Raw genomic sequence first — 57,346 nt, forward strand, 5'->3', positions numbered from 1 at the left:
CTTCCAGATCGCCGTCGACCGCATGAAGGACCGCGGCCCCGAAGCGCACCAAGTGTGGCTGCCGCCGCTCGCCGACCCCGCCCCGCTCGACGAGCTCATGCCCGACCTCGCCGAGGACCCGGCGCTCGGACTCGTCTCGCGTCGCTGGCGCGCAGCGGGCCCTCTGACCGTGCCGATCGGCGTGGTCGACATCCCCCTCGAGCAGCGCCGCGACCACCTCACGGTGTCGCTCGGCGGTGCCGCCGGTCACGTCGCGATCGTCGGTTCGCCCCTGAGCGGCAAGTCGACCCTCGCGCGGACGCTGGTCTCGGCTCTGGCGCTGACGGGAACCCCGCAGGAGTTCCAGTTCTTCGTGCTCGACTTCGGCGGCGGCGGCTTCACCGCGATGCAGCAGCACCCGCACATCTCGGGTGTGGCCACGCGCACCGAGCCCGAGGCCGTCCGCCGTGCGATCGCCGAGGTCGAGGCCGTGCTCGATGCGCGCGAGCAGTATTTCCGCCGCAATGCCGTCGACTCGATCGAGACCTATCGCTCGCGACGCCGCGAGGGGCGTCTCGACGACGGCTTCGGCGACGTGTTCCTCATCGTCGACGGCTGGTCGACCCTGCGGTCGGAGTTCGAGCCGCTCGAGGCGCGAGTGCAGACGATCGCCGCTCGAGGCCTCAGCTTCGGCGTACACGTCGTCGTCACCGCGAACCGGTGGCTCGAGATCCGTGCGAACCTCAAGGACCTCATCCAAACGCGCCTCGAGCTCCGCCTGGGCGACCCCACAGACTCCGACGTCGATCGCAAGCAGGCGGCCAACGTCCCGGTCGGCCAGCCCGGCCGCGGTCTCGCCGTGTCCAAGCTGCAGATGCTCACGTCGGTTCCGCGGATCGACGGGTCGGACGATCCCTCGACCATCGCGGACGGCGTCGCCGACATGATCGGCAGGATCGCGAACGCCTGGCACGGGGAGCCGGGCCCGAAGCTGCGACTGCTGCCCGAGAACATCTCGCTCGACGAGGTGCGCGCTCTCGCCGAGCCCGGTGACCGACGCATGCTGCTCGGCATCGAGGAAGCTCAGCTGTCGCCCTTCGGCATCGATCCCCGCGTCGAACCGCACCTGTTCGTCTACGGCGACTCGGGGATGGGCAAGTCGTCGTTCCTGCGGGGTGTGGCCAAAGAGATCCAGCGGCTGTACACGCCCGCTGAGGCGAAGATCTTCGTCGTCGACTACCGCCGCGCTCTGCTCGGCGAGATCCCCGACGAGTACCTCGGCGCGTACCTCACCTCGCACGACCTGGCCACGGGTGGGATGAACGACCTGTCGCAGTACTTCTCGACGCGTATCCCCGGGCCCGATGTCACGCCGACGCAGCTGCGCGAGCGCAGCTGGTGGAAGGGCGCCGAGGGCTTCATCCTCGTCGACGACTACGACCTCGTCGCCACGAGCCAGGGGAACCCGATCGCCGTGCTGCAGCCCCTGCTGGCGCAGGCCGGCGACCTGGGGCTGCACGTCATCCTGACCCGTCGGTCGGGTGGCGCGAGCCGCGCGGCGTACGACCCGATCATCCAGCGCTTCACCGACCTGGGTGTCACCGGCATCCTGCTCGGCGGAAACCCCGAAGAGGGCGCGCTCATCGGTCGCGTGAAGCCCGAGCGCGCGGCTCCCGGTCGTGCCCAGATCGTCAGCCGTGAGCAGGGTCTTCTCGCCTCGCAGCTGGTGTTCTCCCCGCCGTCGCACTGATCCGGCGTTCCTCCCCAGGAACGTGTCCCGCCCCGGCATCCCCCGACGGATGCCGGGGCGGTGTGCGTGTCGGTGGCCCGGGTTACCGTTGAGGGGTGACTTACCCCGGCGCCGCATCCGAGTCGTACGCCGACGCGCCGCCCGAGCCGTACGACCTGCCCGAAGATCCCTACGCCGGCGTGGACTGGGATCCCGACCAGTTCGCACCTCCCGAAGACGTCGATGCGCCGCCGCCGCCCGTCGACCCGTCTTCGCCGTTCGCCCGCGCCGCGACCGTCACCGGCACGGCGCGAGAGCTCCCGGCCGTCCGCGACTTCACGGGGCGCGACCCGCGAGAAGTCCTGCACGAGGTCTACGGCTACGACGCGTTCCGCGGCGACCAGGCCGAGATCGTGCAGCACGTCGTCGGCGGTGGCGACGCCGTCGTGCTCATGCCGACCGGCGGCGGCAAGAGCGTCACGTACCAGGTGCCCGCGCTCGTGCGACCCGGTACCGGCCTGGTGGTCAGCCCGCTGATCGCGCTCATGCACGACCAGGTCGAGGCCCTGATCGCCAACGGCGTGCGCGCGGGCTATCTCAACTCGACCCAGGCGCCCGCCGAACGGCAGGCCGTCGAGCAGGCCTATCTCGCCGGAGAGCTCGACCTGCTGTACGTCGCACCCGAGCGTCTGAACGGCGCACAGACCCTCGCGTTCCTCGCGCGCGGTCGACTCAGCGTCATCGCCATCGACGAAGCGCACTGCGTGTCGCAGTGGGGTCACGACTTCCGGCCCGACTACCTCGCCCTCGGCGACCTCGCCGACCGCTTCCCCGACGTCCCGCGCATGGCACTGACGGCGACAGCCACCCCGGCCACCGCCCAAGAGATCGTCGAGCGTCTGCGTCTGCGCGACGCCCGCGGGTTCGTCGCCAGCTTCGACCGCCCGAACATCCAGTACCGCATCGATGCCAAGGTCGACCCGCGTCGGCAGCTCGTGCAGTTCATCCGATCGCAGCCCGAGGGCTCTGCGGGAATCGTGTACGCCCTGAGTCGAAAGAGCGTCGAGCAGACGGCGGCCTATCTCAGCTCGCAGGGCCTCGACGCCCTGCCGTACCACGCGGGTCTCGACGCCTCAGTGCGCGCGGCGAACCAGTCGCGGTTCCTTCGCGACGACGGCGTCATCATGGTCGCCACGATCGCCTTCGGTATGGGCATCGACAAGCCCGACGTGCGCTTCGTCGCGCACATCGATCTGCCGAAGTCCGTCGAGGGCTACTACCAGGAGACCGGCCGCGCCGGCCGTGACGGAGACCCGTCGACCGTGTGGATGGCCTACGGCCTCGGCGACGTCGTGCAGCAGCGCCGCATGATCGACCAGTCGCCCGGCGACCGCTCCTACAAGATGCGGCTCGGGCAACACCTCGACGCCATGCTGGCCCTGTGCGAGACGGTCGGATGCCGTCGGCAGAACCTCCTCGACTACTTCGGGCAGCGATCCGAGCCGTGCGGCAACTGCGACACGTGCCTCACCCCGCCCGACACGTGGGACGGCCTCGTCGCGGCGCAGAAGCTGCTGTCCACGATCGTGCGCCTGCAGCGCGAGAGGGGTCAGGCTTTCGGCGCCGGTCACCTGATCGACATCCTCCGCGGCGCGAAGACCGAGCGCATCGCCCAGCAGGGCCACGACCGGCTCAGTACCTACGGGCTCGGGGCCGACCTGTCCGACCAGGACTGGCGGAGTGTGATCCGACAGCTCCTGGCGCGCGGGATCATCGTCGCGCAGGGCGACTACGGCACCCTCGCCCTCAGCGAGGCGTCCGCGGGCGTCCTGCGCGGCGAGACCCCGGTGCCGCTGCGTCGCGATGCCCTGGGCCGCACCGGCAGCAGCGGCGGCTCGAGCCGCGCGCGCAAGAGCAGCGCCGACGACGTGGCCCCCGGCGACCGCGACCTCTTCGAGGCGCTGCGCGCGTGGCGGGCCGAGAAGGCCCGCGAGCAGGGGGTCCCGGCGTACATCGTCTTCGGCGACGCCACGCTGCGGGCGATCGCGGCCGCACGTCCGAGCTCCGTCGGCGACCTCGACGGCATCACCGGCATCGGCGCCAAAAAGCGCGAAGCATACGGTGACGGCATCCTGACCGTGGTCGCCGCGAACTGACGGCGCCGCGCCCGGGTGCTCTGGACGCCCCGTGCCCGGAGGTCCGGACCCCGCCGCGATCGCGCGCCTTCGTGCGGAGCCTGCTCCCGCCGCGAGCTATCGCGAAACAGCATCTCGCCGACAAACCGGCGACACCTCGCCACCGACTCGTCAGCGAGATGCAGTCTTGGGGCGTGACCGCGCGGCCCGGGCGCGCGGTACGCGCCGACCCCACGGCGTCCGCCGCGCTCAGCGCGCTCACGGGAATGTTGACCACCCACAACGACCCGGCGAAACGGGACGCGGGGTCGTTGTGGACATGTCACAGGGTGTTTGGGTCCACGTTGTGGGAGACCTACCGTAGGAACCGTCCTTTGCAACGTCGAAAGGTGCCGAAGATGACCGACGCCGCCGTCCGTCCCACCACGCCCGCCACGAGCACGCGTACTCCTGTCGGAGGCGCACCCACCGCGCCGCACACCGCCGCCGAAGCGGCGGAGGGCCGCATCGACACCGAGCGTGTCACCGACCTGCTGCTCGGCACCTGGGGCGACACCCGCCGCCAGGCGCGGGAGATGATCAAGGACCCCGCGCTGTGGCGCGATGACAGCCTGGGCATGGACGCGCACCGAGAGCGCACCCTCAGCCAGCTCCACCTGCTCGTCCAGAACAAGGCGGTCCACCGCGCCTTCCCCAAGCGCCTGGGGGGCGAAGAGAACAACGGCGCCAACATCGCCGGTTTCGAAGAACTCGTCGCGGCCGACCCCAGCTTGCAGATCAAGTCCGGCGTGCAGTGGGGCCTGTTCGGCTCGGCCGTTCTTCAGCTGGGCACCCGTGAGCACCACGACAAGTGGCTGCCCGGCATCATGAGCCTCGAGATCCCCGGCGCTTTCGCGATGACCGAGACCGGACACGGCTCCGACGTGTCGGCCATCGGAACGACCGCGACCTACGACCCCGAGACCGAGGAGTTCGTCATCCACACGCCGTTCCGCGGCGCGTGGAAGGACTACCTCGGCAACGCCGCCGTGCACGGCAAGGCGGCGACCGTGTTCGCGCAGCTCATCACGAAGGGCGTGAACCACGGTGTGCACTGCTTCTACGTGCCCCTGCGTGACGACGAGGGGAACTTCCTCCCCGGCATCGGCGGAGAGGACGACGGCCTCAAGGGCGGTCTGAACGGCATCGACAACGGTCGGCTGCACTTCGACCAGGTCCGTGTGCCCCGCACGAACCTCCTCAACCGCTACGGCGACGTGGCTGCCGACGGCACGTACTCCAGCGACATCGCCAGCCCCGGCCGCCGCTTCTTCACGATGCTCGGCACGCTCGTCCAGGGTCGTGTCTCGCTCGATGGAGCCGCCGCGTGGGCCTCGGCCATCGGCCTGATCATCGCCGTCACCTACGGCAACCAACGCCGCCAGTTCGACTCGGGCAACGGCACCCCCGAGGTCACCCTGCTCGACTACGGCAAGCATCAGCGTCGGCTCCTGCCTCGTCTGGCGACGACCTACGCCGAGATCTTCGCGCACGACGAATTCCTGCAGAAGTTCGACGGCGTCTTCAGCGGCCGCCTCGACACGGATGCCGACCGCGAAGACCTCGAGACCCTCGCCGCAGCGCTCAAGCCCCTGTCGACCTGGCACGCCCTCGACACCCTGCAGGAGTCGCGCGAAGCGTGCGGCGGCCAGGGCTTCCTCTTCGAGAACCGTCTCGTGGGCCTGCGCGCCGACCTCGACATCTATGTCACCTTCGAGGGGGACAACAACATCCTGCTGCAGCTCGTCGGCAAGCGACTGCTCGCCGACTACGCCAAGCAGTTCAAGGGCAAGGATGCCAAGCAGCTCGCCGCCTTCGCGGTCGGACAGACCGCCGGGAAGCTCTTCCACGGCGCCGGAATGCGTCAGCTCGGTCAGGCCGTCAGCGATTTCGGCTCGACGGCGCGCTCCGTCGAGAAGGGCCTCCGAGCCGAGCAGCAGCATGAGCTGCTCGCCGGTCGCGTGCAGCAGATGATCGCCGACATCGCCGGGCGTCTGCGCCCGGCATCCAAGCTCTCCCGAGAAGACGCGGCGGCGTTGTTCAACGAGAATCAGGCGCAGCTGATCGAGGCCGCGCGTGCCCACGGCGAGCTGTTGCAGTGGGAGGCGTTCACCGACGCCATCAACCGCATCGACGATCGCGACACGCTCACGGTGCTGACCTGGCTGCGCGATCTGTTCGGTCTGCAGCTCATCGAGAAGCACCTCGCGTGGTACCTGATCAACGGACGCCTCTCGACACAGCGCGGTGCAGCAGTGTCGAGCTACATCGACCGCCTCTGCGCGCGGCTCCGCCCGCACGCGCAGGACCTGGTCGACGCGTTCGGATACGGGCCCGAGCACATCCGCGCCTCCATCGCGTCGGGTGTCGAAGACGATCGTCAGAACGAAGCCGCGGCGTACTACGCCGCTCAGAAGGCCGCGGGCACCGCTCCTACCCCGGAGAAGAAGCCCGCCCGGTGACGCGCGAGGCGGGCGGCGGAAGGAGGGGCGCCGCCGTCCGCTTCGCGTTCCGACGCGCGAGCAGCGATGTCGGAGCTCCGCTCTAGCCTGGGGGCATGAGCGACCTTTCGATCGATGATGACGGCACGGCTCGCTGCGCGTGGGCCGGTGCCGACGCCGAGTATCAGCGGTACCACGACGAAGAGTGGGGCACCGCCTTGCACGGGGACCGTCGGCTGTTCGAGAAGATGAGCCTCGAGGGCTTCCAGGCGGGTCTCGCCTGGATCACGATCCTGCGCAAGCGCCCGCGTTTCCGCGAGGTCTTCCTCGACTTCGAGCCCCGGGCGGTGGCCGGGTTCGGCATCGACGACGTCGAGCGCCTGATGCAGGATGCCGGCATCGTCCGCAACCGCGCCAAGATCGAGGCCGTGATCGGCAACGCCGCCCTGGTCGCCGAGATGGGCGAGGGCGAGCTCGACGCCCTGCTGTGGTCGTTCGCGCCGGTGGATCATGCACCGCCCGCGACCTTCGCCGAAGTCCCCGCCCTGACGCCGGAATCCACCGCGATGAGTAAAGAGCTGCGCCGTCGCGGTTTCCGGTTCGTCGGTCCCACCACGATGTACGCGCTCATGCAGTCCTCGGGCATGGTCGACGATCACGTCGCCGGGTGCTGGCGCGCGGCTGGCTCGTGACCCCTTCGACGGGGGCGGATGTGCGGTGGGCCGCCGCACACGGGTAGAGTGGGGTGCGGAGCCATTGGCTCCCAGCGTCGTCGAACGCACCGGCCCCTTCTTCTCGGGCCTTTGACCTTCACGGCGAACGGATGCGCCACCCGGTGCCTTCGCCCATTGCAGCCGCAGCTTCGCGGCATCCCGAACCGCCGTGCGCGCGTGCGCCGCGGCTGGAGTATTCATGACGTCCCAGACTTTCGCCGACCTCGGCGTGCCCGCCCCCCTCGTCGACGTTCTCGCCTCGCAGGGTAAGAACGACGCCTTCCCCATTCAGGCCGACACCCTGCCCGACACCCTCGCCGGGCGCGACGTGCTCGGCCGCGGCAAGACCGGCTCGGGCAAGACCCTCGCCTTCTCGCTCCCGCTCGTCGCGCGTCTCGCCGGCAAGAACGACCGTCGCCGCGGACGCAAGCCCCGCGCGCTCGTTCTCGCTCCCACCCGTGAGCTCGCCAACCAGATCGACGAGGTCATCAAGCCTCTCGCGGCCGCGTACGGCCTGGTCACCACCACCGTTTACGGCGGCGTGAACCAGAAGCGCCAGGTCGATGCGTTCCACGGCGGGGTCGACATCCTCGTCGCGTGCCCCGGCCGCCTCGAAGACCTGATCGGCCAGGGGTACGCGAGCCTCGACGACGTCGAGATCACCGTGCTCGACGAGGCCGACCACATGGCCGACCTCGGCTTCCTGCCCGGCGTCACCCGCCTGCTCGCCCGCACGCCCGCCGACGGGCAGCGCATGCTGTTCTCGGCGACGCTCGACAACGGCGTGGACAAGCTCGTCAAGCGCTTCCTGCGCAACGAGGTCCTCCACTCGGTCGACGAAGCGCACTCGCACGTCGCGGCCATGACCCACCACGTCTTCGCCCCGGCCGACGCCGACGCGAAGAAGGACCTCGTCCAGACGCTCGCCTCGGGCACCGCGCGTCGCATCCTCTTCATGCGCACCAAGCACCAGGCCAAGAAGCTCGCCAAGGCGCTCACCGCCGCCGGCATCCCTTCGGTCGATCTGCACGGCAACCTCTCGCAGCCGCAGCGTGACCGCAACCTCGCGGCCTTCGGTGACGGCCGCGCCAAGGTGCTCGTCGCGACCGATGTCGCCGCCCGCGGCGTGCACGTCGACGGCGTCGAGCTGGTCGTGCACGTCGATCCGCCCGTGGAGCACAAGGCGTACCTGCACCGCTCGGGCCGGACCGCCCGCGCCGGCACCGCCGGCGACGTCGTGACGATCATGCTGCCCGAGCAGCGTCGCGACACCCTCGACATCCTGCGCAAGGCCAAAATCTCCGCCACTCCCACCGCGGTGACACCGACCTCTCCCGAGGTCGTGGCCCTTGTCGGCGAGGTCGCCCCCTACGTCAAGCCCGAGCCGATCGTCGCGCAGCCGCAGGGCGGGGGACGCTCGCAGGGCGCCAACGCGCAGCGCAAGCGCGCCGAGCGCGCGCAGAGCGGCGATGCCGCGTCCGCCGGTGGCGGTCGTCGTCGCCGGGGCCGTGGCACCGGCGGTTCGTCGGCCGAAGCTCCCGCCGCAGCCGGTCACGCGCCTCAGGGCGGCCGGGGCCAGGGCCAGCGCTCCGGAGCTGGCCGCGGCCAGGGCGCCGGCGGCGGACAGCGTGCCGGCGCGGGCGCCTCGCGTTCGCAGGGCACGGGCCGCTCGGCATCCGGAACCCCGACGACCGGCATGGTCGTCGGAGCACGCAGCCCCCGCACGAATCGTCGCGCCCAGGGCTGATCACGTCACGAGGCCCCCGCAGATCCGTCTGCGGGGGCCTCGTCGTTTCTCTCCTCGTTCACGGGGTCCCGTCGGCGCACGCGGACGGGATCATCGACCCCGGTCCCGGTGCGGGCCGCGACGGCGGTACGGTCGTTCTCGCGGGTACTCCGGCCGACCTGGTCGCGGCGGGCTCGACGGTGACCGCCGAGCATCCTGTGCGGTACGTCGGGTCGTGACGTCATCGCCGGGACCTGCGAACGCTGTGAAGAAAGGAACCGCCCCAGATGACTCCCGGTGAACTCGTCGATCGCTATCTCGCCGCTCTGCAGAACGCCGACCTCGAGGCGGTGTTGGCGCTGTTCGCGCCGCAGGCCCGAGTGAACTCGCCGCTGTACGGGACGCTCGCACCCGAGAACTTCTACCCCGTCCTCTTCGCCGACACGCAATCGTCGAAGCTCACGCTGCGCAGCGTGATGAGAGATCTTTCGGGCGCGCCGATCCTCAGCTTCTGGTTCCGGTTCGACTGGGTGCTGGCCGACGGTTCCCCCGCGCCGTTCACGGTCGTCGATGTGGCTGAACTCGCCCCCGACGGACGCATCGAGACGCTGCACATCGTCTACGACACCGCCGAGGTGCGCCAGACGTTCGACGCGGGGCGCGTCAGCGATCCCTCCTGATCACCGCCCACCCCATCGGGCGGAGACGGCGGCCTCAGCCGCGCGGCGGAAGGGTCGCGTCGTGCAGGTGGCGATCGCCGTGAGAGAGGACTTTGACCATCACGCCGCGTCGACGAAGGTCCGCGACGGCACGCGTCTCGTCCTCGCGCGTCAGGCCGAGAGCGTGCACGCTCGCGACGACGAGAACGTCACCGCGCGTCAGCGTTCCGAAGAACCGGTCGAGTCTCTTCGACCATCCCTCGAGGGTCTCGGGCGCGGGGTGACGGAAGCCCTCGATCGGCACGCCGAAGCGGGTGAGATCGTCGCGCTGCTGCTTGACGGTCTCCATGTCGGGGCGCGAGACCACGAGGCCGACCAGCCGCGAACCGGCGGGGCGTGCACGCCACCAGTCGCGGTCGCTCTGCAGCTCGGTGAAGCACTTCGGGCACTCCGCCGCTGCGTGCGCGAGCGGCACGGGACTCGTCCCGGCGGCATCCGCGGATGACGGCATCGTCGGGATCGGATCGCTCATGGAAACCTCCGCGTCCATTCTGCCGCACGACCCTGCGAATCGGCCCGTCCCTGCCCCGAGACGCCATGTCCCGTTCTTGTCGCTGTATGTCCCGGATTGTGCGGCTCAGCGTGCCTCCAGGCGACACAAAGTGGGACACGGGTTCGGCCGAGCGTGTGGCACGTGGCCGCGGGCAGACGCACCGCGGGCCCGCCGCGACGCGCACGACGGGTCCGCAGGCGACCGCCTCAGTGAGCCGAGTAGCCGCCGTCCACGAGGTGGTAGCTGCCGGAGATGAACGAGGCGTCGTCGCTCAGGAGGAACAGCGTGAGCGCCGCCACCTCGGCGTCGGTGCCGAGACGGCCCGTGGCGTGCTCTCTCTCGAGGTGGGTCAACGCCTCGGGCGACAGGCTCGAGCGCACCAGCGGGGTGTCGATGAACCCCGGGCCGACGGCGTTCGTGCGGACGCCCTGGGCGGTGTACTCCAGCGCCGCGACCTTCGTCAGTCCCACGAGGGCGTGCTTGCTCGCGACGTAGGCTGCGTTCTGCGCGATGCCCACGGAACCCAGCACGGATGCCATGTTGACGATCGCCCCTCCTCCGGAAGCGACGATCGCGGGAAGCTGGAACTTCAAGCCGTAGAAGACACCGTCGAGGTCGACGGCGCGCACGCGGTCCCAGGCCTCGACGTCGTAGTCGCCGATGTTCTGGGGAGCGGCACCGATGCCGGCGTTGTTCACGGCGAGGTGCAGTCCGCCGTATGTCTTCTTGGCGAACTCGACGGCCGACTCGGAGTCCTGCCATTTCGCGGTGTTCTGCGCGAAGGCCGAGGCGGTCCCGCCCACGACGGTGATTTCCTGGGCGACGCGCTCCGCGGCATCCAGGTTGATGTCGGTGACGACCACCGACGCGCCTTCTGCGCCGAGCTGCCGCGCGATGGCGGCTCCGATTCCGCTCCCGCCACCGGTGACGAGGGCGACTTTCCGATCGAACCTGCTCATGGGTACTTCTCTCCCGCCGTCGAGTCACCACGGCTCTCGCGATGACCGCATGCGCGTGAATGGAAACCGTCAGGCGGGCCGCGGTATTCCGCCTCAGCCGTCGGCGCCATCGTCGATGCGTAGTTCGAGGCTCAGTTGGTCGGCGTCCAGCTCGGCGAGGGCGTGCCGGAGTGCCGCGGTGCTGAAGCGTCCGTCGCGGCTCAGGTCATCGAGTCGCGTGCGCATCGCCTCGATCGAGGCGAGTCGGAGCTCGAGCAGATCCCGCACTCGCGCGGTCGCGTCGTCGTCCTCGTTCGGAGGCTGCACGAGGCGTGCGCCCGCCCGCTCGATCAGGTCGGCGGGGAAGGGCTCGCCGTTCTGTCGGGCGAGCGCGCCCGACTGCACCGCCGAGATCGCGGCATCCCGGAGCTCCGCGCTCAGGGCGCGCTGCTCGTCTCGCGACGGCCCCTCGCCGCCCTCGCCGCTGAGACCCACGGTCCGGACCACCGCCGATAGCGTCAGCCCCTGCGCGACGAGGCTGAACAGCGCCACGAGGAAGGCGACGAAGATCAGTAGGGGGCGCTGGATGTTCGGGTCCTCGGGGAGAGTCTGCGCCGCGGCCAGAGTGACCACGCCCCTCATACCCGCCCACACGATCACCGTGCCGTGGCGCGCGGTCAACGGGGAGTCGCGGTAGTAGTCGAGATCCGCCATCGTACGTGCGATGCGCGAGCGCATCCATCCGATGCGGCGCTCGGTCCGTGCGGGGTCGGCGCCGCGCTCGCCGAACTGCTCCGGTGCCTCGCGGTAGGCCTCTTCGAAGCGGTCGAGGCGCTGCTGCGCCCCCTCGATCCGATCCTGGTGCCGGGGGTGACGGCGGCTGCGCCGGGCCTGGAGCCCGATCAGGCCCGTCACGTAGAGTGCGCGCACGAGCAGCACGATCCCCAGGGCCGACAGCGCCAGCCAGGTGCCGTGCCAGAGGCCCTCGTGCTCTCTGAGGTTGGCGACGACGATGTCCTTCAGCTCGAGACCGAAGACGAGGAAGACGCCGCCTTCGAGGATCAACTCGACCGTGCGCCAGTTCAGGCGATCGCTGATGCGCTGCTCGGGCGTGAACCGCCGCGCGGCTCCCTGGCCCGTGACGATGCCCGCGACCACCGCCGCGACCAGGCCCGACCCGCCCAGGTGCTCGGTCGGCAGATAGGCCAGGAACGGGATCGTGAAGCTCAGCGCGGTGTTCGCGGCGGAGTTCGACACGCGTTCGCGCACGCGCAGGTTCACCCACCCGATCGCCGCGCCGAGCACGAGCGCGATGACGACGGCCCAGGCGAAGTCGGCGAGGGCGTCGCCGAACGCGAAACCGGATGCCACGGCCGCCACGGCCGTGCGCAGCAGGACGAGCGCGGTGGCGTCGTTCAGCAGGCTCTCGCCCTCGAGCATCGTCACCACGCGCGGCGAGATGCCCAGGCGCTTGGCGATCGAGGTGGCCACGGCATCCGTGGGACTGAGGATGGCCCCCAGGGCGATGGACAGGGCGAGACCGAGACCGGGGATGACGGCCCAGAAGAAGAGTCCGAGAACGAGCGAGCTGAACACGACGAGCACCACCGAGAGTCCGGCGATGGGGGCGAAATCGCGGCGGAACTCGATGGCGGGCAGCTGCACCGCCGCCGAGTAGAGCAGGGGCGGGAGCACCCCGACCAGGATGACCTCCGGGTTCACCGAGAAGGGCGCGACGAACGGCAGCAGGCTCACTCCCGCGCCGATCGCGAGAAGGACGAGGGGGCCCGCGACGTTGAAGCGCGGCCCGATCACCGTGGCGAGAGCGACGACCACCACCCCGGAGAGGACGAGGAGGAGGGGATCGATCATCCTTCGAGGCTAGCCCTCCGTGCGCCGCGGTCCCGATCGATGAGACAGCACCCCGCTGAACCTCAGCTCTCGGCGCGCACCGCCTCGGCCACGGCTCGCATGCCGGTCAGGGTTTCGGAGAAGCTCGTCGACAGCGGCGAGAGACCGATGCGCAGCCCGTGCGGATCGCGGTAGTCGGGAATGACGTCGCCCTTCCACAGGCGAGCCGTCACGGCCCGCATCGCCGGGTGCGAGAGCGTCACGTGCCCCCCGCGTTCGGCCGCGTCGCGCGGCGACGCGAGGCGCACGCCGAGCGGACTCAGGATGCCGTCGGCCACCCGCACCGCGAACTCGGTGAGTGCGACCGATTTCGCGCGCACGGCGCCGATACCGGCGTCGTCGAGGAGATCGAGAGTGTCCTGCATGGCGATCATGGCGAGCACCGGCGGTGTGCCGGAGAGGAAGCGCCGCATGCCCTCGGCCGGCCGGTACTGCGGGCCCATCGAGAAGACGTCGGCGGCGCCCATCCACCCCTGCACCGGCTGGGTGAGTGCGGCGTGGTGACGCGCGGCGACGTACGCGAAGGCGGGGGACCCGGGCCCGCCGTTGAGGTACTTGTACGTGCAGCCGACGGCGAGATCGGCGCCCCACGCGTCGAGCTCGACCGGAACCGAACCCGCCGAGTGGCAGAGGTCCCAGAGCACGAGCGCGCCGGCGCGGTGCGCGACGGCGGTGAGCTCGGCACCGTCGGCGAGGAAGCCCGAGCGGTACGAGACGTGGCTCAGCAGCACCACTGCGGTGCGGGGACCGACGGCGGCGCGGAGCAGGTCGGCATCCACTCCCCGTGTCGTATCGACGTCGATCCAGACCACGCGCGCTCCGCGCTCGGCGGCGATCCCTTCGACGAGGTAGCGATCGGTGGGGAAGTCGTCGCGTCCGACGACGATCTCGACACGCTCCGGGTCACGGGCCGTCTGCGCGTCGAGGGCCGCGCGCAGCATCTTGTACAAGAGCACGGTGGTCGAGTCGCCGATGACCGTCTGACCGGATGCCGCGCCCAGCGCCAGTGCCCCGATCCGATCGCCGATGACGAACGGCAGCTCCATCCACGCTTCATCCCACCCGCGGATGAGGCGGCCGCCCCACTCCTCCGTAACGAAGCGCGCGAGGCGCTCGGCGGTGGCGCGCGGCGGTCGGCCCAGCGAGTTGCCGTCGAAGTAGATCAGCGAGCTGTCGCTGCCGACGAACGCGTCGCGGTGAGGTGCCAGGGCGTCGGCCGCGTCGAGCTGCTGCGCCTCGGCCTCGAACGAGTGGTGGGGGAGTTCGAGTCGGTCCACGGAGCCGAAGTCGGGGGAGGGGTCAGTCGACACGGGTCAGCTCCTCGGTCGGGACGACGATCGCGTGGCTCAGCCACGTCGCGACCTCGTCGTCGTCGGTGGGGGTGTCGCCGGCGACGAAGGTCGATACGGCGTCGAGGGGGGTCGTGCGGGGCCAGGGGTCGGTGAGCGCGGCCACGAGGGCGTCGCCGCGCACGCCTGCCTCAATCAGCGCGAGGAGCTCTCGTCGATTCACCCCGAGGGGGAGGGAGCCGTTGCCCAGATCGGTCCCGTAGAGCACGCGCCCACCCCGCGCGGCGAACGCGCGGAGGTTGGCGATCGCCCGCTCGCGGTCGGCGCCGCGGTGGATGTCGAGCGTTGAGATCCAGGCCTGTCCCGCAGCGACGGCTCGAGCCAGCGTTCGCCGCGAGACGGGAGCGTCGAACGGCGTGTGCGCGAGCACCGAGACGCCGGCCGCGATCGCGCGGTCCACCTGACCCGGTCCCTGCGCGTGCGCGACGACGGGAAGACCCCGCTCGGTGGCCGAGGCGACCACGGCCGCGAGAGCCTCGTCGGTGAGCACGGGCCCGGCGTCGGCATGGAGCGCGACCTTGATGACCTTGGCTCCGGCATCCGCCTGCTCGTCGACGGCTGTCCGGGCTCCGTCGTGGACCCCCGGATGCCGTGAGGCGTCGGTCACGAACCGCACGACGGACCGTGGCGCCCAGGAGCGGCCGTCGGGATACCCGCCGGGGACGGTGAGGAAGGCGCCGGCGAACGCGATGCGGGGGAGGCCCTCGGGCCGGCGAGCGAGAGCGGCGGGATCGCCGCCGAGGTCGACGACGGCGGCGATCCCTCGCCGAGCAAGAGACCCGGAGTCGATCAGATGCAGGTGCACGTGGTGATCGACGAACGCGGGCAACGCGCTCCCCGCCTCGGCGGTGAGCGCGCGGCGCACGGGCCACGCGGCGGAGAGAGTCACGCCGACGCGATCAGATCAACGACAGCTCGCGGAGTTTGCTCTCGACGTCGGCGTTCGACGGCTCGACGTGGTGGCTGGAGTCGGGGTAGACGACCACGGGAATGCTGGTGCGTCCCGAGATCTCCTTCGCGACGTCGGCGGCAGAGGGGTCGGCCACGAGGTCGATGTACTCGTAGTCGATGCCGAGCTCGTCGAGCTGCTTCTTGGTGCGGATGCAATCGCGGCACCAGTCGGCGCCGAACATACGGATGGGTGCGTCGGAGGACATGCGTCCAGCGTACGCCGCGGGGCGGTGAGCGGCGCCGCGAGTCAGGCCGTGACTTCGTCTTCGAGGGGCTCGATGGCGCGCACGGCCTTGCCGACGCGGCTCTTCTTGGGTGCGTAGACCACCAGCGCGTGGAAGACGAAGCGCACCACGAAGGCGGCAATCAGCGTGAGCGCCGCGGCGATGACGCTGGGCATGTGCGCCTGGCTGACAAGGACCCAGATCACCGGGATGCGGATGATCGCCTCGACGCCGTTGAAGGTGAACGACTTGATGAAGCGGTGCCGCATGAGCCCCGACTCCGCGCGCATGTCGGCGAACACGAGGTACTCGAGCGCGATGAAGTTCGCGACGATCGTCACGATGCTGGCGATCACGGCGGCGATCAGGTACTGCACGCCGAACGCCTGCAGGGCCCACATGATCGCGAGGTTGGCCAGGGCGCCGAGGCCGCCGACGACGGCGAACGCCGACATGCGGCCGAAACGCAGCATGGTGAGCTGCACGAGGAAGCGCATGCCCTGACTGAACGAGGCCTTCGACTCACCGGCGAAGCGGGGCGCGAACGAGAAGGGGACCTCGACGACGCGCATCTGCTTGCGGGCCAGGATCTCGAGCAGGATCTTGAAACCGCGCGGCTGCAGCGTCTCGATCTCGAGTGTGCGGCGGTCGACGAGGAAGAAGCCCGTCATCGGATCGGTGCAGTTGTTGAGCTTGCGCGGGAACATCGCCTTGGTCAGCAGCGTCGACGCGCGCGATACCGCGGTGCGCACCGCGTTGGCGAGCCCGTCGGAGGTGCCCCCGGCGACGTACCGCGAGGCGACGACGACATCGGCGTCGCCCACCTCGGCGCGCGCGAGCATGTCGGCGATGACCTCGGGCGGGTGCTGCAGGTCGCCGTCCATGACGACGCAGAAATCGGACTCCGCCGCGCGGATACCCTCGACCACCGCGCCGCCGAGGCCGCCCACGGGGTTGTCACGGTGGATCAGGCGGACGGGGATGTCGGATGCTGCCGCGACCGCTCGGATGACGTCGGGGGTGTCGTCGGTCGAGTCGTCGACGAAGATGACCTCGATGGTGCGACCGAGCAGCGCGTGGGTCGTTCGTCGGACGAGCTCGGCGACGTTCGGACCTTCGTTGAAGGTCGGAACGATGACGGAAAGGTCCATAGATGCTCGCGTTTTCTCGGTGAGACAGAAGTGAACAGCGCAGACCGGCCGACGCGTGCCCAGTCTGAAAGTCTGGCGTACTTACCTGGGAGATCACGGATGCCTCCCTCGGTGCGCCCTAGGAAAGCGCCCGTGACGGGGACATTTCCGATGGCGCTCTCCGTCATCCGAGGGTCAACCGATCTCTTTTACGAGATCGTCGACCGTCATTCCGTAATTCATTCGGATGACAGGCAGTGCGAGTTTATCGGTACCGATGCGCACGTACCCGTGCTCGATGGTGCGACCGAGTTCGAAACCAGCGCGACGCAGCCCTTCCTTCGTCGTGTCGTTGTAGTGGCCGAAGGGGTAGGCCACGACTTCCTTCGCGCCGAGGACCTGCGCCGACCGATTCAGGTCGGCGGCGATCGTGTCGGCGTCGTCGTTGACCATCCGCCCCTTGCCGTTGGCGCCGGCGCGGTGCATGTCGTGGGTGTGCGAGCGCTGGAGCACGAAGGGATTGGGCGGGCCCTCGGAGCGCGCCGAAGTGATCACGAACGAGGTGGTGAGCAGCTTCCGGTCGTTGACGATGGGGGCGGCCATCTCGAGCCACGTGCTGTCGGCGTCGTCGTCGGTGATGATCACCGAGTGCTTCGGCAGGTAGAGCTTCCCGTCGATGAAGGCGCTCAGCTCGTCCCACGTCGGCAGGTAGAACCTCGACTGCTGGATGTGCGCCATCTGCGCGTCGAAGTCGCCGATGTAGGCGTAGTTCAGCCGCAACCAGTTGTCTTCGCCCTTCGGGTTCCGCGTGAACTGGTGGTACATGAGGATCGGGATTCCGGCGGCCTCGGCCGTGTTGGCTTCGGGAGTCGTCCACCCCGCGTGGAGCGTCCGCTGCCGATCGGTGCATGTCACGAGGTCGGCGCCGTTCAGCCGTGCCGTCTGCGTCATCGCGGCGGCGTCGGCCGCCGCGTCGTACCACCCCGCGAAGACGCGCCCCTCGGCGCGGGGGATCGGGAGGTTCTGGTAGCGCACGCCCTGCGTCTGCAGCTGCGGGTCGAGCGCGACCCCGTCTCCCGCGAACGACACCGCGCACGACTGCGGATCGGTCGAGGTGGCCAGCAGGGCCTCGGCGGGGGTGAGGGGGGTGGGCGTCGGCGTCGGGGTCTCCGAAGGTGTCGCGCTCGCGACGGCCTCGTCGGTGACGGGGGGCGCTTCGGGGCCGAGGGTCAGGGCGACGGCGCAGACGCCGGCTCCGACCAGGGCGACGGCGATGACCGCGCTGATCACGCGCTTTCGACGAAGGCGGCGGGAGGCACGGCGACGGTGCTCGGCTCGGGTGGTGTTCATGGTGCCTCGGGCTCGGACGGGTGAGTCGGCGCGATCCTATCGACGCGGACGGTCGCCTCCGTGAACGACGGTGCTTTCCGGCGCGGCGCTCGCGGGATGATGAAGGCATGATTCGCATCGGCATCGTCGGGACCAGTTCCATCTCCGAGCGCTTCGCGGAGGCGGTCGCCGCGGTCGAGGGTGTCGAGGTCTCGCGGGTGGCCTCTCGCGACGAAGCGCGCGCGAGAGCCTTCGCCGACACGATCGGGGCGCCCCGAACCGCCGTCGGCCTCACGGCTCTCCTCGCAGCCCCCGATGTCGATGCCGTCTACCTGGCCAGTCCCAACGCGCTGCACGCGGAGCAGGTGCGAGAAGCGGTGGATGCCGGCATCCCGGTGCTCGTGGAAAAGCCCGCCGTTCTGTCGGCGGGGGAGTGGGAGGTCGCGGTGTCGCACGCTCGCGAGCGCGGCGTCGTTCTGCTCGAAGCGATGCGCTCGGGGTACGACCCGGGACTGCGCGCGGTTCGCCGGCTGCTGCCGCGCCTGGGAACGCTCCGCCGCGTCTCGTTCCGGTACGAGAAGCGGTCGGCGCGCTACGACCACGTGCTCGCGGGAGAGCAGACGAACATCTTCGATCCCGCCCTGGGCGGAAGCGCGCTCCGCGACCTCGGGGTGTATCCACTGCACGCTCTGGTGCGGCTCTTCGGCGCCCCGCGCTCGATCGACGGCGTCCGGGTCGGAATCGCCTCGGGAACGGACGGGCTCGGGAGCGCGCTCGCCGCCTACGACGGTTTCGTCGCCGACATCGCGTGGTCGAAGATCACCGACACCGCCCTGCCGAGCGAGATCCAGGGGGAGGAGGCGTCGCTGTCCATCGACGCGATCGACGCGCCCCGACGCTTGACCCTGACCCCGCGCGAGGGCGATGTCGAGCGGATCGAGGTCGAGGCGTCGGCCACCCCGATGGTGGGCGAGGTCGAACGGTTCCGTGACGCCGTGGCCGGGGCCGACATCTCGGACGATCAGCGTCTCACCGGCCTCACCCTGCGGCTGGTCGACGAGATCCTGGGGTCTGCGTCGGTGTGACCATTCACCCGCCGTTTCCACGGCGGGGTCAGGATGAGCGAATGCGACGATCCGGCCGAGTGAGCGAGGTGTTCCTCGCGTTCCTGCGCCTCGGCGTCACCTCGTTCGGTGGGCCGGTCGCACACCTCGGCTACTTCCGCGACGACCTCGTCGTGCGGCGGAAGTGGATGGACGACCGCGCCTACGCCGACCTGGTCGCGCTCTGCCAGTTCCTCCCCGGCCCCGCGTCGAGCCAGGTGGGGTTCGCGATGGGCCTTCATCGCGCCGGGGCTCTCGGAGCGCTGGCCGCTTTCGTCGCCTTCACCCTGCCCTCGGCCGTCCTTCTCGTCGCGTTCGCCGGGGGAGCGGCGCTGCTCGGCGGACCGGTCGCCGGGGGCATGATCGCGGGGCTGCAGATCGTGGCGGTGGCGATCGTCGCGCAGGCGGTGTGGGGCATGGCGCACACCCTCACCCCCGATGCGCCGCGTGCGGGCATCGCGGTCGCGGGTCTCGCCCTCGCGCTGCTGCTTCCCGGAGCGCCGGGGCAGCTCGGTGCCCTCGCCCTCGGTCTGCTGTCCGGGCTCGTCCTGCTGCGCGGCGCGCCCGCGGCGTCCTCGCCCGCGCTGCCGTCTTTCGGCATTCCCCGGGCTGTCGCCGTGACGTGCCTCGTCCTGTTCGCGGTCGGGCTGCTGGGGCTCCCGCTCCTCGCTGCGGCCACGGGGTCGGACACGGCCGGGCTCGTCGATGCCTTCTTCCGCTCCGGCGCCCTCGTCTTCGGGGGTGGTCACGTCGTGCTCCCGCTGCTGCAGGCCGGGGTCGTCGACACCGGCTGGGTGTCAGCCCCGGCGTTCCTCGCCGGCTACGGCGCAGCGCAAGCGGTGCCCGGCCCGCTCTTCACCTTCTCGGCTTATCTGGGTGCGGTGTCGTCCGTGGGCCCCGGCGGCCTCACCGGTGCGGCGATCGCCCTCTTCGCGATCTTCCTGCCCGGCTTCCTCGTGCTCGTCGGCGTGCTGCCTTTCTGGGATGCGGTGCGCGACCGGCCCCGCGTGCGAGCGGCGATGCGCGGCGCGGGGGCGGCGGTCGTCGGCATCCTGGGGGCTGCTCTCTACACGCCCGTCTTCACGACGGCGGTGACCGGCCCCGGGCCCGTGGTGCTCGCGGTGGTCGGTTTCGTCCTGCTCACGGCGTTCCGTGTTCCCGCGTGGGCGGTGGTGCTCGTCGGCGCGGCCGGAGGTGTGGCGCTCGCCGTCACCTGAGCGGCCGCCGAGAGCCGGTCCCGTCCGGGATGACACCGCGTCCCACGGATGCCAGGATGAGCCCACGGCACCGTCGCCGCGGCAGTTTTCGAGGGAGAGAACCGTGTTCCAGAGCCCGTACCCGAGCATCGAGATCCCCGACCAGAGCATCTACGACTATCTTTTCGGTTCCCTCGCGGAGTCCGACCTCGATCGCGTCGCGCTCATCGACCCCGCCACCGGGGCCGAGACCTTGTACCGCGCCCTGCGCGCGCAGGTCGACGCCTTCGCCGGAGCCCTGGCCGCACGGGGCGCCGACACCGAGACGGTGGTCGCGATGCTCTGCCCCAACGTTCCCGCCTTCGCGACCGTGTTCCACGGCATCCTGCGTGCGGGATCGATCATCACCACGATCAACTCCCTCTACACGGCGAACGAGATCGAGAAGCAGCTGACGGATGCCGCGGCCACCTGGCTCGTGACCGTGTCGCCGCTGCTGCCGCAGGCCCATCAGGCCGCGCGAGCCGTCGGCATCCCGGACGACCGGGTGATCGTCCTCGACGGCGCCGAGGGCCACCCCGACCTTCGCTCGCTGCTCGGCGAGGGGCGCACCCCGCCCGAGGTGGACTTCGACCCCGCGACCCACATCGCCGTGCTGCCGTACTCGTCGGGGACGACCGGCGTGCCCAAGGGCGTCATGCTCTCGCACCGCAACCTCGTCGCCAACGTGCACCAGTGCCGGCCGGTCATCGAGATCGGCCGCGACGACCGGGTGCTCGCCGTGCTGCCGTTCTTCCACATCTACGGCATGACGGTGCTGCTGAACCTGGCGCTTCGTCAACGCGCGACGCTCGTCACGATGCCGCGGTTCGATCTCGTGGAATTCCTCCGCACCGTGCAGGACCACCGCTGCACCTTCCTCTTCATCGCCCCGCCCATCGCCGTCGCCCTCGCGAAGCATCCGGCAGTCGACCAGTTCGACCTCTCCCGCGTCCACAGCGTGTTCTCGGGGGCGGCCCCTCTCGACGGCGAGACGGCTGAGACCGCCGGTCGACGGATCGGCGCCCGCTTCTACCAGGGCTACGGCATGAGCGAGTTGAGCCCCGTCTCGCACGCGATCCCCGCGGGCTCCGACATGCCCGTCAGCTCGGTGGGGGTGCTCATCCCGGGCTGCGACGCGCGGCTCGTCGATCCCGAGACCGGCGCCGACCTCGACGAGCACGGCGACGACGGCTTCACCGCCCCCGGGGAGATCTGGGTGCGCGGGCCCAACGTGATGCTCGGGTATCTGAACCGCCCCGACGCGACCGCCGAGACCCTCGACGACGAGGGGTTCCTGCACACCGGCGACATCGGCGTGCACCACGTCGACGGCTACTTCACCATCGTCGACCGCTTGAAAGAGCTCATCAAGTACCACGGCTACCAGATCGCGCCCGCAGAGCTCGAGGCGCTGCTGCTCTCGCACCCGAAGATCCAGGATGCCGCGGTCATCGGCGTGCGCGGCGACGACGGCGAGGAGATCCCCAAGGCGTTCGTCGTGGCGGCTCCCGACTCGGGCCTGGGCGCTGACGACGTGATGGCTTTCGTGGCGGGAGAGGTCGCGCCGCACAAGAAGGTGCGCCGCGTCGAGTTCATCGACGTGATCCCCAAGTCGACGTCGGGCAAGATCCTGCGCAAAGACCTGCGTGCACGCGAAGCCGCCTGAGCCGGCGGGCCGCGCGGGTACGAAAGAAGGGCGGGGCGTCTTCAGACGACCCGCCCTTCTTCGCTGCTCCCTTACGGGGCGATAAGCGCTCCGGTCTGAGCGGCGGCCTCTTCGGCGCGCTTGTCTTCCTCGTCCTTCCCGCGGCGCTCGTCGGCGGCCTCCTGAAGGGCCGACTTCGCCCGCAGCGGCGGGGTGCGGAAGAACAGCGACAGCACGAAGGCCAGCAGCACGACGCCCATCGCGGTCCAGTAGACCGTCGTCGCCGAGGAGTTGAAGCCGACGAGGAACGGCTTGGTCAGGCGCGCGTCGGCACCGACCAGGAACGAGGTGTCGTCGAGCGTCGAGCCGCCGACCGACGTGTTCTCATCGCCGGCGGCGAACTGATCCTCGATCGTCGTGGCCGCCGTGTCCACGAAGGCCGCGCGCTGCGTGGCATCCGAGAAGTCCAGGGTGACCGTGCCGTCCGCGCTGACGCGCGCGACCGGCACCTGCTGCTGGATCTGCGTCGTCGCGGCGGCGACGGCCTGAGCGACGGCGGCCTGGGTGGCGGCAGCCTGCGCCGACGCCGGGATGCGGCCGGCGGCGACCTGCTGCGCGACGGCCTGGGTCGCGGCATCCTGAGCCTGCTGCACACCCGCCTGCAGCTGCGACGTCGTACCGTCGACGATCTTCGACACGATCGGGGTGTAGATGCTCGACATGATCTTCTCGTTCGCCGGAGCCGAGGCGACCGTCGGGTCGAGAGCGGCGTCGAGGGCGTCGGTGAGCGTGGCGCGGTCGGCGAACGAGCCGGTGATGTTCGACGGCATGAGCGTGAACAGCAGCGACAGCAGCACGGCGGTGCCGAGCGTTCCACCGATCTGACGGAAGAACGTCGAGCCGCTCGTCGCCACACCCATGTCGCGCAGACCCACCGAGTTCTGGCTGGCGATCGTGAGCGTCTGCATGAGCTGCCCGAGGCCGAGGCCGATGACGAGCATCGCGATCGCGACGTGCCAGTACGGGCTGTCGTACTTCAAGAAGGTCAGCAGGAAGAAGCCCACCGACATCAGCGCCGTGCCCAGGATCGGGAACATGCGGTAGCGGCCGGTGCGCGCGATGATCTGGCCGCTCGCGATCGAGGCGATCATGAGACCGAGGATCATCGGCAGCATCTCGAACCCGCTCTGCGTGGGCGAGGAGCCGAGCACGAGCTGCAGGTACAACGGCAGCGTCAGCATCGCGCCGAACATGCCGAAGCCCACGAGCACACCGATGATCGTGGCCATCGAGAAGGTCGGCGAGCGGAAGAGCTTGAGCGGGATGAGCGCGTCGTCCTTCATCAGGGTCTCGGCGATGACGAAGGCCAGGATGCCGAGAGCACCGACGACGTAGCAGGCGATCGCAATCGGCGAGCCCCAGCCCCATTCGCGGCCCTGTTCGGCCACGAGCAGGAGCGGGACGAGGGCGACGATGACGGTCGTGGCGCCCCACCAGTCGATGCGCACCGAGTGACGCGGCTGCTTCGGGATATGCAGGAACCGCCAGACGATCGCCAACGCGACGATGCCGATCGGCACGTTGATGAGGAACACCCAGCGCCATCCGGTGATGAACAGGATCTGACTCGCGCCCGCGAACAGTCCGCCGACGAGGGGGCCGATGACACTGGAGATGCCGAAGACGGCGAGGAAGTAGCCCTGGTACTTCGCGCGTTCGCGCGGGGCGAGGATGTCGCCCATGATCGCGAGCGGCATCGACATCAGGCCGCCGGCGCCGAGGCCCTGGATGGCACGGAAGGCCGCGAGCTCGACCATCGAGGTCGAGAAGCTCGCGAGCACCGAACCGATGATGAAGATCAGGATCGCGATGAGGAAGAGGGGTCGCCGACCGAAGATGTCGGAGAGCTTGCCGTAGATGGGCGTCGAGATCGTCGACACGATCAGATAGGCCGTGGTGACCCACGCCTGCAGGCTCAGGCCCTGCAGGTCGTCGCCGATCGTGCGGATCGAGGTGCCGACGACGGTCTGGTCGAGGGCGGAAAGGAACATGCCGGCCATGAGGCCGAAGATCACGAACATGATCATGCGGTGCGTCATGACCGTGTCGGTCGCTGCCGTATGGGCGCGTCTGGTTCGAGTGATGTCTGACATCGGAGGCCTCTTCAGGAGAAGGCCTGGCGGACGGCTCGGGGTGGCTCAGTCGGGCGCCAGGTGTTTGCTAAAAGTCAACTAATAGTAGCGTTGTCCGACGATGACCGAAACCACTCATGACTGTGTGAACCCTATGCGGCCGTCCATCGCCGGGGCGAGCGGTGTCGTCGCGAGAACGGGGGAGCTGCAGGAACAGGGCGTTGTCGCACGCAACGGCCTAGCCTCGGCACGCCGCCAGTTTTCGGCGCAGCACGCGACGCTGGCCCGCGAGGCGGCGGAGCGCCGCGCTAGGGGGGGGCCGGCGCAGAGCGGCATCCGGGAACGAAAAAGTCCCCCATGAGTAGAAGCCTCATGAGGGACCGTGGCTCCGACGGGCGTCGATCCCGTGACCTCACGATTTTCAGTCGTGCGCTCTACCAACTGAGCTACAGAGCCGAGCGACATGTCTGCCGCTTCCTAGACGAAAGGCCTCCTCGAAAGAAGGCCCGTCGCTATGGAGCGACCCTGACGGGACTTGAACCCGCGACCTCCGCCGTGACAGGGCGGCACGCTAACCAACTGCGCTACAGGGCCATGCATTTTCAATTGTACTTCACCGGAGAGTGACCCCAACGGGATTCGAACCCGTGCTACCGCCGTGAAAGGGCGGCGTCCTAGGCCGCTAAACGATGGGGCCGAATGAGCCTGAAACCTTGCAGTTTCATCCTCGCTTGCCGACGACCGAGCCTACTTCACAACCGTCGAGATTGCCAATTCGGGGCGTGGCGTCCCGCGCCCGCGCGTGTCGACGGCGCAAACTAGGCCGCGACAGCGGGAACTCGCTCTGTTGTACGTGTGACTCGTGTTGCTACTGTTAGCCGAGTTGCGACCCGGTGAGATGAGGTAGCCCGTGACGCTCGTACCCCCTGATCAGACCGACGACTGCGGCTGCGCCCCCACGGCCAGCGAGCAGCGGCGTTTGTGGCCCACCTTCGATAGGCGCAGCGCCCTGAAGTACGGCGCCCTCGGTGCCGTCGCTCTGGGAGCCTTCGGCGCGGCGACGGCCGGCTTCAGTTCCCCCGCCGTGGCCGCCGACTATCCCTCGTGGGACGACGTGCAGGCCGCCAAGGCGAACGAGGCCGCGAAGGCCGGCGAGATCTCGCGCATCCAGGGGCTGATCCAGGGACTGCAGTCCGAGGTCGCCCGCACGCAGGCCGAGGTGCAGGCGCGCTCCGACGAGTACTACGCCGCGCAGCAGGCCTACCAGGACGCCGACTACCGCGCCCAGCTCATCCAGCAGCAGGCCGACGCCGAAGCCGCGAAGGCGACGGACGCCGCCAGCAAGGCCGGCAAGGTCGCCGCCCAGCTGTACCGCTCGGGCGGTGACGACACCTCGCTCAACCTCTTCTTCTCCGGCTCCGCGGCATCCGCCGACGATCTGCTGGCCAAGCTCGGCACGATGGACAAGCTCCTCGAGCGCAACAAGTCGGTGTACTCCGCCGCGGTGGCCGCTCGCGACAGCGCGAAGAACCTCAGCAATCAGGCCAACGACGCGCGCGCCGAGCGTGATCGCCTGCAGAAGATCGCCGAAGACAAGATGGCCGCGGCGCAGCAGGCGGCCCAAGCCGCTCAGGAAGCCCTCGCCGCTCAGCAGGCCAATCAGGCCGTTCTCGAGGCGCAGCTCGCGGCTCTTCAGGACACCACGGCCAAGACGGTGGCCGACTACCAGGCCGGTGTAGAGGCCGAGCGCAAGGCGCGAGAAGAGCGCGAGCGCAAGGCCCGTGAAGAGGCCGCAGCTCGAGACGCCGCCGAGCGTGCCCGACGCGAGCAGGAAGCCGCCAACAACAACAACAGCGGTGGTGGCGGTGGCGGTGGCGGCGGTAACAGCGGCGGCGGTGGAGGCGGCGGCGGCGGCGGCGGCGTCGGCGGATCCGGCTGGGCTCGACCCTCGTCGGCCTACACCTCGTCGGGGTACGGCCCCCGCTCGGGGCAGTGCAACTCGAGCTACTGCGCGAGCACCTGGCACCTCGGCCTCGACTTCGGCGCCAGCTGCTGGTCGCCCATCTACGCGGCAGCGGCCGGTCGCGTCACCTACGCCGGCGTCAACGGCGGTTTCGGCAACTACATCCGCATCGCTCACGACGACGGCTCGGGCACCGGGTACGGCCACATCGTCAACGGCGGCATCTACGTCTCGTACGGTCAGCGCGTCGAGGCCGGTCAGCAGATCGCCGCGACGGGTCAGACCGGCAACTCCTTCGGCTGCCACCTGCACTTCGAGGTCTACCCGCCGTGGGGCGGGACCACCGACCCCGCGCCCTGGCTGCGCTGGCGCGGCGTCGACGTCTGATCAGGCGCACGAGAAAACCCCCGGTCCGAGGACCGGGGGTTTTCTCGTGGGGGCAGCTGATCAGAGCGTGTTGGGAGCCTCGCCCGAGCCCTGCGTCTTGGTCTGCGCGTCGTGCTCGTCGAAGCGCGTGAAGGCCTCGGCCACGAGGCGCTCGGCTTCGGCGGCATCCGCCCACTCGTCGACCTTGACCCACTTGTTGGGCTCGAGGTCCTTGTAGTGCTCGAAGAAGTGCGAGATCTCCTTCTTGGTCCACTCGTCGATGTCGGCGACGTCCTGGATGTGGTCCCAACGCGGGTCCTTCGCGAGGACGGCCACGACCTTGTCGTCGCCGCCGGCCTCGTCGCTCATCTTGAGCACGCCGACGGGGCGCACCTTGGCGAGGATGCCGGGGTGGAGGTCGCGGTCGAGCAGCACGAGCACGTCGAGCGGGTCGCCGTCTTCGCCGAGGGTGTTCTCGAAGAAACCGTAGTTGGCGGGGTAGCCGAACACCGTGTAGAGGATGCGGTCGAGGTAGACGCGGCCAGTGCCGTGGTCGACTTCGTACTTCACGCGGCTGCCGCGGGGGATCTCGATGACGGCGTCGTACGCGCCCATACTCGTGCTCCTTAGATCTGTGGATTTCCGCGGCCCAGCCTAGCCGGGAGCGACCACGGTGCCGCGTCGGGTCGCCGCTACCGTGGAGGCATGGATCACCGCCCGGGACTCGACCCGTCCGTCGCCGAGGTGCGCAGGGCGGTGCGTGCCGCCTTGGAGCGTGCCGACGGCCCCGTCGCGGTGGCGCTCTCCGGTGGTCCGGACTCCCTGGCCCTCGCGGCGGCGACCGCCTTCGAAGCCGCGCGTGCCGGCATCCGGGCCGAGGCCGTCGTGATCGATCACGGGCTGCAGGAGGGATCGGATGCCGTGGCGGCGGCCGCCGCCGAGAAGGCGCGTGCTCTCGGTCTCGGCGCCCGCGTCGTCCGCGTCGAGGTCGGTTCGACCGACGGCCCCGAGGCGGCGGCTCGAGCAGCACGGTATGCGGGTCTCGCGGCGGCGGCCGTCGAGATCGGGGCCGACGTCGTCCTGCTCGGACATACGCTCGACGACCAGGCCGAGACCGTCCTGCTCGGTCTCGCGCGCGGTTCCGGAGGGCTCAGCCTCGCGGGCATGCCCGCCGAGAGACGGGATGCCACGGGCCCGATCTGGGCGCGCCCCCTGCTCGCCGTGCGCCGGCACACCACCGTCGCGGCCTGCGCCGCGCAGGGTCTTGACCCGTGGACCGACCCGCACAATGCCGACCCCGCGTACTCGCGCGTGCGCGTGCGCAACAGGGTGATGCCGGTGCTCGAGACCGAGCTCGGACCGGGGGTGGCAGAGGCCCTCGCCCGCACCGCAGAACAGCTGCGGGAAGACGCCGAAGCGTTCCAGGACATGATCGACGAGACCATCGAGGACATCGTCGAGCACGCCGAGGCGGGGATCTCGATCTCGGTCGCCGCGCTCGCGGCGAACCCGGCGGCCCTGCGCAACCGGATCGTCCGTTACGTCGTCGACAGCGAGTTCGGCGTCTCCCTGTCGCGCGCGCAGACCCTCGAGATCGCCCGGCTGGCGACCGATTGGAAGGGGCAGGGGCCCATCGACCTGCCCGGATGCCTCGCCCGTCGCGTCGGGGCGCGTATCGAGGTCGTCGCGCGCACGGCATCCTGATTCCGCCGACGTAGACTTTCCCAATGCGCGCGGCCGACATCTCCGACGACATCAGCGAAGTCCTCCTCACCGAGGAGCAGATCCACGAGAAGCTCGCGGAACTCGCGACACAGGTGGCTGCCGACTACGAGGGCCGCGAGGTCGTCCTCGTGGGCGTGTTGAAGGGCGCGGTCATGGTCATGGCCGACTTCGCGCGCCACCTCCCTGTGCACGTGTCGATGGACTGGATGGCCGTGTCGTCGTACGGCGCGAGCACCCGCTCGAGCGGTGTGGTGCAGATCCGCAAAGACCTCGACACCGACATCACGGGCAAGCACGTGCTGATCGTCGAGGACATCATCGACTCCGGCCTCACCCTCAGCTGGTTGCTCGAGAACTTCGCCTCGCGCGGCGCCGAATCCGTCGAGGTGCTGGCACTGCTGCGCAAACCCGAAGCCATGAAGGTCGAGGTCGATTGCCGGTACGTCGGTTTCGACATCCCCAACGACTTCGTCATCGGCTACGGACTCGACTACGCCGAGCGCTACCGCAATCTTCGCGACGTCGCCGTGCTCGCGCCCCACGTCTACTCCTGACGTTCCCACGGCGCCGGGAGGCGGCATCCCGAGCCTTGTACGCCCATGACGAACGCACAGGCCCGGCATAGTCCGTGGGCGTTAGCCTGTTGCGACCGCGTTTCTGCGGAGGACCACGAAAGGGCTGGGCTCGCCCACCATGAATTTCAAGAAGATCACGCGAAATCCGATCATCTACGTTCTGCTGGTCGGTCTGCTCCTCGTCATCGGTTTCTCCCTCATCTCCAACTTGAGCGGTGCCCGCCAGGTCTCCACCAAGGAGGGGCTGGACCTGCTCAAGGGCGGCACCGTGAGCCAGGTCGTGACGAACGATCCCGACCAGCGCGTCGACCTGAAGCTGTCGCAGCCCTTCGAGGGCGCCAACGACGTGCAGTTCTACTTCAGCCAGGCGCGCGCGAACGAGGTCGCCAGCGCGATCGATGCGGCGAACCCCTCCGACGGCTTCAACGACGTGGTGCCCAAGCCCGGTTGGTTCGACAGCATCCTCGGGCTGATGCTGCCCCTCGTGCTCCTCGGTCTGCTGTTCTGGTGGCTGCTCTCCAGCGCTCAGGGCGGTGGCAGCAAGGTCATGCAGTTCGGCAAGTCGCGGGCCAAGCTCGTGACGAAAGAGACTCCCACCGTCACGTTCCAGGACGTCGCGGGTTCGGACGAGGCGATCGAAGAGCTCGATGAGATCAAAGAGTTTCTCAAGGATCCGAAGAAGTTCGAGGAGGTCGGCGCCCGCATTCCGAAGGGTGTGCTGCTGTACGGCCCTCCCGGAACCGGTAAGACCCTTCTCGCCCGCGCCGTCGCCGGCGAGGCCGGAGTGCCGTTCTACTCGATCTCGGGCTCGGACTTCGTCGAGATGTTCGTCGGTGTCGGCGCGAGCCGCGTCCGCGACCTCTTCAACCAGGCCAAGGAGAGTTCTCCGGCCATCATCTTCATCGACGAGATCGACGCCGTCGGTCGTCACCGTGGTGCCGGTATGGGCGGCGGTCACGACGAGCGCGAGCAGACGCTGAACCAGATGCTCGTCGAGATGGACGGCTTCGACCCCAAGGTCAACGTCATCGTCATCGCGGCGACGAACCGCCCCGACATCCTCGACCCCGCCCTGCTGCGTCCGGGCCGCTTCGACCGACAGATCGGCGTCGACGCTCCCGACCTGAAGGGCCGCCAGCGCATCCTCGAGGTGCACGGTCGCGGCAAGCCCCTCTCCGATTCGGTCGACCTCGAGGTCGTGGCCCGGAAGACGCCCGGCTTCACCGGCGCCGACCTCGCCAACGTGCTGAACGAGGCCGCCCTGCTGACCGCCCGCTCGAACGCGCAGCTCATCGACAATCGCGCCCTCGACGAGGCCATCGACCGCGTGATCGCAGGTCCCCAGCGCCGTACCCGCGTGATGAAGGACAAAGAGAAGCTCATCACCGCGTACCACGAGGGCGGTCACGCCCTGGCCGCCGCCGCGATGAACCACACCGACCCCGTGACCAAGGTCACCATCCTTCCCCGCGGCAAAGCCCTCGGCTACACGATGGTGCTTCCCCTCGACGACAAGTACTCCGTCACCCGCAACGAGCTGCAGGACCAGCTCACGTACGCGATGGGCGGCCGTGTGGCCGAGGAGATCGTCTTCCACGACCCCACCACGGGCGCGTCGAACGACATCGAGAAGGCCACGAGCATTGCCCGCAAGATGGTCACCGAGTACGGCATGACCAACGAGGTGGGCCCGGTCAAGCTCGGCGGCTCGTCGGGAGAGGTCTTCATGGGCCGCGACATGGGTCACGGCCGAGACTTCTCCGAGCGCATCGCGGAGCGCGTCGACGCCCAGGTGCGCGCGCTCATCGAGCAGGCGCACAACGAGGCCTACCAGGTCATCAACGACAACCGCGAAGTGCTCGATCGACTGGCGCTGGCGCTGCTCGAGAAGGAGACTCTCGACCACAACGAGTTGGCCGAGATCTTCACCGACGTCAAGCGCCTGACGCCGCGGCCGCAGTGGTTGTCGTCGGGGGACCGGCCGGTGTCGAACCAGCCGCCCATCGAGGTGCCCCGTCGTCAGCAGCCCGCCGGCATCGCGGCATCCACCGAGGCGGAATCGCAGGCCGCGACGAAGGCGCAGCCCCGTCCGAGCGGACAGACGCGCCCGGCTACCGCCTGAGGATCCGTGGCCGTCGATCGTGAACGCGTCGCCGTCCTGGTGCGAGAGCTCCTGGAGGCGATCGGGGAGGACCCCGATCGCCCCGGGCTCCGCCAGACTCCGACGCGCGTCGCCGACTCCTGGGCCGAATTCTTCGGGGGAGTGAATCAGGATGCCGGCGCCCCGCTGCAGCACACCATCTCGGTGTCGCGCGGGCCGGCGCCCGACACCCTCCCCTCGGGAGCCGTGATGCTGCGTGACATCGCCTTCCGGTCGATGTGCGAGCACCACCTGCTGCCGTTCCGCGGCCGCGCCCACGTCGCCTACCTCCCGGGTGAGGAAGTGGTCGGGCTCGGGGCGCTGCCGCGCGTCATCGACATCCTCGCCGCCCGCCCGCAGGTGCAGGAGCGTCTGGGAGAACAGGTCGCCGACGCGATCGCCTCGGCGCTCGATGCGCGCGGCGTGCTCGTCGTCCTGGATGCCGTGCACGAGTGCGTCACGATGCGCGGGGGTCGACAACTCGACGCCTCGACCGTGACGATCGCCGCTCGCGGGGTGTACGGCGACCCCGCCGCCCGGGCCGAGCTCGTGGCGCTGATCGGGGCGCGCGCGTGACCCTCGTCATGGGGATCGTCAACGTCACCCCCGACTCCTTCAGCGACGGCGGACGCTACCTCGATCCCGACGTCGCCCTCGCCCATGCCCGGCTCCTTCGCGAGCAGGGCGCCGAGATCCTCGACGTCGGCGGGGAATCGACTCGGCCGGGTGCCGAGCGGGTCGCGCCGCGCGTGGAGCAGCAGCGCGTGCTGCCGGTGGTCGAGGCCCTGGCATCCGAAGGCTCGTTCGTGAGCATCGACACGATGAACGCCGCCACGGCGGTCACCGCGGTGCGGGCCGGGGCGCGCCTCGTGAACGACGTGTCGGGTGGGCTCGCCGACCCCGACATGCTCGCCGCTGTCGCTGAGACCGAGGCGGATTTCGCCCTGGGGCACTGGCGCGGGCCGTCGACCGAGATGTACGCGCGCGCCGACTATGCGGACGTCGCGCGAGAAGTCACCTCCGAACTCGCCGAGCGGGTCGAGGCCGCTCTGTCCGCGGGGATCGACCGATCGCGATTGGTCGTCGACCCCGGTATCGGCTTCGGTAAGCGCGGGGCGCAGAACTGGCAGACGCTGCGCGCGCTGCCCGAGATCGCGGGGCTCGGGCTCCGTGTGCTCGTGGGTACGAGCCGGAAGAGGTTCCTCGCGGAGGCGCTCGGCGAGGACGCCGACCTCGCCCGCCGCGATCTCGCGACCGCCGTCACGAGTGCTCTGTGCGCTCGTGCGGGCGCGTGGGCCGTGCGCGTGCACGATGTACCGACCACCCGCGACGCGCTCGCCGTTGCCCGCGCTTGGGAGGCCTGATGGATGCCGATCGGATCACGCTGACGGGGGTGCGCGCCGTGGGGCACCACGGTGTCTACCCCGACGAGAAGCGCGACGGGCAGGAGTTCGTGGTCGACGCGACCCTCTTCCTGTCGCTGCGACGGGCGGCGGAGACCGACGATGTCGTCGACACGGTGCACTACGGCGAACTCGCCGAGCGCCTCGTCGAGATCGTCGAGGGCGACCCGGTCGACCTGCTCGAGACGCTGGCCCAGCGGTTGGCCGACGCGGTCCTCGCCGACGAGCGGGTGGATGCCGTCACGATCACCGTGCACAAGCCGCAGGCGCCCATCACGGTGCCCTTCGGCGACGTGGCCGTGACCATCTCGAGGTCGCGGTCGTGAGCGTGCGGTTGGCGCACGGCATCGACGCGGCTCCGCGGCCCGCGCCCGTGCACGCCGTCGTCGCGCTGGGGGCCAACCTCGGGTCGCGGCACGAGACCCTTGCCGCCGCGGTCGACGAACTGCGGCGGTTGACTCTCACCACCGATGTCCGCGTGTCCGCCTCGATCGAGACGGTGGCCGTGACGCTGCAGGGCGAAGACGCCGACGCCCCGCGGTACCTGAACGCGGTGGCGGTCCTCGAGACGCGTCTGTCGCCGGGGGAGCTGCTCGCGTCGCTCCACCGGATCGAGGCGCGGCACGGTCGAGTGCGCCGCGAGCGCTGGGGCGACCGCACCCTCGATCTCGATCTGATCACCTACGGCGACGAACGCATCGACCGCGACGATCTCGTCGTTCCGCACCCCCGCGCACACGAGCGGGAGTTCGTGCTCGCGCCGTGGCTCGACGTGGACCCGAATGCCGAGATCCCCGGCCGCGGACGCGTCGCCGACCTGCTCGAGAAGCTGCGCGGAGGCGTCCGATGAAGCGCACAGGAGCCGGCATCCTCACGATCGCCATCGTCGTCGGCCTCGTCGTCGGGTTCCTGCTCGACACGTCGCTCACGGCGATGGGGCGGTCGACATTCGTCCCCGCGGCGAGTCTGCCCACGATCCTCGCGCTGCTCGCCGCGGTGATCGTCGTGCTCGCCATCCCGGTGTTCCGGGCGACGCGGGGCCGGAACACCCGGCCGATCGATCCGTTCCGGGCGGTGCGCGTCGCGATGCTGGCGAAAGCGTCGTCCCTTCTCGGCGCGGCCGCGGCCGGATTCGCGGCCGGGTTGATCGCGTTCCTGGTGACCCGCCCCGTGGTGCCCTCGATAGGCTCGATGGGATCGATCATCGCGACACTCGTTTGCGCCGTCATCCTCGTCGTCGCGGGACTCGTGGCCGAGCAGCTCTGCACCATCCGGAAGGACGACGATGACGACGCCCCAGGGAACACCCCCGCAGGACCCGTGGGGATCTGACGTTCCGCAGACGCAGGCGGGGGTCTCGGAGGGGATCGCGGCCGAGCGATCTCGTGCTCCTCGTGCGGATACGGACCCCTCCGACGTCCGCCCGGCCGACGCTCGCTCCGCCGACGCCCGACGACCCGCCGACGGCGATCCAGCGGCCGACGAGGCCGTCCTCGGCGTGGGCACGTACGATCGCATCCTCGAACCGCGCTCGGAGCGCCGCCTGCCCCTCGGAGAGGGCACGTGGCATCAGCTGGCCCGTGCATACGTGCGGGTGCAGCTGATCTCGCAGGGGGCCGTGTTCGTCCTGGTGCTGGCGGCCGCCGTCGTCGTGCAGGCGCTCACGGGATTCTCGTGGCTGTGGATCCCCGCGGGGGTCATCCTGCTGGTCACCGCGATCGGGCTCGTCATCACCCCCCGCCAGGCGCGCTCCTTCGGCTACCAGCTGCGCCGCGACGACCTCGTGTTCCGTCGAGGAATCCTCTGGCAGCGGGTGGTCGCGGTCCCGTACGGCCGCATGCAGCTCGTCGACATCACCCACGGCCCCCTCGACCGGGGCTTCGGCATCGCCCAGCTCAAGCTCGTGACCGCTGCGGCGTCGACGGGTGTGACCATCCCCGGTCTCACCCAGGAGGCGGCCGAACGGCTGCGCGACACTCTCGTGGCCGTCGCCGAGACCCGCCGGACCGGACTGTGACCGATCCGGACACAGCGGGCCCGCCTCTCGGATCGCCGCCTCGGCAGCGGACGGTCGTGCGTTCGCCCTACAGCGACGGGGAATGGCATCGACTCCATCCGTTGACGCCGTTGCTGCGGGGTGGACTGACGCTCGTCGTGATCGTCGGCCTTATCGTGGCGAACCTGCGCGAGCGTCTCGTCGAGTGGGTCTTCCCGGTGTTCACCGATCTGCCCCCGGGCGAGCTTCCCCCCGACCCGGTCGATTTCCTCCTCGCGAACAACCTGATCCTCATCGCGGCGGCTGCGGCTCTCGTCGTGCTCATCGTGCTGCTGGTGCTGTTCCGGCTGTCGTGGCGGTTCCACACCCTGCGCATCAGCGAGGACGACGTCGAGGTGCGCTCGGGCGTGCTGTTCCGCACGCACCGCCGCGCGCCGCTCGACCGCGTGCAGGGGGTCAACCTGACACGTCCGATGGTCGCCCGCCTCCTCGGGCTCGCGAAGCTGGAGGTGGTCGGCGCGGGACTCGATGCCAACGTCAAGCTGGAGTACCTCTCTGGCAAGGATGCCGAGGCCATCCGCGGCGATATCCTCCGTCTCGCGTCGGGCCGGCGTCTCGCCGAAGATCGAGCGGAACCCGGTGGCCGCGCTTCCTTCGCTCGACAGGCGGCGGCGGCCGTGGGCTCGGGCTTGCAGGGAATCGTGGACGGGGAGGATCTCTCCGACGCCGAGCCGGAGAGCATCGTCCGCATTCCGTTCGGCCGGCTCGTGGCATCCCGTGTTCTGAGTGGATCGAGCCTCATCCTCATCGCCCTCGTCGTGGGAATCGTCGTCGCGGCGTCGGTGTCGACCCTGTGGCTGCTGTTCACGGTCGTTCCGATGTTCCTCGCGTTCGGGGCGTACTACGTGCGGTCGATCGCCCGTGGCCTGCGGTACTCCATCGCTCCGACCGTCGACGGCGTGCGTGTGACCTTCGGCCTGTTCACGACCGTGTCGGAGGTCGTGCCGCCCGGTCGCGTGCACGCGATCGAGGTGCGGCAGCCCCTGATGTGGCGTCCCTTCGGATGGTGGACGATCTCGGTCAACCGCCTCTCGGGGCGGTCCTCGACCGACACGAGCAACGATCAGCTGGCGGCGGTGCTGCCGATCGGCACGCGCGCCGACGTCGAACGCGTTCTGCGGATTTTCGCCCCCGGCCTGTCGGCCGACGAATGGACTCTCGTGTTCCGCGACGGCATCCTGGGTCCGATGGACGACGATTCCTACGTGACGACCCCGAAACGCGCTCGATGGCTGCGACCGCTGTCGTGGCGCCGCAACGGAGCGCTGTTGACGGCCGATGCGCTGCTCCTGCGCCGCGGGTGGGTCTGGCGTTCGCTGAGCCTGATTCCCCTCGCGCGGCTGCAGTCGATCGGCCTGCACCAGGGACCCCTCGCCCGCGCGACGGGGACCGCCACCCTCATCGCCCACGTGATCGCGGGCACCGTGCAGACATCTGTCGGTGTCCTCGACCGTGACGACGCGCTGGGGTTGTTCGAGCGCACGGCTCGAGCTGGAATCGATGCGGCGGCCATCGACCGCACCCACCGGTGGGCCGGATGAGCGCCGGACGTGACGGACGCCTCGGCGTCGGGGTGATCGGGGCCGGCCGCGTCGGGCCGGTCATCGCGGCGGCCTTGGCGGGAGCAGGGCACGCCCTGACGGGGATCACGTCGGGTTCCGACGACGATCGCGTCGAGGCGATCCTGCCGGGCCTCCCGGTGCTGACCTCCGACGAAGTCGTCCGACGCAGCGAGCTGGTGGTCGTGGCCGTGCCGCACGACCAGCTGCCGGGTCTGGTCTCGGGTCTCGCCGAGGTCGGCGCGTGGCAGCCGGGCCAGCTGGTGCTGCACACCGACGCCGCGTACGGGGCGCGGGTGCTGGATCCCGCCGCCCGGAGCGGTGCCATTCCGCTGGCCATCCATCCCGCCATGGCCTTCACGGGAGTGTCGTCGATCGATCTGCGCCAACTGGCGCAGTCGTATGCCGCCGTCACAGCCCCCGCCCCGGTGCTGCCGATCGCGCAGGCGCTCGCCGTCGAACTCGGGTGCGAACCGATCGTGGTCGCCGAGGACGATCGGGCGACGTATGCGGAGGCCATCGCGACGGCGACGGAGTTCTCGCGTTCGATCGTGCGCCAGTCGTCCGCTCTGCTGGATCGCATCGGGATCGAGAATCCCGGCGCGTACCTGTCGGCGCTCGTCCGGTCGAGCGTCGACCAGGCTCTCATCGAGGGCGGGCGCCGCGACGACCTCGGCGGCACCGCTACGATCGACGGATGATCCGCACCCTCGAGGATCTGCGCACCCGACTCGGCGAGATCCGAGGCGCAGACCGATCGGACGCCGGCCCGCGCGTCGCCCTGGTATCCACCCTCGGCGCGCTGCACGACGGCCACGTCGATCTCATTCGCGAAGCCCGCGACCTCGCCGACGTGGTCGTGGTGTCGACCTTCGTCAATCCGCTGCGCTTCCGCACGGCCGACGATACGGCGGCCTACCCTCGCTCGCCGGAATCCGATGCGCGGGTGCTCGCGGACCTCGGCGTGGACGCCGTCTTCGCCCCCACGGTCGAGGAGTTCTTGCCGGCGGGTACGGCCACGACGCGTGTCTCGGCGGGCGATATCGGCCTGCGCTACGAGGGTCGTGTTCGTCCGTTCTACTTCGACGGGGTCCTCACCGTCGAGGCGAAGCTGTACCATCTCGTGCGCCCCGACGTCGCGATCTACGGGGAGCGCGACCTCCAGCGCATCTTCCTCGTGCGCCGGATGGTGCGCGATCTCGATTTCCCGATCGAGATCGCGACGGTGCCGACCGTGCGTACCGACGACGGTCTGCCCGTGTCGAGCCGCGTGGCCCTGCTCGATGCCGTCGATCGTCGCGCGGCCGCGGCCCTTCCGCGCGCGCTGGAGGCGGCGGCATCCAACTCCGACCTCGGCGTCGACTCGTGCATCGCGGCGGCCCAGTCGGCGCTCATGGGGGAGCCGCGGATCACGCTGGAATACCTGAGCGTGGTCGATCCGGAGACCTTCCTGCCGGTGGACGACGGGCACCGCGGTCGCGCGTTCGCGCTCATCGCCGCCACCGTGGGCGGCCACCGCTTCATCGACAACGCCGAGATCTCGCTGCGCTGACGACCGCCGCTCGGGTGGCGGCTCCGGGGCGGTCGAGGACGACGAATACACTGGGGGAGACCCCGAGGAGCCTTCCTGATGACCGACGCGCCCGCGAACGACGCCGCCGAACCGACCGAAGACGAAGTCTTCGAGCAGAAGGCGGTGCGCCTGGCCAAGCGCGAGCGCCTGCTCGCGGAACGTTCCGACTCCGCGGGCGGTCCGTACCCGGTCGCGGTCCCCGTCACGACGACGATCCCCGAGCTGCGCGCGCGCTTCGGAGAGCTCGAAGCAGGCGCCGAGACCGGTGAGACGGCCGGGGTCGCCGGTCGCGTGGTGTTCAGCCGCAACACCGGCAAGCTCTGCTTCGCGTCCCTGCAGTCGGGCGACGGCAGCCGCATCCAGGCCATGGTCTCGCTCGCGAGCGTGGGCGAGGAGTCGCTGCAGGCATGGAAGGAGCTCGTCGACCTCGGAGACCACGTCTTCGTCTCGGGCGAGGTCATCTCGAGCCGCCGCGGCGAGCTGTCGATCATGGTCTCCGAGTGGACGATCGCGGCCAAGGCCGTGCTGCCCCTGCCGAACCTCCACACGGAGCTCAGCGAGGAGAGCCGCGTCCGCAGCCGCTTCCTCGACCTGATCGTGCGCGACCGCGCTCGCGAGACCGTCCTGGCCCGCGCCACGGTGAATGCGAGCCTGCGCCGCACCTTCACCGAGCGCGGTTTCGTCGAGGTCGAGACCCCGATGCTGCAGGTGCAGCACGGCGGTGCGAGCGCGCGTCCCTTCACGACGCACTCGAACGCCTTCGACACCGAGCTGTTCCTGCGCATCGCGCCCGAGCTCTACCTCAAGCGCGCCGTGGTGGGCGGTATCGACCGGGTCTACGAGATCAACCGCAACTTTCGCAACGAGGGTGCCGATACGACGCACAGCCCCGAGTTCGCGATGCTCGAGGCGTACCAGGCCTACACCGATTACAACGGCATCGCCGATCTGACCCAGACCCTGATCCAGGACGCCGCCGTCGCCGTGGCCGGTTCGACCACGGTCACGTGGGCTGACGGCACCGAGTACGACCTGGGCGGCGAGTGGGACCGCATCTCGATGTACGACTCGCTGTCCGCCGCGTCCGGTCGTCACATCACCCCCGAGACTGCGCTGGACGAGCTGCGAGCCCTCGGCGACGAGGCCGGCGTCGACGCCCCGCCCCAGGACACCCATGGCAAGTGGGTCGAAGAGCTGTGGGAGCACTTCGTCAAGGGCGGTCTGACGCGCCCGACCTTCGTCATGGACTTCCCCGTCGATACCAGCCCCCTGGTTCGCGAACACCGCTCGATCGCCGGTGTCGTCGAGAAGTGGGACCTCTACGTGCGCGGCTTCGAGCTCGCGACCGGCTACTCCGAGCTCGTCGACCCCGTGATCCAGCGTCACCGCTTCACCGAGCAGGCCAAGCTCGCCGCTCGGGGCGACGTCGAAGCCATGCCGATCGACGAGGAGTTCCTCCGCGCCCTCGAGCACGGTATGCCCCCCACGGGCGGTATGGGCATGGGCATCGACCGTCTGCTCATGGCGATCACCGGCCTGGGTATTCGGGAGACGATCCTGTTCCCGCTGGTGAAGTAGGACGCTCGAACACCCACTCCGGTAGACGCCCGGCGTCGATGATGTCGAGGACGATGGCGCTGAGGCCGTGGTCCGCGTCGATCTCGAGGGCCGTCTCGGCGTAGACGGCGGCGTGGGAGGAGCGTCCCGTCGCCCAGGCGAGCCAGGCGCACGCCGACAGTGCACCGGGGCGACGCTCACGGGGGAGGGCCGCGGCCACGAACCGGCAGAGTTCGAGCGCGCGGCGAAGACGGTCGGGGTCGGGGCGAGCCCCTTCTCCCCACATCGGCCGCGCGAGATCCTCGGGGAACGGCGTCCCGCGGCGATACGCGGTCTGGGCGTGAAGAGTGGCGTCGCCGGTGGCGAGGTCGGCCGCCCACTGCATGAGAGCCACGTCGCGCAGCGAGGGGCGGTCGAGGCAGAAGGCGACGGCGGCGAGTTGCGCGGCGTCCAACTGAGCCGGCGCGGACGCCAGCGCGTCTTCGAGCAGGACGGGCGGATCCGCCACCGCTGCGGCGGCCGGATCGGCCGCGGCGGCACGTTCGCGCCGGGGGAGCGCGCGACGATCGTGCGCGCCGTCGAGCACGCGCTCGATTCTGCGGAGCGCGGCGAGCACGCCTCGCGAGAGAGCGGAATCGATCCGCGGCAGTTCGGCCGCGGTGAACTGATCGGCGACGAGACCGGACCCGGGCTCGCCCTGCGGCGGCGCGGTGACCTCGGAGAGCGGATGCGGTGTCGACGACGAGGGGGACAGGTAGCTGTCCCACCCGTCCGGGCCGACGACGAGGGCGTCGACCACGCGGAGCCCGCAGATGTCCGCCCGGGCGATGGCGGCGTCGACGAGCGCCCGGTGCGGCAGGGTTGCCGGGCCCGCGACGTCGTCGTCGGTATAGACGACGAGAGCCACGGCATCCGTTCGCGCGACTTTGCAGGCCATACCGATGATCGTGGACGCGATGCTCTCGACCGAGGCAGACGCTGCGGCGGGGGGCAGATCGACGCGCATCGCGCCGAGTGAGCGGGACTCGGTGAAGGGCACGAGCACGAGACTCCGGCTCGGGGTGCATTCGAGCAGGCGCGGGACGAGGGCGAGGAACGATGCGGACGAGGTGACGGAGACGACGGTGGGTGCCATGGGTCGAGGGTGTCGAACAGGACCGTCCTCCCGCGGGGCTCGATAGCTCGATCGTGGAGGAATCCTGGAATCCGTCACCTGGGGAGGAACCTCCTCAGACCGCGCGCTCCGTCAGCGCGGGTATCCTCGACATCATGGACGAGACCTGGACCGCGATGTTGTGGGCGATTCTGCCGACCCTCGTGGTGTCGGTGGTCTTCTTCTTCATCCTCCGCAACGTCATCCGGATGGATCGCACCGAGCGCAAGGCCTACGCCCGCATCGAAGCGGAGGAGCGCGCCAAGCGCGGTCTTCCCCCGGTCGCGCGCACGGGCGAGGGCCCCGCGGCCTGACACCCCTTCGGTCTCTGTCGGAGGCCGTCGCTACGCTGGGTCCACAACCCGTCCAGGAGGACCCGTGCTCAACGCCACGTTCGACGCGAGCTGGCTCGTCATCACGCTCTTCGTCGTCGACCTGGTGGTGCGCATCGCCGCGATCATCATCGTGCCGCGCAACCGGCGGCCGACCGCGGCGATGGCGTGGTTGCTCGCGATCTACTTCATCCCGTTCGTCGGCGTCTTCCTCTTCCTGCTGATCGGCAACCCTCGGCTGCCGCGCAAGCGCCGTCGCAAGCAGACCGCGATCAACGAGTACATCCACGACACCAGCGCCTCGCTCGAGTTCGGCACCCTCCGCCCCAACGCCCCTCAGTGGTTCCGTGCGCTCGTCCAGCTCAACCGCAACCTGGGTGCCATGCCGATCGCCGGAGACAACGCCGCCACTCTGATCGCCGATTATCAGCAGAGCCTGGATGCCATGGCCGACGCCATCCGGCAGGCTCAGCGCTACGTCCACGTCGAGTTCTACATCCTGCAGACCGACGCCTCGACAGACAACTTCTTCCGTGCCCTCGAAGAAGCCGCGGAGCGCGGCGTCGTGGTGCGCGTGCTGCTCGATCACTGGGCGAACCGTGGCAAGCCGTTCTACAAGCAGACGCTTCGTCGCCTCGACGCGATGGGAGCCCACTGGCACCTGATGCTGCCCGTGCAGCCGCTGCGCGGTCGCTACCAGCGTCCCGACCTCCGCAATCACCGCAAGCTCCTCGTGATCGACGGTGACGTCGCGTACATGGGATCGCAGAACGTCACCGACTCGTCGTACAACCTGCGCAAGAACATCCGACGCGGTCTGCACTGGGTCGACTTGATGGTGCGCGTCGAAGGACCCGTCGTCGCGAGCATCAATGCGGTCTTCCTCTCCGACTGGTACAGCGAGACCGACGAGACCCTCCGCGACGAGATCGACCTGTTCAGCGTCACCTCCGGCCCGGGCGATCTCGACTGCCAGGTCGTGCCCTCGGGGCCCGGGTTCGATTTTCAGAACAACCTCAAGCTGTTCCTCGGCCTGCTCTTCGCGGCCAAGGAGCGCATCATCATCGTCAGCCCCTACTTCGTTCCCGACGAGGCCCTGCTGCTCGCGATCACGACCGCCTGCCAGCGCGGCGTGCACGTCGAGCTCTTCGTCTCCGAAGAGGGTGACCAGGCGATGGTGTACCACGCGCAACGCAGCTACTACGAGGCCCTGCTGCATGCCGGCGTCACGATCTGGATGTACCGCAAGCCCTACATCCTTCACAGCAAGAGCGTCACGATCGACGACGAGGTCGCCGTGATCGGCTCGAGCAACATGGACATGCGGTCGTTCGGTCTGAACCTCGAGGTGTCGCTCCTCGTTCGCGGCGAGGAATTCGTCCGCGACATGCGCGCTATCGAGGGCGCGTATCGCACCCTGAGTCGACAGCTGACGATCGAGGAGTGGCGCCGTCAACCGCTGCGCTCGACGATCCTCGACAACCTGGCCCGCCTCACCTCCGCGCTCCAGTGACGCGCCGCGGCATTCGCCGCCGGTACCCAGGATTCTTCGACATCATGGGGCAGAACTCGCCCCCGGAGGTTCTGATGTCGCAACACCGTTTGACCCTGCTCGGAATGATCGGCGCCGCTCTCGTCGCCGCCGGCGCTCTCGCCGGATGCGCCACCGGCCCGTCTGCGCCCCTGATGCCGGGTTCGAGCCCGGATGCCACCGCCTCGACGCCCTCCGCCGAGGTCGGGGCCGCGTGGGTCGACGGTGGCCGCTCGATCGCGGTGGTCACGAACGGCAGTTCCTCGTGCCCGCCGGTCGTGAGCGGCCAGCCGAACCTCGCTGGCGCCACCCTCGCGGTGGAGCTCTCCGAGTCTGCGCAGCAGGAGTGCACCCGCGACATGGCGCCGCGGGCCACCTTGGTCGCTCTGCCCGCGGGTGTCGACCCGGGTCAGAATCTCGCCGTCACCGTGACGGGCGTCGCGCAGGGGGAGGCCAGGCTCGCGGGGCTCGCGGCAGCGCCTGCCGCCACGGGTGAATTCTCCCCGTCCGCAGGCTGGGTGAACGACTCCCTCGTCGCCATCGTCACCTACGGCAGCTCCACGTGCGTCCCCTCTGTCGAGGCGGTCACCACCGCGGGCTCCGATGTCGCCGTCCAGTTCGCGACACCGCCGGCCGATCAGATCTGCACGATGGACATCGCGCCGCGGGTGACCCTCGCCGACATCGGCCGCGAGGCCGGGTCGGGCGCGGTGTCGCTCGTGCTCTCCGGTGGTGGTGTCGACGCGGGCTCGCCCATCCCCGTGCTCGGCGCGCGATGACCTCGACGGCCGGACCCGGCGTCAGCGATCTCTGACGAGCAGGTCGCCCACCTCGCACTCCAGCACGCGGCAGATGGCGGACAACGTCGAATAGCGGATCGCTCGGGCGCGGTCGTTCTTCAGCACCGACAGGTTCACCACCGAGACCCCGACGAGTTCGCTGAGGCGCGTCAGCGTCATGCCCCGCGCCTCGAGAAGCTCGTCGAGGCGACAGTGGATGCCGGTGGGCTCGTCATCCGTGGCGGCCGGGCTCATACGAGGCCCTCGGTGTCGCGCTGGAGACGGTCGCCGACCGCGAAGACGGTGCCGGCGAGGGCGACGACGAACGCGACGGCGAAGATGGCGAAGACGTCGACCGTGCCGACGACCGCTCGGTCGTAGGTCCCTGCGGACACCAGGGCGAGTGCGCCGTTGACGGCCATGTTGTGGAAGAAGGGCACGAAGTACATCCCCGCGATGGCGACGAGGCCGGCTGCGGTCACGAGCGCCGTGTGCGCCCGGGAGAAGATGCGCCCCCGCAAGATGCCGAAGCACAGGACGAGCAGCAGCGTCACCACCGTCACCATGGCCGCTGCGAACACCGCGTGGCTGATGACGAGCGCCGCGAGCGAGGCGGGCTGGAGAGACGCGACGGTCACCGAGGCGGAATCGAGCTGGACCGTCACCGCCGAGCCGCCGGGGCCGAGCGGCGCCTGCGCATCGGTCGCGGCGAAGGGGGCGAGGAGCGTGATGTCGCGATTCGGGAGAACCCGAGCGATGTCGGTGATCGCCTGCACGACGGCCGCCACGGCGATCGCGACGCCGCCGATCAGGAACAGGACGAAGCCGGCGGTATCGCCGCGGGACAGGACCCGGGACGTGGGGCGGGGGGAAGCCATGATCGCTCCTTATCGATGATCGTTATTATCGGTTGTCGATAACATAACGATGATCGATGGGTCCCGCAAGAGCGAGCGATGTGGCGGTATGCCCACGGCGAACACGGGGCTCTGGCATCCGGCCGCTGGTTACTCTCGATGTACGGCGCGCGGAGGCGTGCCTGTCAGCCCATTTTTGGAGGGACTGAGGATGTTCGAAAGATTCACCGATCGTGCTCGTCGTGTGGTGGTGCTCGCCCAAGAAGAGGCGAAGATGCTGAACCACAACTACATCGGCACGGAGCACATCCTTCTGGGCCTCATCCACGAGGGTGAGGGCGTGGCTGCCAAGGCGCTCGAGTCGCTGGGCATCTCGCTCGATGCCGTCCGCGAGCAGGTGCAGGACATCATCGGCCAGGGGCAGCAGCAGCCGACCGGCCACATCCCGTTCACGCCGCGTGCGAAGAAGGTCCTCGAGCTGTCGTTGCGCGAAGCGCTGCAGCTCGGACACAACTACATCGGAACCGAGCACATCCTGCTCGGTCTCATCCGCGAGGGCGAGGGTGTCGCCGCCCAGGTCCTCGTCAAGCTCGGTGCCGACCTGAACAAGGTGCGCCAGCAGGTCATTCAGTTGCTCTCGGGCTACCAGGGCAAGGAGCCCGCGGGCGTCGCCTCGGGTGCCGGCGAGCAGACCCAGGGCGCGGCCCAGGGCGGGTCGGCCGTTCTCGACCAGTTCGGACGCAACCTCACGCAGGCCGCGCGCGACAACAAGCTCGACCCCGTCATCGGGCGCGAGAAGGAGATCGAGCGCGTGATGCAGATCCTGTCGCGCCGTTCGAAGAACAACCCGGTCCTCATCGGCGAGCCCGGCGTCGGCAAGACCGCCGTCGTCGAGGGTCTCGCGCAGGCCATCGTCAAGGGCGATGTGCCCGAGACCCTGAAGGACAAGCAGGTCTACTCGCTCGATCTCGGCTCGCTCATCGCCGGTTCCCGCTACCGCGGTGACTTCGAGGAGCGCCTCAAGAAGGTCACCAAAGAGATCCGCACGCGCGGCGACATCATCGTCTTCATCGACGAGATCCACACCCTCGTGGGTGCCGGTGCCGCCGAGGGCGCCATCGACGCGGCATCCATCCTCAAGCCGCTCCTCGCGCGCGGCGAACTGCAGACGATCGGCGCCACCACGCTCGACGAGTACCGCAAGCACTTCGAGAAGGACGCCGCTCTCGAGCGCCGCTTCCAGCCGATCCAGGTGGCCGAGCCGAGCCTTCCCCACGCGATCAACATCCTGAAGGGGCTGCGCGACCGCTACGAGGCGCACCACAAGGTGCAGATCACCGATGGCGCGATCGTCGCCGCGGCGAACCTGGCCGATCGCTACATCAGCGACCGGTTCCTCCCCGACAAGGCCATCGACCTGATCGACGAGGCCGGCGCTCGACTGCGTCTGTCGATCCTGTCGAGCCCGCCGGAGCTGCGCGAGTTCGACGAGAAGATCGCCAAGGTCCGGGAGCAGAAGGAGCAGGCCTCCGAAGACCAGGACTTCGAGAAGGCCGCCGCGCTGCGCGACGAGGAGAAGTCGCTCCTCGCGGAGCGTCTGCGTCTCGAGAAGCAGTGGCGCTCGGGTGACGTCGCCTCCCACGCGGTCGTCGACGAGGGTCTGATCGCCGAGGTGCTCGCCCAGGCGACCGGCATCCCGGTGTTCAAGCTCACCGAAGAAGAGTCCAGCCGCCTCATGTTCATGGAGAAGGCCCTGCACCAGCGGGTCATCGGACAGGAAGAGGCGATCGCCGCTCTGTCGCGCACGATCCGTCGTCAGCGCGCGGGCCTCAAGGACCCCAAGCGTCCCTCGGGCTCGTTCATCTTCGCCGGCCCCACGGGCGTCGGAAAGACCGAGCTCGCCAAGGCGCTCGCCGAGTTCCTCTTCGACGACGAGGGCGCGCTGATCTCGCTCGACATGTCGGAGTTCGGCGAGAAGCACACCGTCTCGCGTCTGTTCGGTGCCCCTCCCGGGTTCGTCGGATTCGAAGAGGGCGGCCAGCTCACCGAGAAGGTGCGCCGCAAGCCGTTCTCGGTCGTGCTCTTCGACGAGATCGAGAAGGCCCACCCCGACATCTTCAACTCGCTGCTGCAGATCCTCGAAGAGGGTCGTCTGACCGACGGTCAGGGCCGTGTCATCGACTTCAAGAACACCGTGATCATCATGACGACGAACCTCGGCTCGTCGGCGATCGCCGGTGGTCCGGTCGGTTTCCAGGTCGAGGGCAGCGCGCAGACCTCGTACGAGCGGATGAAGGGCAAGGTCGACGAGGAGCTCAAGCGTCACTTCAAGCCCGAGTTCCTCAACCGTGTCGACGACGTCATCGTGTTCCCGCAGCTGAACAAGGACGAGCTCCGTCAGATCGTCGGCCTGTTCGTCAAGCGCCTCGCCGACCGTCTGCTCGACCGAGACATGACCGTCGAGCTGTCGGACGACGCGAAGGACAAGCTCATCGAGATCGGGTTCGACCCGACGCTCGGAGCGCGCCCCCTGCGTCGCGCCATGCAGCGCGAGGTCGAGGACCGACTCAGCGAGAAGATCCTGCACGGCGAACTCGAGTCGGGCGACCACGTGAAGGTCGGCGTCGAGAACGGTCAGTTCTCGTTCGAGACCAGCCCGCGCGGCGAGAAGGTCGCGATCGGCGTCGGAACGGCGGGCGAGATCGCCGCCACCCCCGACACCCTCGCCGGCAGCTGACACCGCGACGAAGGAGGGGCCCGGATGCCATGGCATCCGGGCCCCTCCTCTGTTCGGTCCAGCGGCGTCAGAACAGCTGGCGCGCGTTGGTCGCGGCGAGGTCGATGAGCTCATCGCCCCGGCCGGACAGGATCGTCCGAATCGCGTAGAGGGTGAAGCCCTTGGCCTGTTCGAGGGTCACGGACGGGGGCATCGACAGCTCCTGCCGAGCCGTCTTCACCGACACGAGGGCCGGACCGGGGTGAGCGAGAGCCGCGGCGAGCGAGGTCTCGAGGTCAGTCGACTCGTCGACGCGGAACGACCGGATGCCGATCGCCTCGGCGACCGCCGCGAAGTCGGGGTTTCGCAGATCGGTGCCGTAGGTGACGAAGCCGGCGGCCTTCATCTCGAGCTCGACGAAGTTGAGCGAGGAGTTGTCGAAGACGACGGTCTTCACGGGGAGGTCGTTCTGGACGATCGTGATCAATTCGCCGAGCAGCATCGCCAGACCGCCGTCGCCGGCCAGAGCCACGATCTGCCGGTCGGGGAAGGCCGCTTGCGCGCCGATCGCATGCGATAGGGCGTTCGCCATGGTCCCGTGCGCGAACGACCCGATGAGACGGCGTTCTCTCGTCATGGTGAGGTAGCGCGACGCCCACACCACGGGAGAGCCCACGTCCGGGATGAAGACCGCGTCGTCGTCGGCGAGACGGTCGAGCGTCCGTGCGACGAACTGGGGGTGCAGCGGCTTGCCGGCGGCGCTCGGCACCGCGAGATCGTCGAGCTTGGACCGGGTGGTCCGGTAGTGCGAACGCGCGTCGTCGGCGTGCCGCGTCGATCGTCCCTCGTTCAGCAGCGGAAGGAGTGCGCGGGCGGTGTCGCGCACGGTGCCGACCAGGCCGATGTCGATCGGGTGCCGGCGTCCGAGCTGCTCGCCCCGGATATCGACCTGGATGTGCTTCGCACGGCTCGGGTAGAACTGCTGGTACGGGAAGTCCGTTCCGAGCATGAGGACGACATCGGCATCCTCCATCGCCCGGTACCCCGACGAGAATCCGAGCAGGCCGGTCATTCCGACGTCGAACGGGTTCTCCCACTCGATGTGCTCCTTGCCGCGCAGGGCGTGCACGATCGGGGCCTGCAGGCGGCGAGCCAGCTCGACCACCTCGTCGTGCGCGTCCGCGACGCCCGCGCCGGCCAGGATCGTCACCTTCTCAGCCGCGTTCAGCACATCGGCGGTGCGCCGCAGCTCGTCGTCGGAGGGGGTGATGCGGGGAGTCGTGCGCGCGATCGTCGCGACGCGGTCGTTCCGGGCTTTTGCCAGCAGTACGTCGCCCGGGATGACGAGTACGGCGACGCCGCGCTTCTCGATTGCTTCACGCATCGCGATCTCGAGCAGCCGAGGCATCTGCACGGGGTCGGCGACGTACTCGACGTACACCGAGCACTCGCGGAACAGCTCCTGCGGATGCGTCTCTTGGAAGTACGTCGACCCGATCTCTGCGGTCGGGATGTGGGCGGCGATCGCGAGGACCGGCACCCTCGAGCGGTTCGCGTCATAGAGACCGTTGATGAGGTGCAGGTTGCCGGGTCCGCAGCTTCCGGCGCAGACGGTCAGCTCTCCCGTCAGCTCCGCCTCGGCCGAGGCGGCGAAGGCCGCGGCCTCCTCGTGTCGCACGTGCATCCAGCGGATGTCGCCGTCTCGGCGGATGGCGTCGGTGAACCCGTTGAGCGAGTCGCCGGGAAGGCCGTAGACGCGCTGCACGCCGTGGTGGCGAAGGACGGAGACGATGTTTTCGGCAACGGTAGGCACGAAGCAGTCCTTTCATCGGAGAGGGGGACGAATCGCGCGACCGCTCGTGACGATCGCGCGTCACCACGGATCACGCTACTCCCGTGGTTGTGGACGTGGTCTGCCGCGGCTTCGACCCGACTATGCGTCGAACGGTCCTGACGCCCCCGCAGGGATGCCGAGCCGAGCGGCGTACGCTGGGAAGATGACTTCGCCCGCGCCGTTCGTCGTCCGCCCCGCCGGAACCGCCGACGTGCGACGCATCCACGAGCTCCTCGAACCGTTCGTGCAGAAGCGCATTCTGCTGGGCAAAGACCTGGTGGTCCTCTATGGCTCGGTGCAGCAGTTCGTCGTCGCCGAGGCCGATGGTGTGGTCATCGGGTGCGGCGCACTGCACGTGATGTGGGAGGACCTGGGCGAGATCCGCACGCTCATCGTCCACGACGAGTGGCTGCACCACGGCGTCGGCCGCGCCATCGTCGAGACGCTCGAGGAGCGAGCGCGGGCACTCGGCGTCTCGCGGCTGTTCTGCCTGACGTTCGAGGTCGACTTCTTCACTCGCCGCGGCTTCGCCGAGATCGGCGAGCAGGTGGTGGACCCCGACGTCTACTCGCAGCTCGTGCGCAGCCCCGACGAGGGGGTCGCGGAGTTCCTCGACCTCGCCCACGTCAAGCCGAACACCCTGGGCAACACGCGGATGCTGAAGCACCTATGAGCCTGCGCTCCTGAGCGTGCCGTGGCGCGGGCGCACAGCCGCGCCGCCTACCCTGGAACCATGACCGATGCCCCCCGTAGGCGGAGGCAGTCCCCGGCGGTCTACCGTCGTCGTCGTCTCGCCGCAGGGCTTCTCGCTCTGCTGGTGATCGGCCTCGTCGTGTGGCTCGTGGCGGCTCCCCCGTGGCGTGCCGCTCCCACCGCCGAGACGACTTCCGATCCCGCCGCGAGCACTCCCTCCGCTGCTGCGGCGACGACCGCGCCGGCGGCGTCCGAGACTCCCTCCGCCGCGCCGTCCGCTTCGCCCACTCCGACCGCGCCCGCGGGGCCCGTCGAGTGCACGGCGGCCGACATCTCGGTCGCGGCGCTGTCGGACAAGAGCGAATACGGGCAGGGCGAGAACCCGCAACTGTCGATCAAGCTCACCAACACCAGCGCGAACCCGTGCACGATGAACGTCGGCACGAGCGCCCAGTCGTTCACCGTGACGAGCGGGTCGGACGTGTGGTGGCGGTCGACCGACTGCCAGGCCGAGCCCAGCGACATGGAGGTGACGCTGGCCGCCGGTCAGGTCGTCACGAGCTCCGCCCCGTTGACCTGGGACCGCACGCGCTCCTCGGTGAACTCCTGCGGGGGAGAACGGCCGTACGCCCCCGGTGGGGGAGCGACCTATCACCTGAGCGTGTCCATCGGCGGCATCCCGTCGTCGGGGACGGCGTCGTTCATTCTGCGCTGAACATCACGAGGGGTGGATGCCGGTCGGCATCCACCCCTCGTCGTTCCCGGATTCAGGCGCCGGCGTTCTTCCCGAACACCTCGCCCTCCATGGCGTCGTAGCCCTCTTTCTGGGGGTCGCCGTGCAAGCCGCCGGACAGGGCGTATTCCTCTTCGGGGGAGAGGACGAGTCGATGGCGACCGTAGACCGCGAAGGCGACGAAGATCACGGCGTAGACGACGATGATCGCCACGATCGCGAGCAGATAGGTCGGGTTGAAGAGAAGGCCGAAGAAGACGATCGCGGCGATGACGGCGGCCGAGTAGGCCCCGAACAATCCCCACGGGCTCTTGTAGGGGCGCACCGCATTCGGGAACTTCCGTCGCAGGATGATGAACGACACCATCTGCAGGAAGTAGGCCAGCACCGCGCCCCAGACGGCGATGTTGAGCACGATCGCTCCCGCGGGGCTGGCGTCGCCGCCGGCCGCCTGCACCACGACGAGAGCGACGAAGCCGAGCGCAGCGCCGAACAAGAGGGCGACCCAGGGTGTCTTGCGTGCGCCCGTGAGCGACAACCAGCGCGGGTAGTATCCGGCGCGCGACAGCGAGTACATGTTGCGGCCGTAGGCGAACATGATGCCCATCAGCGAGGCCAGGAGCCCGACGAGCGCGAGGAGCGACAGGAGGGCCGCGGCCTGGTCTCCGACCATCGCGCGGAAACCGTCGAGCAGGGGTTCGAGCGAGCTGCCGGTGGCGTCGGCGCCCAGCACGCCGGTGTTGAGGAACAGCACGATGAGACCGGTGACGATGAGCGTGCCGCGGGCCCAGAGCCCCGCGCGGGGGATGTCGCGGGCGGGGTCGTGCGACTCCTCTGCCGCGAGGGGGAGCTCCTCGATGCCGAGGAAGAACCACATCGCGAACGGGAGCGCCAGCAGGATCGATCCGACCCCGAAGGGCAGGAACTCGGTGTTCCCGTCCGTGGGGGCGATGTTCCAGAGCGATCCCCAGTCGAACGCGCCGGTCAGGAGCGACATCGCACCGAAGACGACGATGATGCCGATCGAGATGATCGAGACGACGATCGCGAACCCGAAGGAGATGTTCGCGCCGGCGGCGTTGAGAGCGATGAACAGCGCGTAGAGGATGATCCACCAGACGAAAGAGGGGAGGCTCACGCCGGTCAGCAGCTCGAGCGCCGAGTCGGCATACTGCCCCGAGAAGTAGACGACGACAGCGGTGGTCGCGACGTATTCGATGGTCTCGGCGAGACCCGTCGCGAGGCCGCCCCACGGTCCCATCGCCGACCGGGCGAACGAGTAGGCGCCGCCCGTGTGCGGCATGGCGGCGGCCATCTCTCCGATCGAGAAGGTGAGGCCGTAGTACATCACCACCAGGATGACGAAGGCGATGAGCATGCCGCCGAATCCGGCGAAGCCGATGCCGAAGTTCCAGCCCGAGAAGTCGCCCGAGATGACGGCGGCGACGGCGAGACCCCACAGGCCCCAGACACCCGCCGAGCGTTTCAGCGTGCGTTTCTCGAAGTACGAGGCGTCGGTGGCCGTATAGGTGGCTCCGGCGACCTTTTTGCGGGAGTTGCTCGAGGTGGACATGTGGCCTCCAGACGGATGCGGACAGGCTTCGGGGTCGCCTTGCGGGAAATCATGGCCTTCTATTGGTCGACCTGTCTACCTTTGGCGTGTAAGTTCCTCGTTACGTCCTTCGCACGAGGTGACGTGACCACCGCGAGAGGGAGACCATGGCGGGCAATCTCAGCAGCGAAGACCTGGATGCCGCGATCGAGGCGGGAGAGATCGACACGGTCGTCGTCGCCTTCCCCGACGCGCAGGGCCGGCTCGTCGGCAAGCGCGTCGCCGCGCGGTTCTGGCGCGACGAAGTCCGCGGCCACGGCGCGGAGGCGTGCAACTACCTGCTCTCGGTCGATGTCGACCTCAACACCGTCGACGGGTACGCCATGTCGAGCTGGGAGAAGGGCTACGGCGACATGCTGCTCGTGCCCGACCTCGACACCCTGCGCACGATCCCCTGGCAGCCCGGGACCGCGCTCGTCTTCGCCGACCTCGCGTGGGGAGATCGTGCGCACGTCGCACAGTCGCCCCGCGGCATCCTGACCGCGCAGCGCGCTCGTCTCGCCGAGCGCGGACTCACCGCCTACGCCGGAACGGAGTTGGAGTTCATCGTCTTCGACGACTCGTTCCGCGACGCGTGGGCCAAGGGCTACACGGGGCTGACCCCCTCGACCGACTACAACGTCGACTACAACCTGCTCGCGACGACCCGGCTCGAGCCGCTGCTGCGCGACATCCGCCTCGGCATGGACGGCGCCGGCATGTACTGCGAGGGCGTGAAGGGCGAGTGCAATTTCGGTCAGCAGGAGATCGCGTTCCGCTACGCCGAGGCTCTCGAGACGGCTGACAACCACACCCTGTACAAGAACGGCGCGAAAGAGATCGCCGATCGGCACGGCAAGTCGCTGACCTTCATGGCCAAATTCAACGAGCGTGAGGGCAACAGCTGCCACATCCACCTCTCCGTGCGCGGCGATGACGGATCGGCGGTGATGGCCGGCGACGGGGAGTACGGATTCAGTCCCCTGATGGGCCACTGGATCGCCGGCATCCTGGCCACCCTGCGCGAATTCACGCTGCTGTACGCTCCCACGATCAACTCCTACAAGCGCTACGCGAAGGGGTCGTTCGCCCCCACCGGGGTGGCCTGGGGCGTCGACAACCGCACGTGCGCCCTGCGCGTCGTCGGCCACGGCTCGTCGCTGCGCGTCGAGAACCGCGTGCCCGGGGGAGACGTGAACCCGTACCTCGCGATCTCGGCGATCATCGCGGGGGGCCTGTACGGCATCGAGAACGAGCTCGAACTGCCCGACCCGCTCAGCGGCAACGCGTACGCGGCCGGTGTCGACACCCTTCCGACGACCCTCCGGGAAGCCGCTCGGCTGTTCTCGGAGTCGGCGATCGCCCGCTCGGCCTTCGGCGACGAGGTCGTCGAGCACTACCTCAACCAGGCGCGCATCGAGGTCGAGGCCTACGACGCCGCCGTGACCGATTGGGAGCGGGTGCGTGGTTTCGAGCGCCTCTGATTCGAGCAGGACCCCCGTCGTGGGGCTGACCACGTACCTGGAGCGCGCGAAGCAGGGCGTGTGGGATGTCCGCGCCTCGTTTCTGCCGCAGCAGTACTTCGATGCCGTCACGGCCTCGGGCGCGAGCGCCGTGCTGCTGCCGCCCCAGCCGCGTCCCGAGCAGGCCGCGGCGGCGGTGCTCGACGGGCTCGACGGGCTGATCCTCACGGGCGGCCTCGACGTGCAGCCCGAGCTGTACGGGGCGGAGCGCCACCCGCTCACCGACCCCGCTCGCGCCGACCGGGACGCGTGGGAGATCGCGCTCCTCGCGGGGGCGCGAGAGCGCGGCATCCCGGTGTTCGGTATCTGCCGGGGGCTGCAGCTCATCAACGTCGCGAGGGGCGGCACCCTGCACCAGCACCTGCCCGAAGCACTCGGCACGGAGCGCTACCGCATCGGCGGGGGCGTGTTCGCCGAGAACACGGTCGAGGTGGATGCCGGCACGCGGCTCGCGGGTCTGGTCGGCGCCGGTCCGCTCACGGTCCACAGCTACCACCACCAGGGCGTCGACCGGGTCGGCGACGGGCTTCGCGTGACCGCTCGCACCGACGACGGCCTTGTGCAGGCCGTCGAGACAGAGGGCGACGACTACCTGGTCGCCGTGCAGTGGCATCCCGAAGAGAACGCCGAGGATCGCCGACTGTTCCTGGGCCTGGTCGCTGCCGCCGCGGTGTACCGAGCGTCGCGTGCCGCCGCCCCCTCGTCCGAGCCCGCAGGCCCGGTCACCACCTCCGAGCGCCAGGGAGTTCCCGCATGAGCACCTTCACCGTCATCGACCCCTCGACAGGGTCGCCGATCACGACGCTCGAACGCGCCGAGGTCGAGCACGTGGATGCCGCCGTCGCGAGCGCCGTGCGCGCGCAACGCGCGTGGGCAGCCCTGGCTCCTGTCGCCCGCGCCGACGCCCTGCGCGCGTTCGCCCGGGTCGTCGAGTCGCACGTCGACGAGCTCGCGGCTCTCGAAGTGAAGAACTCGGGCCACCCGATCGGCTCGGCCCGCTGGGAGGCGCAGCACGTCGCGCAAGTGCTCAACTACTACGCCGGGGCGCCGGAACGCTTGATCGGGTCGCAGATTCCGGTCGCCGGCGGACTCGATGTGACCTACCACGAGCCCTACGGGGTGGTCGGGATCATCGTGCCGTGGAACTTCCCCATGACGATCGCGGCGTGGGGCTTCGCCCCGGCGCTCGCCGCGGGCAACGCCGTCGTGCTCAAGCCCGCCGAGCTGACCCCGCTCACCGCGCTCCGCCTGGGCGAACTCGCTCTCGAGGCGGGGCTGCCGGACGGGTTGTTCCAGGTGGTCGTCGGCTCGGGCTCGGTCGTGGGCCAGCGCTTCGTCTCGCACCCCGACGTGCACAAGGTCGTGTTCACCGGGTCGACCGAGGTCGGCACCGAGGTCGCCGCGGGCTGCGCGCGGATGCTCAAGCCCGTGACGCTCGAACTGGGCGGCAAGAGCGCGAACATCGTGTTCGCCGACGCCGATCTCGAGAAGGCCGCCGCGGGCGTCCCCGGCTCGGTGTTCGACAACGCCGGTCAGGACTGCTGCGCGCGAAGCCGTCTGCTGGTGCAGCGGAGCGTCTTCGACCGCTTCCTCGAGATGCTCGAACCGGCCGTCGCCGCCTGGAAGGTCGGCGACCCCGCGAGTGAGGACACCCAGATGGGACCGCTCATCTCGGCATCCCATCGCTCTTGCGTCCAGGGCTTCCTCGACGGCGTCGACGTCGCGTTCCGCGGCTCGGCTCCCGAGGGCGACGGCTTCTGGTTCGCCCCCGCCGTCGTGCTCGCGCAGCCCGGAGACCGCATCGCGCGCGACGAAGTCTTCGGCCCGGTGCTCGCCGTGCTGCCGTTCGACGACGAAGCGGATGCCATCCGCCTCGCCAACGACACCGCGTACGGTCTCGCGGGGTCGATCTGGACCGAGAACCTGGGCCGCGGCATCCGGATCTCGCGCGCAGTGCGCAGCGGAGTGCTGTCGGTGAACTCGCACTCGTCGGTGCGCTACGCCACCCCCTTCGGCGGCATGAAGGCCTCCGGTCTCGGACGGGAGCTGGGACCGGATGCCGCCGAGCACTTCACCGAGGTGAAGAACGTGTTCTACGCCACCGAGTGACCCCTGCCCTTCACCCCTTGTCCCACTTGTGACGCTCCTTGTCCCGCTTATGGCTGCTTCAGCGGCTCCGAACCAGCCATAAGCGGGACAAGGGTCAGCTCGAAAGGAACCACCGCCCATGACCATCGACCTCACTCAGCGTCTGCGCGATCGCGTCGCCATCGTCACCGGAGGGGCCAGCGGCATCGGCCTCGCCACCGCCCGTCGCTTCGCCGCCGAGGGCGCCCGGGTCGTGATCGCCGACCTCGACGAGACCACCGGTACGGCTGCCGCCACCGAGGTGGGAGGCGTCTTCCGGCAGGTGAACGTCGCCGACGAAGCGTCCGTGAACGCCCTGTTCGACGGCGTCGCCGCCGACCTCGGCAGCGTCGACATCGCCTTCAACAATGCCGGCATCTCGCCCGCCGACGACGACTCGATCGAGACGACCGAGCTGCCCGCCTGGGACCGAGTGCAGGACGTCAACCTCAAGAGCGTGTACCTCTGCTCGCGCGCTGCCCTGCGACACATGGTGCCCGCGGGAAAGGGGTCGATCATCAACACCGCATCGTTCGTGGCCCTGCTGGGCTCGGCCACCTCGCAGATCTCGTACACCGCGTCGAAGGGTGGCGTGCTCGCGATGACCCGCGAGCTCGGCGTGCAGTTCGCGCGCCAGGGGATCCGCGTCAATGCCCTCTGCCCGGGACCGGTGAACACTCCGCTGCTGCAGGAGCTGTTCGCGAAGGACCCCGAGCGCGCGCAGCGCCGATTGGTGCACGTGCCGATGGGTCGGTTCGCGGAGCCGGAGGAGATGGCCGCGAGCGTGGCGTTCTTGGCATCCGACGACGCGTCCTTCATCACGGCGACGGCGTTCGTGGTCGACGGGGGCATCACCAACGCTTACGTCACGCCCCTGTGAACCGGTGACGTGACAGGCTGAGGGTGTGACAGACGCGCCGCTCGACGACCTGCGCCGGGCCGTGTACCGCCCCGTGCGCAGCGGCAACGCGCTGGAGGACACCACGGCGCGCATCGTGCAGACGGTGCGGCTCGGCCTCGTGGCGCCGGGGGAGTCGCTCCCCGCGGAGCGCGAGCTCGCGGCGCTGTACGGGGTGAGTCGGGACACGGTCCGCGAGGCGCTGAAAGAGCTGTCGGATGCCGGGTGGCTCGAGACGCGGCGGGGTCGCTACGGCGGGACCTTCGTCGTCGATCCCGTGCCCCGGCCCTCGACGCCGGCGGTCGTTTCGGCCGCCGAGCTCTCCGACGTCATCGCCCTACGCGGCGTCCTCGAACCGGGGGCGGCGTGGGCGGCGGCGGCGCGGTCGCTGTCGGCCGAGGAGCGGGACGTGCTGTGGGCGCGGCACGAAGCGGCCGCGCTCGCCGAGGGAGAGGACTACCGCCGACTCGACACGCTCCTGCACCTGACGATCGCGGAGTTCGCCGGCATCCCGTCTCTCGTTCCCCTCGTCGCCGACAACCGCGCGCGCGTGAACGCCTGGCTCGACACGTTCCCCCTGCTGCCGCGCAACATCGAGCACTCGACCTCGCAGCATGCCGCGGTGGTCTCGGCGATCCTCGCCGGGAGACCGGATGCCGCCCACGCGGCGATGCGCGACCACCTCGCCGGGTCGGAGGCGCTGCTGCGGGGATTCCTGGCCTAGGGACTCGTGGGGGTTCGGGGCTTCGGAGCTTCGAGGTCGCGGGTCGCAGCGCGCGAGGTGCGGTGGGAGGTCGCGGGGCGCCGTGAGGTCAGGGAGGCGGCGCGGGGCGCGGGAGGTGCGGTGGGAGGTTGTGGGGCGCCGCGAGGTCACGGAGGCGGCGCGGGGGAGCGCGGGGATGACGCGGCGGTGCCGGGTGGAGGAGCTTCCGCGGGCGGAGGATGCAGCCCGGGCGTTCGATCCTCCGGTCGGCGATTCTCCTCCCGTCGGAAGCGCCGCGGGCGTGTTCGGCGCAGCGCGGGCGTGCGCGACGCCGCGCGGATAGGCTCGGAGGATGGCGGCAGGCAAGAAGCGCAAGGGGAAGAAGCTCGACGTGGACTTCAAGAACACCGCCTTGACCGACGCCCTGCAGACGCAGGATATGGCGGCGATCGCCTTCGCTCTCCGTCACGGACCGACGGTCGTGCCGCTGATGACGCCGGGCGACGCCGACGACCCGCTCAGCGTCGGCGAGGTATGGACCTACCGCGATCCGAACACCGCCCAGCTCGCCCTGCTGCTGTTCAGTGATGCGGCGCACAAGCCCGAGACGCTGCCGCCGCACGTGGCCCTGCAGTCGCCGCAGTGGCTGCGCGCGTTCCTCGGAACGCATCGGGATGCCATCACCACGGTGTTCATCGACATTGCGGGGCCGCACCCGATCCAGGCTTCACCGGCTGACCTGATCGCCGCGCTGGACGCCTGAGCTCTCCCTCGGTGCCGCGGGTTCGGCGCCGCTGGTTCGGTGCCCGGGGTTCGGCGCCCGGGGGCCGGCGCCCGGGCTCCAACGCCCTGGGTCCGACGCCCGGGGGCCGCCGCCCGGGGACCGACGCCCGGGGTCTTCCCCCGGCGCGGGGGCGGTGGGGTGTCGCACTGCCCGTTGAGTGTCCAGAACACCCGGAGCATTCTGAATTTCGTCCGGGTGTTGTGGACACTCGAGCGTCGGATGGGGCGGGGGCGTGTGGGCGAGCGACCGGG

General features: G+C 69.6%; 50 protein-coding genes and 3 tRNA genes (1 of these 53 cut by a window edge). 35 read left to right on the plus strand and 18 right to left on the minus strand.

Going from position 1 to position 57,346, the window contains the following annotated elements:
* From eccCa to MTE01_RS06870, 6 genes are all read left to right on the plus strand, one after another.
* Positions 1–1,729, plus strand: the 3' end of a protein-coding gene (gene eccCa, locus MTE01_RS06845; RefSeq protein WP_170210631.1) for a type VII secretion protein EccCa. Its footprint begins 2,225 nt before the window's first position; the window shows 1,729 of its 3,954 coding nt (coding positions 2,226–3,954); its start codon lies beyond the left edge, outside the window; its stop codon occupies positions 1,727–1,729.
* Between the two features lie 95 nt (positions 1,730–1,824).
* A complete protein-coding gene (recQ, locus tag MTE01_RS06850) occupies positions 1,825–3,864 on the plus strand; it encodes a DNA helicase RecQ (RefSeq protein ID WP_371861597.1) in 2,040 nt (679 codons plus the stop codon).
* Positions 3,865–4,241: 377 nt separating this feature from the next.
* On the plus strand, positions 4,242–6,344 hold the full coding sequence (locus MTE01_RS06855; RefSeq protein WP_103206893.1) for an acyl-CoA dehydrogenase family protein: 2,103 nt from the start codon (positions 4,242–4,244) through the stop codon (positions 6,342–6,344).
* Positions 6,345–6,439: 95 nt separating this feature from the next.
* On the plus strand, positions 6,440–7,015 hold the full coding sequence (locus MTE01_RS06860) for a DNA-3-methyladenine glycosylase I (protein WP_103206892.1): 576 nt from the start codon (positions 6,440–6,442) through the stop codon (positions 7,013–7,015).
* A 220-nt stretch (positions 7,016–7,235) separates the two neighbouring features.
* On the plus strand, positions 7,236–8,783 hold the full coding sequence (locus MTE01_RS06865) for a DEAD/DEAH box helicase (RefSeq protein WP_141376500.1): 1,548 nt from the start codon (positions 7,236–7,238) through the stop codon (positions 8,781–8,783).
* 266 nt (positions 8,784–9,049) lie between these two features.
* Entirely contained in the window at positions 9,050–9,442 is a 393-nt protein-coding gene (locus tag MTE01_RS06870; protein ID WP_103206889.1) for a nuclear transport factor 2 family protein, read from the plus strand.
* 34 nt (positions 9,443–9,476) lie between these two features.
* Here the strand turns inward: MTE01_RS06870 and MTE01_RS06875 are convergent, their stop codons facing one another.
* From MTE01_RS06875 to MTE01_RS06910, 8 genes are all read right to left on the minus strand, one after another.
* A complete protein-coding gene (locus MTE01_RS06875; RefSeq protein ID WP_103206888.1) occupies positions 9,477–9,953 on the minus strand; it encodes a recombinase family protein in 477 nt (158 codons plus the stop codon).
* Positions 9,954–10,180: 227 nt separating this feature from the next.
* Positions 10,181–10,933: an SDR family NAD(P)-dependent oxidoreductase gene (locus tag MTE01_RS06880; protein ID WP_103206887.1), complete on the minus strand. Its 753-nt coding sequence runs from the start codon at positions 10,931–10,933 to the stop codon at positions 10,181–10,183.
* Between the two features lie 93 nt (positions 10,934–11,026).
* Positions 11,027–12,784, minus strand: coding sequence for a cation:proton antiporter (locus tag MTE01_RS06885; RefSeq protein ID WP_116238735.1), 1,758 nt, complete (start codon positions 12,782–12,784; stop codon positions 11,027–11,029).
* 62 nt (positions 12,785–12,846) lie between these two features.
* On the minus strand, positions 12,847–14,100 hold the full coding sequence (locus MTE01_RS06890; protein ID WP_141376632.1) for a kynureninase: 1,254 nt from the start codon (positions 14,098–14,100) through the stop codon (positions 12,847–12,849).
* 22 nt (positions 14,101–14,122) lie between these two features.
* Complete coding sequence (locus tag MTE01_RS06895) at positions 14,123–15,061, minus strand: amidohydrolase family protein (RefSeq protein ID WP_141376503.1); 939 nt, start codon at positions 15,059–15,061, stop codon at positions 14,123–14,125.
* A gap of 10 nt (positions 15,062–15,071) precedes the next feature.
* Positions 15,072–15,329 (minus strand): glutaredoxin family protein, encoded by a 258-nt coding sequence (locus MTE01_RS06900; protein ID WP_103206884.1) that lies wholly within the window; start codon positions 15,327–15,329, stop codon positions 15,072–15,074.
* A gap of 41 nt (positions 15,330–15,370) precedes the next feature.
* Complete coding sequence (locus tag MTE01_RS06905; RefSeq protein ID WP_103206883.1) at positions 15,371–16,498, minus strand: glycosyltransferase; 1,128 nt, start codon at positions 16,496–16,498, stop codon at positions 15,371–15,373.
* A 174-nt stretch (positions 16,499–16,672) separates the two neighbouring features.
* Entirely contained in the window at positions 16,673–17,827 is a 1,155-nt protein-coding gene (locus MTE01_RS06910; RefSeq protein ID WP_141376505.1) for a polysaccharide deacetylase family protein, read from the minus strand.
* Between the two features lie 107 nt (positions 17,828–17,934).
* On the opposite strand from MTE01_RS06910, the gene MTE01_RS06915 reads away from it, so the two are divergent.
* The 3 genes from MTE01_RS06915 (at position 17,935) to MTE01_RS06925 (ending at position 21,813) form a co-directional block, all read left to right on the plus strand.
* Positions 17,935–18,891, plus strand: a complete 957-nt coding sequence (locus tag MTE01_RS06915; protein WP_141376507.1) for a Gfo/Idh/MocA family protein — start codon at positions 17,935–17,937, stop codon at positions 18,889–18,891.
* Between the two features lie 41 nt (positions 18,892–18,932).
* Positions 18,933–20,126, plus strand: a complete 1,194-nt coding sequence (gene chrA / locus MTE01_RS06920) for a chromate efflux transporter (RefSeq protein WP_141376509.1) — start codon at positions 18,933–18,935, stop codon at positions 20,124–20,126.
* 103 nt (positions 20,127–20,229) lie between these two features.
* A complete protein-coding gene (locus MTE01_RS06925) occupies positions 20,230–21,813 on the plus strand; it encodes an AMP-binding protein (RefSeq protein ID WP_141376511.1) in 1,584 nt (527 codons plus the stop codon).
* Between the two features lie 71 nt (positions 21,814–21,884).
* Here MTE01_RS06925 and MTE01_RS06930 read toward each other — a convergent pair whose 3' ends face one another.
* The 4 genes from MTE01_RS06930 to MTE01_RS06945 form a co-directional block, all read right to left on the minus strand.
* Complete coding sequence (locus MTE01_RS06930) at positions 21,885–23,945, minus strand: MDR family MFS transporter (RefSeq protein WP_218026336.1); 2,061 nt, start codon at positions 23,943–23,945, stop codon at positions 21,885–21,887.
* 362 nt (positions 23,946–24,307) lie between these two features.
* A tRNA-Phe gene (locus MTE01_RS06935) sits at positions 24,308–24,380 on the minus strand.
* 64 nt (positions 24,381–24,444) lie between these two features.
* A tRNA-Asp gene (locus MTE01_RS06940) sits at positions 24,445–24,518 on the minus strand.
* A gap of 30 nt (positions 24,519–24,548) precedes the next feature.
* Positions 24,549–24,621: transfer RNA gene (locus MTE01_RS06945), tRNA-Glu, on the minus strand.
* Positions 24,622–24,834: 213 nt separating this feature from the next.
* On the opposite strand from MTE01_RS06945, the gene MTE01_RS06950 reads away from it, so the two are divergent.
* A complete protein-coding gene (locus MTE01_RS06950; RefSeq protein WP_141376515.1) occupies positions 24,835–26,274 on the plus strand; it encodes a M23 family metallopeptidase in 1,440 nt (479 codons plus the stop codon).
* A 60-nt stretch (positions 26,275–26,334) separates the two neighbouring features.
* On the opposite strand, the gene MTE01_RS06955 is transcribed toward MTE01_RS06950, so the two are convergent.
* On the minus strand, positions 26,335–26,868 hold the full coding sequence (locus MTE01_RS06955) for an inorganic diphosphatase (protein ID WP_103206876.1): 534 nt from the start codon (positions 26,866–26,868) through the stop codon (positions 26,335–26,337).
* A gap of 90 nt (positions 26,869–26,958) precedes the next feature.
* Between MTE01_RS06955 and tilS the strand changes: the two genes are divergently transcribed.
* The 13 genes from tilS (at position 26,959) to lysS (ending at position 38,862) form a co-directional block, all read left to right on the plus strand.
* Positions 26,959–27,957: a tRNA lysidine(34) synthetase TilS gene (gene tilS / locus MTE01_RS06960; RefSeq protein WP_141376517.1), complete on the plus strand. Its 999-nt coding sequence runs from the start codon at positions 26,959–26,961 to the stop codon at positions 27,955–27,957.
* A 23-nt stretch (positions 27,958–27,980) separates the two neighbouring features.
* Positions 27,981–28,532, plus strand: a complete 552-nt coding sequence (gene hpt, locus MTE01_RS06965; RefSeq protein ID WP_141376520.1) for a hypoxanthine phosphoribosyltransferase — start codon at positions 27,981–27,983, stop codon at positions 28,530–28,532.
* Between the two features lie 139 nt (positions 28,533–28,671).
* Positions 28,672–30,675, plus strand: coding sequence for an ATP-dependent zinc metalloprotease FtsH (gene ftsH / locus MTE01_RS06970; RefSeq protein ID WP_103206873.1), 2,004 nt, complete (start codon positions 28,672–28,674; stop codon positions 30,673–30,675).
* Positions 30,676–30,681: 6 nt separating this feature from the next.
* Positions 30,682–31,269 carry a GTP cyclohydrolase I gene (folE, locus tag MTE01_RS06975; protein ID WP_141376522.1) on the plus strand — a complete coding sequence of 196 codons (588 nt, stop codon included), beginning with the start codon at positions 30,682–30,684 and terminating at the stop codon, positions 31,267–31,269.
* Positions 31,266–32,057, plus strand: a complete 792-nt coding sequence (gene folP, locus MTE01_RS06980) for a dihydropteroate synthase (RefSeq protein ID WP_141376523.1) — start codon at positions 31,266–31,268, stop codon at positions 32,055–32,057. The genes folE and folP overlap by 4 nt, the downstream gene beginning before the upstream one ends.
* Complete coding sequence (gene folB / locus MTE01_RS17150) at positions 32,057–32,422, plus strand: dihydroneopterin aldolase (RefSeq protein ID WP_103206870.1); 366 nt, start codon at positions 32,057–32,059, stop codon at positions 32,420–32,422. Before folP ends, folB begins: the two co-directional genes overlap by 1 nt.
* Positions 32,419–32,946 carry a 2-amino-4-hydroxy-6-hydroxymethyldihydropteridine diphosphokinase gene (gene folK, locus MTE01_RS17155; RefSeq protein ID WP_174799655.1) on the plus strand — a complete coding sequence of 176 codons (528 nt, stop codon included), beginning with the start codon at positions 32,419–32,421 and terminating at the stop codon, positions 32,944–32,946. Before folB ends, folK begins: the two co-directional genes overlap by 4 nt.
* A complete protein-coding gene (locus MTE01_RS06990) occupies positions 32,943–33,428 on the plus strand; it encodes a DUF3180 domain-containing protein (RefSeq protein WP_141376527.1) in 486 nt (161 codons plus the stop codon). Before folK ends, MTE01_RS06990 begins: the two co-directional genes overlap by 4 nt.
* A gap of 184 nt (positions 33,429–33,612) precedes the next feature.
* On the plus strand, positions 33,613–34,113 hold the full coding sequence (locus MTE01_RS06995; RefSeq protein WP_371861603.1) for a PH domain-containing protein: 501 nt from the start codon (positions 33,613–33,615) through the stop codon (positions 34,111–34,113).
* 56 nt (positions 34,114–34,169) lie between these two features.
* Positions 34,170–35,693 (plus strand): PH domain-containing protein, encoded by a 1,524-nt coding sequence (locus tag MTE01_RS07000; protein WP_141376529.1) that lies wholly within the window; start codon positions 34,170–34,172, stop codon positions 35,691–35,693.
* The gene (locus MTE01_RS07005) at positions 35,690–36,412 is read left to right on the plus strand and encodes a DUF2520 domain-containing protein (protein WP_103207102.1); all 723 of its coding nucleotides are present in this window, start codon (positions 35,690–35,692) and stop codon (positions 36,410–36,412) included. Before MTE01_RS07000 ends, MTE01_RS07005 begins: the two co-directional genes overlap by 4 nt.
* The gene (panC, locus tag MTE01_RS07010; protein ID WP_103206867.1) at positions 36,409–37,263 is read left to right on the plus strand and encodes a pantoate--beta-alanine ligase; all 855 of its coding nucleotides are present in this window, start codon (positions 36,409–36,411) and stop codon (positions 37,261–37,263) included. The genes MTE01_RS07005 and panC overlap by 4 nt, the downstream gene beginning before the upstream one ends.
* Before the next feature lie 78 nt (positions 37,264–37,341).
* The gene (gene lysS / locus MTE01_RS07015) at positions 37,342–38,862 is read left to right on the plus strand and encodes a lysine--tRNA ligase (RefSeq protein WP_141376531.1); all 1,521 of its coding nucleotides are present in this window, start codon (positions 37,342–37,344) and stop codon (positions 38,860–38,862) included.
* On the opposite strand, the gene MTE01_RS07020 is transcribed toward lysS, so the two are convergent.
* A complete protein-coding gene (locus MTE01_RS07020; RefSeq protein ID WP_141376533.1) occupies positions 38,813–39,976 on the minus strand; it encodes a DUF4192 family protein in 1,164 nt (387 codons plus the stop codon). The genes lysS and MTE01_RS07020 overlap by 50 nt on opposite strands.
* A gap of 134 nt (positions 39,977–40,110) precedes the next feature.
* On the opposite strand from MTE01_RS07020, the gene MTE01_RS07025 reads away from it, so the two are divergent.
* The 3 genes from MTE01_RS07025 to MTE01_RS07035 all read left to right on the plus strand — a co-directional run bounded on the left by MTE01_RS07025 (position 40,111) and on the right by MTE01_RS07035 (position 42,636).
* On the plus strand, positions 40,111–40,308 hold the full coding sequence (locus tag MTE01_RS07025; RefSeq protein WP_103206864.1) for a hypothetical protein: 198 nt from the start codon (positions 40,111–40,113) through the stop codon (positions 40,306–40,308).
* A 64-nt stretch (positions 40,309–40,372) separates the two neighbouring features.
* Positions 40,373–41,839, plus strand: coding sequence for a cardiolipin synthase (cls, locus tag MTE01_RS07030; RefSeq protein ID WP_141376535.1), 1,467 nt, complete (start codon positions 40,373–40,375; stop codon positions 41,837–41,839).
* Positions 41,840–41,913: 74 nt separating this feature from the next.
* The gene (locus MTE01_RS07035; RefSeq protein ID WP_141376537.1) at positions 41,914–42,636 is read left to right on the plus strand and encodes a hypothetical protein; all 723 of its coding nucleotides are present in this window, start codon (positions 41,914–41,916) and stop codon (positions 42,634–42,636) included.
* 21 nt (positions 42,637–42,657) lie between these two features.
* Here the strand turns inward: MTE01_RS07035 and MTE01_RS07040 are convergent, their stop codons facing one another.
* Positions 42,658–42,891, minus strand: a complete 234-nt coding sequence (locus tag MTE01_RS07040) for a helix-turn-helix domain-containing protein (RefSeq protein ID WP_103206861.1) — start codon at positions 42,889–42,891, stop codon at positions 42,658–42,660.
* The gene (locus tag MTE01_RS07045) at positions 42,888–43,514 is read right to left on the minus strand and encodes a hypothetical protein (protein WP_116238720.1); all 627 of its coding nucleotides are present in this window, start codon (positions 43,512–43,514) and stop codon (positions 42,888–42,890) included. Before MTE01_RS07045 ends, MTE01_RS07040 begins: the two co-directional genes overlap by 4 nt.
* 190 nt (positions 43,515–43,704) lie before the next feature.
* Between MTE01_RS07045 and MTE01_RS07050 the strand changes: the two genes are divergently transcribed.
* Positions 43,705–46,230, plus strand: coding sequence for an ATP-dependent Clp protease ATP-binding subunit (locus MTE01_RS07050; RefSeq protein WP_103206859.1), 2,526 nt, complete (start codon positions 43,705–43,707; stop codon positions 46,228–46,230).
* A 67-nt stretch (positions 46,231–46,297) separates the two neighbouring features.
* Here MTE01_RS07050 and poxB read toward each other — a convergent pair whose 3' ends face one another.
* Positions 46,298–48,022: a ubiquinone-dependent pyruvate dehydrogenase gene (gene poxB, locus MTE01_RS07055; protein ID WP_103206858.1), complete on the minus strand. Its 1,725-nt coding sequence runs from the start codon at positions 48,020–48,022 to the stop codon at positions 46,298–46,300.
* A 184-nt stretch (positions 48,023–48,206) separates the two neighbouring features.
* On the opposite strand from poxB, the gene MTE01_RS07060 reads away from it, so the two are divergent.
* Together MTE01_RS07060 and MTE01_RS07065 are read left to right on the plus strand one after the other, a co-directional pair.
* Positions 48,207–48,716, plus strand: coding sequence for an amino-acid N-acetyltransferase (locus MTE01_RS07060; RefSeq protein ID WP_103206857.1), 510 nt, complete (start codon positions 48,207–48,209; stop codon positions 48,714–48,716).
* 60 nt (positions 48,717–48,776) lie between these two features.
* Positions 48,777–49,451 (plus strand): hypothetical protein, encoded by a 675-nt coding sequence (locus tag MTE01_RS07065; RefSeq protein ID WP_174799656.1) that lies wholly within the window; start codon positions 48,777–48,779, stop codon positions 49,449–49,451.
* 52 nt (positions 49,452–49,503) lie between these two features.
* On the opposite strand, the gene MTE01_RS07070 is transcribed toward MTE01_RS07065, so the two are convergent.
* Positions 49,504–51,042: an amino acid permease gene (locus tag MTE01_RS07070; RefSeq protein ID WP_141376539.1), complete on the minus strand. Its 1,539-nt coding sequence runs from the start codon at positions 51,040–51,042 to the stop codon at positions 49,504–49,506.
* A 146-nt stretch (positions 51,043–51,188) separates the two neighbouring features.
* On the opposite strand from MTE01_RS07070, the gene MTE01_RS07075 reads away from it, so the two are divergent.
* The 6 genes from MTE01_RS07075 (at position 51,189) to MTE01_RS07100 (ending at position 57,074) form a co-directional block, all read left to right on the plus strand.
* On the plus strand, positions 51,189–52,544 hold the full coding sequence (locus MTE01_RS07075; protein ID WP_116238717.1) for a glutamine synthetase family protein: 1,356 nt from the start codon (positions 51,189–51,191) through the stop codon (positions 52,542–52,544).
* 19 nt (positions 52,545–52,563) lie between these two features.
* Positions 52,564–53,340 carry a gamma-glutamyl-gamma-aminobutyrate hydrolase family protein gene (locus MTE01_RS07080; protein WP_371861600.1) on the plus strand — a complete coding sequence of 259 codons (777 nt, stop codon included), beginning with the start codon at positions 52,564–52,566 and terminating at the stop codon, positions 53,338–53,340.
* Positions 53,337–54,692, plus strand: coding sequence for an aldehyde dehydrogenase family protein (locus tag MTE01_RS07085; protein ID WP_141376541.1), 1,356 nt, complete (start codon positions 53,337–53,339; stop codon positions 54,690–54,692). Before MTE01_RS07080 ends, MTE01_RS07085 begins: the two co-directional genes overlap by 4 nt.
* 118 nt (positions 54,693–54,810) lie before the next feature.
* Positions 54,811–55,590 carry a 3-oxoacyl-ACP reductase gene (locus MTE01_RS07090; protein ID WP_103206852.1) on the plus strand — a complete coding sequence of 260 codons (780 nt, stop codon included), beginning with the start codon at positions 54,811–54,813 and terminating at the stop codon, positions 55,588–55,590.
* A 25-nt stretch (positions 55,591–55,615) separates the two neighbouring features.
* The gene (locus tag MTE01_RS07095) at positions 55,616–56,332 is read left to right on the plus strand and encodes a FadR/GntR family transcriptional regulator (RefSeq protein ID WP_103206851.1); all 717 of its coding nucleotides are present in this window, start codon (positions 55,616–55,618) and stop codon (positions 56,330–56,332) included.
* Positions 56,333–56,663: 331 nt separating this feature from the next.
* Positions 56,664–57,074 carry a dehydrogenase gene (locus tag MTE01_RS07100; protein ID WP_141376543.1) on the plus strand — a complete coding sequence of 137 codons (411 nt, stop codon included), beginning with the start codon at positions 56,664–56,666 and terminating at the stop codon, positions 57,072–57,074.
* Positions 57,075–57,346: the final 272 nt, after the last annotated feature.

The sequence above is a fragment of the Microbacterium testaceum genome (genome assembly GCF_006539145.1).
Lineage (GTDB): Bacteria > Actinomycetota > Actinomycetes > Actinomycetales > Microbacteriaceae > Microbacterium > Microbacterium testaceum.

Excerpts from the sequence above, each read along its gene's own strand:
- MTE01_RS06855 (WP_103206893.1), top strand. The coding sequence starts at position 4,242 with ATGACCGACGCCGCCGTCCGTCCCACCACGCCCGCCACGAGCACGCGT.
- MTE01_RS06860 (WP_103206892.1), top strand. The coding sequence starts at position 6,440 with ATGAGCGACCTTTCGATCGATGATGACGGCACGGCTCGCTGCGCGTGG.
- MTE01_RS06865 (WP_141376500.1), top strand. The coding sequence starts at position 7,236 with ATGACGTCCCAGACTTTCGCCGACCTCGGCGTGCCCGCCCCCCTCGTC.
- MTE01_RS06870 (WP_103206889.1), top strand. The coding sequence starts at position 9,050 with ATGACTCCCGGTGAACTCGTCGATCGCTATCTCGCCGCTCTGCAGAAC.
- MTE01_RS06875 (WP_103206888.1), bottom strand. The coding sequence starts at position 9,953 with ATGAGCGATCCGATCCCGACGATGCCGTCATCCGCGGATGCCGCCGGG.
- MTE01_RS06880 (WP_103206887.1), bottom strand. The coding sequence starts at position 10,933 with ATGAGCAGGTTCGATCGGAAAGTCGCCCTCGTCACCGGTGGCGGGAGC.
- MTE01_RS06885 (WP_116238735.1), bottom strand. The coding sequence starts at position 12,784 with ATGATCGATCCCCTCCTCCTCGTCCTCTCCGGGGTGGTGGTCGTCGCT.
- MTE01_RS06900 (WP_103206884.1), bottom strand. The coding sequence starts at position 15,329 with ATGTCCTCCGACGCACCCATCCGTATGTTCGGCGCCGACTGGTGCCGC.
- MTE01_RS06905 (WP_103206883.1), bottom strand. The coding sequence starts at position 16,498 with ATGGACCTTTCCGTCATCGTTCCGACCTTCAACGAAGGTCCGAACGTC.
- MTE01_RS06910 (WP_141376505.1), bottom strand. The coding sequence starts at position 17,827 with ATGAACACCACCCGAGCCGAGCACCGTCGCCGTGCCTCCCGCCGCCTT.
- MTE01_RS06915 (WP_141376507.1), top strand. The coding sequence starts at position 17,935 with ATGATTCGCATCGGCATCGTCGGGACCAGTTCCATCTCCGAGCGCTTC.
- chrA (WP_141376509.1), top strand. The coding sequence starts at position 18,933 with ATGCGACGATCCGGCCGAGTGAGCGAGGTGTTCCTCGCGTTCCTGCGC.
- MTE01_RS06930 (WP_218026336.1), bottom strand. The coding sequence starts at position 23,945 with ATGTCAGACATCACTCGAACCAGACGCGCCCATACGGCAGCGACCGAC.
- MTE01_RS06955 (WP_103206876.1), bottom strand. The coding sequence starts at position 26,868 with ATGGGCGCGTACGACGCCGTCATCGAGATCCCCCGCGGCAGCCGCGTG.
- tilS (WP_141376517.1), top strand. The coding sequence starts at position 26,959 with ATGGATCACCGCCCGGGACTCGACCCGTCCGTCGCCGAGGTGCGCAGG.
- hpt (WP_141376520.1), top strand. The coding sequence starts at position 27,981 with ATGCGCGCGGCCGACATCTCCGACGACATCAGCGAAGTCCTCCTCACC.
- ftsH (WP_103206873.1), top strand. The coding sequence starts at position 28,672 with ATGAATTTCAAGAAGATCACGCGAAATCCGATCATCTACGTTCTGCTG.
- folB (WP_103206870.1), top strand. The coding sequence starts at position 32,057 with ATGGATGCCGATCGGATCACGCTGACGGGGGTGCGCGCCGTGGGGCAC.
- MTE01_RS06990 (WP_141376527.1), top strand. The coding sequence starts at position 32,943 with ATGAAGCGCACAGGAGCCGGCATCCTCACGATCGCCATCGTCGTCGGC.
- MTE01_RS07005 (WP_103207102.1), top strand. The coding sequence starts at position 35,690 with ATGAGCGCCGGACGTGACGGACGCCTCGGCGTCGGGGTGATCGGGGCC.
- panC (WP_103206867.1), top strand. The coding sequence starts at position 36,409 with ATGATCCGCACCCTCGAGGATCTGCGCACCCGACTCGGCGAGATCCGA.
- lysS (WP_141376531.1), top strand. The coding sequence starts at position 37,342 with ATGACCGACGCGCCCGCGAACGACGCCGCCGAACCGACCGAAGACGAA.
- MTE01_RS07020 (WP_141376533.1), bottom strand. The coding sequence starts at position 39,976 with ATGGCACCCACCGTCGTCTCCGTCACCTCGTCCGCATCGTTCCTCGCC.
- MTE01_RS07025 (WP_103206864.1), top strand. The coding sequence starts at position 40,111 with ATGGACGAGACCTGGACCGCGATGTTGTGGGCGATTCTGCCGACCCTC.
- MTE01_RS07035 (WP_141376537.1), top strand. The coding sequence starts at position 41,914 with ATGTCGCAACACCGTTTGACCCTGCTCGGAATGATCGGCGCCGCTCTC.
- MTE01_RS07040 (WP_103206861.1), bottom strand. The coding sequence starts at position 42,891 with ATGAGCCCGGCCGCCACGGATGACGAGCCCACCGGCATCCACTGTCGC.
- MTE01_RS07045 (WP_116238720.1), bottom strand. The coding sequence starts at position 43,514 with ATGGCTTCCCCCCGCCCCACGTCCCGGGTCCTGTCCCGCGGCGATACC.
- MTE01_RS07050 (WP_103206859.1), top strand. The coding sequence starts at position 43,705 with ATGTTCGAAAGATTCACCGATCGTGCTCGTCGTGTGGTGGTGCTCGCC.
- MTE01_RS07060 (WP_103206857.1), top strand. The coding sequence starts at position 48,207 with ATGACTTCGCCCGCGCCGTTCGTCGTCCGCCCCGCCGGAACCGCCGAC.
- MTE01_RS07065 (WP_174799656.1), top strand. The coding sequence starts at position 48,777 with ATGACCGATGCCCCCCGTAGGCGGAGGCAGTCCCCGGCGGTCTACCGT.
- MTE01_RS07070 (WP_141376539.1), bottom strand. The coding sequence starts at position 51,042 with ATGTCCACCTCGAGCAACTCCCGCAAAAAGGTCGCCGGAGCCACCTAT.
- MTE01_RS07075 (WP_116238717.1), top strand. The coding sequence starts at position 51,189 with ATGGCGGGCAATCTCAGCAGCGAAGACCTGGATGCCGCGATCGAGGCG.
- MTE01_RS07085 (WP_141376541.1), top strand. The coding sequence starts at position 53,337 with ATGAGCACCTTCACCGTCATCGACCCCTCGACAGGGTCGCCGATCACG.
- MTE01_RS07090 (WP_103206852.1), top strand. The coding sequence starts at position 54,811 with ATGACCATCGACCTCACTCAGCGTCTGCGCGATCGCGTCGCCATCGTC.
- MTE01_RS07100 (WP_141376543.1), top strand. The coding sequence starts at position 56,664 with ATGGCGGCAGGCAAGAAGCGCAAGGGGAAGAAGCTCGACGTGGACTTC.